Here is a 57,671-nt window from a genome sequence, read left to right on the forward strand (position 1 = left end):
AGCAGCTGCGGCGAAAAGGCGACCACGCCTTCGCTGGCGGCGGTGGCTGCGGGCAGGCGCAGGCGGGTGACCCCGACCACCGGCACGATGGCCAGCACCAGCATCACCGTGGCCAGGCGCAGGCCCGGGCGGTTGCCCTTCCAGCGGCTGCGTTCGAAGCACCACAGGCCCAGCGCCAGCAAGGTGGCGCCGACCAGCATCAACGCCACCGCGTCCACACCGCGCTGCTTGCCCAGCACCCAAAGCAGCCAGATCGCGGTGAGATACATCGGGAAGGCCAGTACCTGCTTGAGCGTTTCCATCCAGGCGCCGGGCGTGGGCAGGCGCCGCGCCAGCGAGGGAATGAAGCCGATCAGCAGGAACGGCAGCGCCAGGCCCAGGCCCAGCACCAGGAACACCAGCATCGCCAGCGCCGCGGGTGCGGTGAATGCATAAGCCAGCGCGGTGCCCATGAATGGTGCGATGCACGGGCTGGCGACCACACAGGCCAGCACGCCGGTGAAGAAGTCGCCGAGCGGCCCGTTGCGCGCGGCCAGAGACTGGCCGATGCCGCCCAGATTGCTGCCCAGCGTGAACACGCCCGACAGGCTCAGGCCGATCGCGAACATCAGGTAGACCAAGGCGGCCACGAACCAGGGCTGCTGCAGCTGGAAGCCCCAGCCAGCCGCCTGCCCGGCCGCGCGCAGCGCGATCACCAACCCGCCGATCGCGGCGAACGACACCAGCACGCCCAGTGAATACCAGATGGCGTGGCTGCGCGCGTGGCTGCGGCTTTCGCCGCTGTGGGCCAGGCCCAACACCTTCAGCGACAGGATCGGCAGCACGCACGGCATCAGGTTCAGCACCAGCCCGCCGAGCAGGGCCAGCGCCAGCATCGCCAGCAAGCCCTTGTCGGTATGCGGCGGCTGGGTGCGCGCCGGATTGTCGGCCGCAGCGGATGTCGCGGCGGCGGGCGCGGCGTCGGCGCGTGGAGCCGGTGCCGCGCCGCTCGCCGCCTGTCCGGCGGCCAGCGGCGAGATCATCAAGGGGGCGGCCTGCGCCTGGTTCGGCGGCGACACCGTGCCGGACGGCAGTTCCAGCGCCACGCGGCGGGTCATCGGCGGGTAACAGATGCCGTCGGTCTGGCAGCCCTGGAAGGTGGCCACCAGTGTCATCGGGGTCGGGTCGGCACGCTCGCGCAGCAGCGGGAGGGTGACTTCGGCCTGGTCGAAATACACCACGACATCGCCGAAGTGTTCATCGCGGTGGGTCTTGCCCTGCGGCCAGCGCGGCAAGCCGGGACGGACCCCGTTGCTGCCTTCCACCGCCAGCGAGGTGCGATCGCGGTAGAGGTAGTAGCCCGGTGCCGGAGTGAAGCGCAGCAACAGGCTGTTGCCATCGCCAACGATGGCCTCGAACCGAAATGCCTGCTCGGCAGGCAACGGCAATGCATCCATGCCGGCCGCCTGGGCGTTCGCGCCGAACAGCCGCGGGCCGCGCGGCACCAGCGCGCCCAGGCTCTCGCGCGGGCGCGCCGCAAGCGCGGTGGCGGCGCCGTCCCCCGGCGCTGCAGGCAGACGGACGCGGATCTCGCGGCGTTGCGGCGGGTAGCACACCCCGGCATCGGCGCAGCCCTGGTACTGCACCTGCAGCACCGCATCCTGCGTCGATGGCTCGGCGGTGCCGGCCAGGGTCGCCTGCAAGCGCGTGCGGTAGGTCTGGACCTGACCGAAGAACTCGTCGTGCTTGCTCTCGCCTTCCGGCAGCGACAGCTCGCCCGCGGCGAAGCCCTGGCCAGACTTGACCCCGATACGATGGCGATACAGGTAATAGCCAGGCGCGATCTTCCACTGCAACTGGATGCGGTCGCGGCTGTCGGCTTGCGCGCTCAGGGCGAAGGCCTGATCCACCGGCAGCAGGTCGGCCTCGCTGACCGCCTGCGCGGCGGGCGCAACCAGCGCGAGCGCGGCGGCGATGACGGGGGCGGCCAGGAGCGTGCAGCGGGCGATGCAGCGGGACAGGGACTTCATGGACGTCGAGGATTCCTTAGCGGGTTTCGGCCCGGACCCAGTCGAAATAGGCTGGCAACCCGGCGCTGGCCTGGACCGCCACCGCCTCCGGCAGTGCATACGGATGCAGGGCCTGCAGCCGTGCGATGGCGTCCGGCAGGCGGTCTTCCCAGGTCTTGATCAGCAACTGCACCTCCTGGCTGCGTTCGATCGCCCCGTTCCAGCGGTACAGCGACTGCACGCCGGGGAGCTGGGTGACGCAGGCGGCCAGCCGCTCCTCCAGCAGCGCATGCGCGATGCGCTCGGCACTGTCGGTATCGGGGCAGGTGCTCAGTAGCAGATGGAGGGAGGAGGCAGTCATCGGATCGGGCAGTGTAATGCCCCGCCTGCGGGGGATCGACCGTAGGTTCCGGAACGCGGCGTCGCTTTCGCCCGTGCGATCTGCATAGCCGGGCACCATGCGCCATCGACGTGGCCGGATGGCCTCTGCATACCGCGAAACGCTGACGTCCAGCGACCTGGGCCCGCCCGGGCCGGGCGCGGATCGGCAGATTGCATCCGCGCCCGCCAGCAGCGGGCGGACAGTGACGGGGCCGGCACGCAGCGACAGGCCGCATGCGATATCCGCGGCCCACAGGGCGCCAGCCCGACGCCAGGGCGCCGGGCTGGTCCTGCTCAGTTGGCCAGCTGGCAGCTGGCCGGCCTGGCCGAGGTGAACAGGCTACTGGTGGCCCATTCGGGGTGGTCGATGAAGGGGTTGCGGTTGCCCTGGAAGCTGAAGATCACCTGGTTGCGGGCGCGTTCGGCATCGTCCGGTGGGTCGGCCTGGTGCCAGGCCAACAGCGTGGACAGCAGGCCCATGTAGGCGGGCGAGGCCGAGGTCTGCACGATCCGGCTGCGGTCGTCGGTGAGCTCCAGGTCCGGCTCGGACTGCCCGGTGGCTGCATCGGTGCCACCTTCGTAGCGGATCGCCATGTACATCACCGCGCGCGCCATGTCGCCCTTGCGCCGGCCCCACACCTCGAAGGTGCCGCCATTGCCGTCGGGCGTCCGTACCCAGTTGGAATTGCCCGGGTAGCGCCCGCTGCCGCCGCCACTCCCGTCGTTGACCTCGGTCACCCGCTCGCCGCAGCTGCTGGTGCAGGTGGCATAGGGCTTGTTGCCGCGGTCGGCGTTGAAGGCGGTGTCGGTCAGATACAGCATATGGGTGTCGGTGTAGGGCGCGTACGGCAGGCCACGGTCGCCGGTGGCGCTGCCGAAGCCCAGCGAGTTGGGCCAGGTGTGCTCGCGGTTGTAGGTGAGCCCGCTGCCGGTGCCGGCGCGGTCGCTGCCCTTGGCATAGCTGCGATTGCGGTAGGCATCCAGGATGCGGCCGTTGTTGTTGGGATCCTCGTCGGCCATTTCGAGGATGGTCCAGGTGCTGGTGCCGGTACCGCTGTACGGGTAGACCGTATGGCCCTTGATGGTGGCGTGCAGCGAGCAGCGCAGCTGGCTGGCGCTGGCGGTGTTCACCCGCGCGTAGTAGCCGCTACCGCCGCCGCTGGCGGTGGCCACGGTGAAGGCGATGGACTGGTTGGCCGCCGGGTTCAGGCCGCTGGCGTCGCGGATGGCGCTGGCGGTGATGGCCAGGGTGCAGCGTTCGCCGCCGACCAGGGCGGTGTTGGTGGACAGGGTGAAGCGGGTGCCGCTGGTCGGGTATGTCAGTGCCACGTTGCCGGAGCTGGCGCAGCTGAGCGCGAAGGCGCCGCTGCTCAGGGTGACCGCCTCGCTGAAGCCCACCGCCAGATCGCCGGCCGCCGGGAAGCCGGTCGCGCCCTGGGTCGGGGTGGTGCTGGTGATCGTCGGGGCGCCGCTGGTACCGCCACCGCCGCTGCCGGTGAAGGTCTGGCCGCGATTGCAGGCGCCGAAGGTCTGCGCCGCCGAGCCGGCCCAGCTGAAGTTGGCCGCGCTGCTGCCGGTGCCGGTGAGCTGCAGGGAACTGCCCACCGCGCTGGCATTGCTCTCGCTGACCGGCAGGTTCTGGCTCGCGACCCCGGCCGCCGCACCGCCGCTGCCGGTGATGGCGCCTTCATAGCTGAGGAACTGCACCAGCCGCCCGCTGGGATCGACCAGCGCCACGCCGTCGTTGGGGCCGTTCTGCACGCCGTTGCTGGGGTAGCTCACCGCCGCGATACGGACCTGACTGCCGCAACTCACCAGGCTGCCGGCCGGTACGGCGGTCGTGGCGTACACCGTCGCGGCGCCTGGATTGCTACCGTTGTAGAGCTGGATGCGGTAGCCGCTCAGCGACTCGCCGGCGGTGGCCACCACTTCCACGCCTTCGCCGCTGTCGCCGGAGGCGCCCGCGTCGTCGTAATGCAGTTCGTTGATGAACACCGCGGCATGGGCGGTGGGAATGGCCAGCACGGCAGCGCAGGCCAACGGGAGAGAACGCAGCGGCAACCTCATCGACAGCTCCTTGTGATCGGGAATGCGCTGCCGACTGTAGAGCCTGCGTATGACAATAGGTGGACCCTGGTTCCATTTCAGAACATGGGCTGCACGCCAGGGCAGGTGTGCGCTGTGCATTGCATGCCCACGCACTGGTCTGCGGACCCGGCACCGATGCCTGTCGTCCTCGCTCGCCTCTGCCTGCTCGCCTCCTAGCCGTGTCGGTGCGTGCCGATGGCGGCCAGACCGGGCCCGCCCCATCGGCAGGCGAAAAAATTTTGCTTTCGGGCCCTTGAAAGCCGCCTGCGCAGCACAATCTCTGGCCCGCACCCGTTCTGTCGGGTTTTTCCGTGCGTTGTGTTGGCAGTCGTCATATGCGAGTGCTAACATCGCCGACAATTTCCAGACCAATCAAACACTTAAGAGGGTCTTTCTCAATGAGCATCAAGCCGCTTCACGACCGCGTTGTAGTCAAGCCGATCGAAGCCGACGAAGTTTCCGCCGGCGGCATCGTGATTCCGGACTCCGCCAAGGAAAAGTCCACCAAGGGTGAAGTGGTCGCCGTTGGCGCCGGCAAGCCGCTGGACAACGGCAGCCTGCGCGCCCCGGCGGTCAAGGTCGGCGACAAGGTCATCTACGGCCAGTACGCCGGCAGCAGCTACAAGGCCGAAGGCGTCGAGTACAAGGTGCTGCGCGAAGACGACATCCTGGCCGTCATCGGCTGATAGCCGTTGCCGGCGGGATTCGGGAGTCGAGATTCGGGATTGGTCACCGCGGCTTGCCGCACCAATCCGCCTCTCCTCCGGATCCCGCTCTAGCCAATCCCCAATTCCCAATCTCAAATCCCGGAGTAACAACCAATGGCTGCCAAAGACATTCGTTTCGGTGAAGACGCACGTACCCGCATGGTGCGTGGCGTCAACGTGCTTGCCAACGCCGTGAAGGCCACCCTGGGCCCGAAGGGCCGCAACGTCGTGCTCGAGAAGAGCTTCGGCGCCCCGACCATCACCAAGGACGGCGTCTCCGTCGCCAAGGAAATCGAACTGGCCGACAAGTTCGAGAACATGGGCGCGCAGATGGTCAAGGAAGTCGCTTCCAAGACCAACGACAACGCTGGCGACGGCACCACCACCGCCACCGTGCTGGCCCAGGCCCTGATCCGCGAAGGTGCCAAGGCCGTGGCCGCCGGCATGAATCCGATGGACCTCAAGCGCGGTATCGACCAGGCCGTGAAGGCTGCGGTTGTCGAGCTGAAGAACATCTCCAAGCCCACGACCGACGACAAGGCGATTGCCCAGGTCGGCACCATCTCGGCCAACTCGGACGAGTCGATCGGCAACATCATTGCCGAAGCGATGCAGAAGGTCGGCAAGGAAGGCGTGATCACCGTCGAAGAAGGCTCGGGCCTGGAAAACGAGCTGGACGTGGTCGAGGGCATGCAATTCGATCGCGGCTACCTCTCCCCGTACTTCATCAACAACCAGCAGAGCCAGTCGGCCGACCTGGACGACCCGTTCATCCTGCTGCACGACAAGAAGATCTCCAACGTGCGTGACCTGCTGCCCGTGCTGGAAGGCGTGGCAAAGGCCGGCAAGCCGCTGTTGATCGTGGCCGAAGAAGTCGAAGGCGAAGCGTTGGCGACCCTGGTGGTCAACACCATCCGTGGCATCGTCAAGGTCGTGGCCGTCAAGGCACCGGGCTTCGGCGACCGTCGCAAGGCGATGCTGGAAGACATGGCCGTGCTGACCGGCGGCACCGTGATCTCCGAGGAAGTGGGCCTGGCGCTGGAAAAGGCGACCATCAAGGACCTGGGCCGCGCCAAGAAGGTGCAGGTCTCCAAGGAAAACACCACCATCATCGACGGCGCCGGCGACACCGCGGCGATCGAATCGCGCGTGGGCCAGATCAAGACCCAGATCGAGGACACCTCCTCCGATTACGACCGTGAGAAGCTGCAGGAGCGCGTGGCCAAGCTGGCCGGTGGCGTTGCAGTGATCAAGGTCGGCGCCTCGACCGAAATCGAAATGAAGGAAAAGAAGGCCCGCGTCGAAGACGCCCTGCACGCCACCCGTGCAGCCGTCGAAGAAGGCGTGGTCCCGGGCGGCGGCGTGGCCCTGGTGCGTGCGCTGGTGGCCGTGGGCGAGCTGAAGGGCGCCAACGAAGACCAGACCCACGGCATCCAGATCGCCCTGCGCGCGATGGAAGCCCCGCTGCGCGAGATCGTCGCCAATGCCGGTGAAGAGCCGTCCGTGATCCTGAACAAGGTCAAGGAAGGCAGCGGCAACTACGGCTACAACGCCGCCAACGGCGAGTTCGGCGACATGGTCGAATTCGGCATCCTGGATCCGACCAAGGTCACCCGTTCGGCACTGCAGAACGCGGCCTCGATCGCCGGCCTGATGATCACCACCGAAGCCATGGTGGCCGATGCGCCGAAGAAGGAAGAGCCGGCGATGCCGGCCGGCGGCGGCATGGGCGGCATGGGCGGCATGGATTTCTGATCCACGCCACTTACGCTGTCGCAGCAAAAAGGACCCCGCCGCAAGGCGGGGTTTTTTGTCCCTGCATGCGCGCGCGGCGAGCGCAGATTGGCGAAGTTTTGCTTCACTCGGCATACTCTGACGAGAGTTCTGACGCATTTCCTGAAGGCATTCTCCATGTCCACCCTGCCAGCGCCATCGGGCGGCAGTGTCTATCCCAGTGGTCAGCCGGGGTCGCATTGCTACTCACACCACCAAGGCAAGTTCTTCGCCCATTGGTTGACGCTGCGCAGTCGCGACGAATCTGCAGTTGCACGGGCCTTGTCTGCTGCGCGCGTCGATATGAACCCGCATCAGGTGGATGCCGCCTTGTTCGCGCTCAAATCGCCTGTCGAGGCCGGCGTGTTGCTTGCCGACGAGGTCGGGCTTGGCAAGACCATCGAGGCCGGGTTGGTGTTGGCCCAGCATTGGGCGCAACGCCGCCGCCGTTTGCTGTTGATCGTTCCTGCAACACTGCGCAAGCAGTGGACACAGGAGCTCGAAGAGAAGTTTCAACTCCCGTCCGTCATTCTCGAGAGCAAATCGTTCAACGCTTCTCGTCAACTTGGCGGAGGCAATCCTTTTCAGATCGATGACGCGATCGTCGTGACGTCCTATGAGTTTGCCGCAAGCAAGCAAAAAGAGCTTGCTGCGGTCAGTTGGGATCTGGTTGTGCTGGATGAGGCGCACAAGCTGCGCAACTTGTATAAAGGCAAGAGTGCGTCAAAGCGTGCTGTCGCCTTGAACGAAGCGCTACGTGGAAGGCGAAAGGTCTTGCTGACCGCAACGCCGTTCCAGAATTCGTTGATGGAGTTGTATGGGCTGGTGTCCTTCATCAGCGACGAGTTCTTTGGTAGCCAGAAGGCGTTTCAGATGCAGTACGCTTCTGGCCGAAGTTCCGAAGCTCGTCTGAATGATCTGAGGTACCGACTCCAGCCGATTTGCCACCGTACCTTGCGTCGTCAGGTACAGGCCGAAGGTGGCATCAACTTCACCAAGCGTTTTTCCGTCACCCAGGACTTTACGCCCTCCGACGAGGAGCTTGAGCTCTACGACAAGGTTTCGGCTTACCTGCAGGATCCTTCCATCCTTGCCATCAAGCCGACCGCCCGGCATCTGGTGACATTGGTGGTGCGCAAGATTCTGGCCTCCTCGACGTTCGCCATCGCCGATACGCTCGACACGATCATCGGTCGACTCGAGTCCAATCAGGCGCTCACCGCCAGGCAGATCGAAGATTTCGAGACCGTCGACGAGCTCAGCGACGAGCTGGATTCCGACGGGCCGGAAAGGCAGAGCGACGCGCTTGGTAGCGATGCCTTGCAGGCCGAGCTGTTGTGCCGTGCGCAGGAAATCGATCGTTTGCGTGGCTACCGCGACCTGGCCAGGCAGATTCAAAGCAATCGCAAGGGCGATGCGCTCTTGCTGGTCCTCGGGCGAGCGCTCGGGATGGCCGAAAAGCTCGGCGGTCAGCGCAAGGCGGTGATCTTTACCGAGTCGCGGCGCACACAGGAGTACCTGCGTGTGCTGCTCGAAGAGCATGGCTATGCGGGACGAACCGTGCTGCTCAATGGGAGCAACGACGACGTTGATTCCCGGCAGCTGTACGCCGATTGGCTGGAGCGTCATGCCGGCTCTGCGCTCGTTTCAGGTTCCAAGACTGCAGATATGAAAGCCGCAGTGGTCGAAGCCTTCCGCGATCAACGGGATATTCTCATCGCTACCGAAGCAGGCGGAGAGGGCATCAACCTGCAATTTTGCTCGTTGCTGGTCAACTACGATCTTCCCTGGAATCCGCAACGTGTCGAGCAGCGGATCGGACGCATCCATCGCTACGGTCAGAAGAGCGATGTGGTCGTGGTGAATTTTGTCAACCGCAAGAATCGCGCCGATCAATTGGTGTTTGAACTCCTGGAAAAGAAGTTCAAATTGTTTGACGGAGTTTTTGGTGCCAGCGACGAGATCTTGGGTGCGATCGAATCCGGTGTGGACATCGAGCAGCGTATCCTGCGCATCTATCAGAATTGCCGCGATGCCGCCCAGATCGAGTCCGAGTTCGCTGCCTTGCAGTCCGAGCTTGACGAGAGCATCGGCCGACGTGAAGAAAGCGCGCGGCGCATGCTGCTAGAGCATTTCGACGAGGACGTTGTGCGCAACTTGCGCTCACGTCGCGCAGGGATGCTGCACAAGATCAATCAGTATGAAAGCCAGTTTCTCCACCTGATCGCCGCCGAACGGCCTAAGGCACTGATCAGGGACAAGCTGGTTCAATTGGAGGAAGGCGATTACGCCGTCAGCTGGCCGCCGGCCGAAGAAGCCAATGCCGGATTGTTGAGGCCGGACAAGGGGTTGGGGGAACAGCTATGCCGCCAGGCGAAGGAGCGTCCGACTCCCCCTGGTACGCTCCATTTCGATTACGCCGCTGTGGATGCGCAGCGTGCCGATGTGCGGCAATGGTTGGGAAGCCGTGGGCAACTGCGGGTGGCTGTGGTCACTATCCAGACCGCAGAGGAAGTGCTCGAAGAATTGGTGTGCAGTGCACTGTGTAGCGATGGACGCGTCGTGCCGGACGAGACCGCTGCGCGTTTGATGGAAGTGCCGGCCCGTTTTGTGTCAAGACATCGTGTGGCTGAAGATGGTCCGCTGCCCGCTTTTGAAGCATCAGTGGAACGCGTGCTGGCTGAGGCAAACAGGCGCAACGAACAGTGGTTTCTGCAGGAGTCCGAACGTCTTGACCGGTGGGGCGAGGATCAACGGCTACTGCTGCAGCAGAGTATCGATGAGTTCGACCTGCAGGTGCGCGATGCCAAGCGAGCGCTGCGCCAGCTCGAGACCCTGGAGCAAAAAGCCCAGCTCAAACGTGAGATCAAGCGGGTCGAGCAGCAGCGTGATGATGCCATGCTGGATTTCTTCGAAGGGAGAAAGCGCATCGAGCGTAGCCAGGACGCGATGCTGGAGCGGGTTGAGAATGCGCTGCGCACGCAGCACAACGTGACGGTGCTGTTCAATGTGGAGTGGACGTTGGAGCATCCCGATAAATGAGTAATTCACGTGAATTGGGCGATCTGCTGGAGCAGATTCGTCTGGGCGAAGATTCGCAGCTGGAATTCAAGCGTGTCGTCTTCGAGAACGACAAGATCAAGGGGCCGAACGGAGAGAGCCTTTGCCAGGAGATTGCAGCCTTCGCCAACGCCATCGGCGGGCGTCTGATCCTGGGCGTGGACGACAGGACCCGCGATGTGGTCGGCATCCCGCTCGAGCAGCTCGATGCAGTCAGCATCTGGGTAGAGAACTGCGTGCGCGATCGCATCAAGCCGGAGCCCACTGTCTATCTCCGGCGGCGGTTGGTCCCCGACCGGACGGGGACCGAACATGCCGTGCTGGTGATCGATGTACCGCGTTCGTTGTATGTCCACCTTGCGCCGGGCGGCTATTTCCGGCGCCAGGGCAGTTCCAAGCACGAACTGCCACCAAACGAATTGTTGCGTCTCATGCAGTCGCGGCAGCGCGCCGGAACGCTGGGTTTCGATGAAATGCCCGTATTGGGCTGTACGCAAGTGAACTTCGATGCTGCGCTGTACGGCCGTTTTCTCGGGACGACCGTCGAGCCTGAGGAGTTGCGCCTGCGCAAGCTGAAGCTGCTGGTGCCGGGAGAGCCTGGCGAGGAATGGGCCAGTGTCGCCGGCGTCTTGATGGCCACCGCCACACCAAGCGATTGGTTGCCGCAGGCTTATGTGCAATGCGTGCACTATGCCGGCACCGAGAAGACCGCCCAGGAGCAGCTGGATGCGCAGGATATCCAGGGGCCGCTCGATCAGCAGATTCGTCAGGCGGCCGCCTTCGTGCTGCGCGGCATGCGCACCGCTGCCCGCAAACAGCTGGGCCGGATCGACGTGCCACAGTTCGACCCGGAGGCTGTCTTCGAGGCCATCGCCAATGCCGGTGCGCACCGTGACTATTCGATCAGCGGAGCGCCCGTGCAGGTACATCTGTTCGCCGACCGGCTGGAGATCACTTCGCCCGGCGCATTACCCAACTCGCAATCGGTGGAGTCGATCGCCCTGCGCACCGCCACGCGCAATGAACTGCTGACCAATCTGCTGGCGCGCTGCCCGGTCGAGATGGAAGGCGTCGGCCGGAGTCGCGTGATGGAGAAACGTGGCGAGGGCGTGCCGCAGATCCTCAACCGTAGCGAGCGGCTGTCTGGACATCGGCCAAAGTTCGAGTTGCTGGGTGAAAATGCTTTTCGTGTGACGTTGTACGCAGCTGATCCTGAAACGAGCCCGCTATTGAGCGAAGCCGGTAGAGGCAATATCGGCCTTACCCATGTGGGATTTACGCACGGCGATGGCTGAAGAATTGATCTGTCGCTGATAGAAGTAAGTGGAGTCGCTAGCTCCCGTGCCAAGAGCTATACCTGTGGCTACAGGCAGGTTAAGTTGAAATACGAAACAACTGACACAACAGCCAAGGAGAGCCGATATGACAGACTTCCCAGGAGCGCGCTGGTGGCGTTGCGATTTCCACAATCACACGCCGGCATCCAGCGACTACCGCGGCAACTCCGCTTACTCGGATCGTGATTGGCTCCTGGACTACATGCGTGCCGGGATCGACTGCGTTGCGATCACCGACCACAACTGCGGCGACCGCATCGATAGCTTGCGCGGCGCGTTGGCCGGTTTGGTAGCCGAGCGACCCGCGCACAGCGATTACCGCCCGCTGGTGTTGTTGCCGGGCGTGGAAATCACAACCTCGGAGGGCTTGCACCTGCTAGCGATCTTCGACGTGGATGAGCCTGCCGACACCATCGATCGGGTGCTGATCCGCATCGAGTGCCCGAAGGGCGTCAAGAACCACGATAAGCAGTGCGGCAAGAATGCGCTGGATACCATCGATGCGATTCGCAAGGAAGGCGGTTTGGTCGTGGCTGCGCATATCGACAGGAACAACGGCTTGTACGAAGCGCAGGCAACGACCTCGGCCAGTGGGGCGGTTGTCTACAGGACGCGCATGAAGCCCAGAACGCTGATACAAATTCTCAAGAAGAAAATCGATGCGGCGCAGGTGGTCGACGAAGCCAGTCCTGCGATTGCCAGTCATCTGCCAGCGCTGCGTGAGCGCGTCGCGATCGTAGCCGGTTCCGATTCGCACACGCCGGAGGACGCGGGCGCAGCCAGTACTTGGGTCAAGATGGGCAGTCCCAGTCTGACGGCATTGCGGATGGCCCTGTTGGACCACAAGGGCAGTGTCCAGCGCTTCGACTCGATGCTGCCAAATCCAAACCGCACGCCGCCATTATGGGTGCGTAGCCTGAGTGCCGGCCCGCTGCAGTTGCGCCAGAATCGGCAACAGGGGCCGCTTAACGTCGAATTCAATCCTTGGTTCAACGCCGTCATCGGCGGCCGCGGCACCGGCAAATCTTCGTTGGTGGAGCTGTTACGCATCGCGCTCCGTCGCGATGCCGACCTAGCTAGCAATCGTACCGGGCCGCTCGCGCAGCTTCGCGAGGTATTCGAGAACTTCTCGCGTTCCAACGACACGGAGGGACACGGCGCACTCCGCTCGGACACCAAGATCCGCATCGAACTGGACAAGGACTGCCAGCCTTTGGCAGTGAACTGGGACAAGCGCTCCGGGCTGACGGCGGTCGAAGAGCGCGCCGGCGGCGTCTGGTCGCCCGTGCCCGAAGCGATCAGAGACGACTATGTGCGCAGTCGCTTCCCGGTGACGGTGCTGAGCCAGAAGCAGATCTACGCGCTGGCCGAACAGCGCGGCTACCTACTGGAGTTGCTCGACCGCCAGCCGCAGGTCGACAAGGCGCAATGGCAGCGGCGCTTCGAGACGGCGCAACAGCGCTTCCTCGGCCTGCGTGCGCAGGCGCGGCAGTTGGCACCGGATCTGAGTCAGCGGCCGGCGCTGGAAGCCGAGCTGCGCGATACCGAGCGCAAGCTCAAGGCACTGGAACTGTCCCACCATGCAAGTAGCTTGCAAGCCTACCAGCGTGCACGGCACCAGCTGAGCGCGCAGCAGAACCTGCTCGCGCAGTGGCAGGCTGACCTCGACGGCATGCGCCCCATGGTGGAAGACGCCGACCTGTTCCGGCGCATCCAATTTGAGGGGTTCGACGAGGGCATTGGCGAGGAAGCCGAATTTCTGGGGCTGGTTGAGCAGGTCGAGTCGGAGCTGCGCGGCCAGTATCAGCAGATTCAGCATGCGGTGACACAGATCGAGGCGACACTGGCGGCGGCACCCGTGCGTTTCGGCGTCCTGGGCTTGCAGAAGGAGATCGCGCAGGCACAGGCCGACTATCAGGGCCTGCTGGAGCGGCTGAAATCCCAGGGGGTGGAATCGCCCAATCAATATGCCGCGTTGGTCGCACGGCGGGAAGATCTGCATAAGGAGCTCGCTCGCCTGGACGCGCGTTTGCAGGAACAGGCGAGCTACCAGCGGCAAGCGGATGATGTGATGGCAGAATTGGCGCGGTTGCGTCGTCAACTCAGCGACAGGCGGCAGGCCTTCATTGAAACGATCAACCAACGCGCTGGGGACAGGATTAGCCTGAGCCTTTCTCGCTTCGGAAGGCCCGCAGGCGCCGAGGCCCGCTTCCGCGAGTTGATCAAGCAGCCTGCCGCGTTCACCGAGGACATCTATGAGGTGCTCGATGGTGGTGCCGAGCGCGGTATTCTGCATCGGTTGTTTAGCGTACCGATGGACTTTGAGAGCGAGCTCGGCGCATTGAAGGCTGAGATTTTACGCATGCGTCAGACGCCTGCCAAGCACGAGGATCTGCTGGGTGAGAAGGTCAACAAGCGCTTGCGTACACACCTCGAAACCCGGCTCGTCGAATCCGATGTCGACGAACTGCTGACATGGTTTCCGGAGGACGGTCTCGATCTGAGGTTCATGCAGAGCGGCAAGTTGCTCTCGGTGGATGGGGCGTCCGCAGGGCAGAAAAGTGCTGCCGTGCTTTCCCTGCTGCTGGCGTTTGGCGGCGAGCCGTTGATCGTGGATCAGCCAGAAGACGATCTGGACAATGCCATGGTGATGAACTTAGTCGTGAGCCAGATCCGTGCCAACAAGACGTACCGGCAATTGATCGTCGTCACCCACAATCCAAACGTCGTGGTCAACGGCGATGCCGAATGGGTCATCCCGATGCAGTTCCACAAGGGCCAGATCGAGATGGATACCGCCGGCGTGGGCGCCGTCTCCGAGCGCGGTACCCGTAACGCCATCTGCGCCATCATGGAGGGCGGCGAGCAGGCATTGCGCATGCGTTATCGGAAGATCCTGGAGGATATGGCGTGACCGTCTATCTTGCGGATGCGGCACCGTTCGAGGGGAGGCTCCCTTAGGACACAGTCTCCGCTTGAAATCAAGCCAGTTGAAGTTTCGCGGTGATGGAGACAGACCAGCCCCCTTAGGCCGACGAGTTTCGCAGCCCCTCTAACTGCGGCGAAGGTGGCATGAGGTGCGATCTCAATAATCAAATGCGCCGTTCCTGTGCTGAGGTCCGCAACGGCTTCAAAAACTGCAAACGTGTGGTAAAGGATGAGCCGCTCGCGCTTGCCATTAAATGGACGGGCAACTGCAATCCGAGGCAACTTCACAACCGGGCGTTGACACCGATGTCACGTCGGCTCTAGCGTCGCTGCGCAGGCGTTTGCGCCGAGCGGTCGGGGGGCCATCGGACAAGGGGCGGCGGTGCATGCATCGCCGGCAGGCGTCGTTGCAGTGCATCGCCACGCCGGCCGCGTCCGGCTTCTCCCGGGGGATTTTATGAACTGCCGCAGTCATCGCCTTGCCTTGTCCATTTCCTTGTCCCTTGCACTGACGGCCGCCGCTGCGCCGCCGCTCATGGCCCAGCAAGCCGAGCCGGATTCGCCACGCGCCACGTCCACCCTGGATGCGGTCAGCGTCACCGGCTCGCGCATCAAGCGCGCGCAGGTCGAAGGCGCGCAGCCGGTGGTCACCATCACCGCGCAGCAGATCCAGCAGGAAGGCTTCGCCACCGTCTACGACGTGCTCAACAGCATGAACCAGCAGGGCTCGGTGGAAGCCGACACGCAGTGGGGCTCGCACACGCCCAACGCCTCGCCGATCAACCTGCGCGACCTGGGGCCGGGCCGCACGCTGCTGCTGGTCAACAGCCGCCGGGTGGCCGATTACCCGCTGCCCTACGGCGGCGAAAGCAACTTCTCCAACTACAGCAACATCCCCGCCGCCGCAGTGGAGCGCATCGACATCCTCACCGGCGGCGCTTCGGCGATCTACGGTTCGGACGCGGTGGCCGGCGTGATCAACGTGATCCTCAAGCGCGACTACCAGGGCGACCAGTTCCGCCTGCGCGGCGGTACCGCCACCGAGGGCGGGCGCGACAGTTTCGACGCCTCCTGGGCCGGAGGGCGCACCGGCGACAACTGGAGCGTGACCTACGCCGTGCAGGCCACCCGGCGCGACCCGCTGAGCGGGCGCGATCGCCCGAAGATGGATGATTCGGACGATATGTCCTACTCCAACTGGACCGGCCAGAACCGCCGTTATGGCTTCAATCCGTTCACCGGTCTGAGCCTGGTCGACGCCACGACCAACGAACGCCTGGCGCCGCCGGCCGGCACCTGCGCGCGCTTCGGCGGCGAGTTCATCGACGGCCAACGGCTGAGCTACAACCAGAACACCGGCGTACTCACCGATGCGGGCAGCTACTGCGGGATGGCACGCGATTACGGCGATTGGGGGCTGGTCACCGGCAGTGAGGACTATTCGGCCTATCTGTACGGCACCTGGAAGTTCGGCGAGGCGACCGAGGCCTGGGCCACGCTGTCGGCCAACCGCAGCATCGGGCGCTGGACCTACGACCCACCGTATGTATTGCTGGGGCCGTTCCAGGATGCGCGCACCGGCCGGCAGTTGAATGCCATCCGCCAGCTCACCCGCCGCGAGGCCGGTGGCTGGGACCGGCTGGCCAACTACAACAAGGAACAGTCCTGGGATCTGGGCGCGGGCCTGCGCGGGGTCTGGGCCGACCGCTTCGATTGGGAGTTCAACGTCGGGCGCTCGCGCTACACCGTGGACGAATACATCCGCACCGTGGATACCGCACGCGCCACCGATTACTTTCTCGGCAGCGCGCTCGGCACCGGCGCCGCCGGTAATCCGATCCGCGCGGTGAACGAGGCGCGTTGGTACACGCCGTTGTCCGGTAGCGAGTACGACGAGCTGGTCGCCAAGTCGCACAACTCGGCGTATTCGTGGGTGAATCAGGCCATTTTCAGCCTCAGTGGCGACGTGGTGCAGGGCTGGGCCGGGCCGATCCGCTTCGCCACCGTGGCCGAAGTCGCCAAGCAGGGTTATCAACTTTCCCCCGATCCCTGCGCCAATACCTGCTATCCGGTGGATGTGGTCGACAGCGGTGGTGGCGAGCGCCTGCGCAGTTCGGCCGGGCTGGAATTCCAGATCCCGCTGCTGTCCACGCTCAGCGCCAACATCGCCGGCCGTTACGACCGCTACAGCAACTATCGCTCGTCTGCAGCGATCCAGACCGAAGTGGGCGAGCAGAGCGATACCACCTGGAGCGCAGGGCTGGAATGGCGGCCGGTGGAGAGCCTGCTGGTGCGCAGCACCCTGGCCACCAGCTTCCGCGCGCCGGACATGCACTACGTGCTGGGCGAGCCCAGTTCCACCAATCAGACGGTGATCGATCAGTACCGTTGCATCACCTCCGGTGCGTATCAGACCGGCGGCTGCAACGACGAGAACAGCAACATCTTCTACACCGTGGACGTGAACCGGCGCGGCACTCCGGATCTGCGCTCGGAAACCGGCCGCTCGTTCACCGGCGGCGTGGTGTGGGACATCGTGCAAGGCCTGTCGCTGAGCGTGGACTATTACCGCATCCAGCTGGAGGACATGATCAAGGATCTGGATCGCGACGAGATCCTGTCGGCCGAAGCCGGTTGCCGTACCGGCACCACCATCAGCGGCGGCGCCTGGAACAATCCCGGCGGCGCCGGCTACTGCGACACCATCACCTCGCGCGTGACGCGCAATGCCGACGGCACCATCGCCGCCATCGAGCGCGGCCCGATCAATCTGGCGCAGATGGAAACCTCCGGCATCGATGCGTCGTTGAAGTATCGGCTTGCCACCGCCGATTGGGGCAACTTCCAGCTGTCGCTGGACTACAACACCCTGATCGCCTACCGCGAACAGATCTACCGCACCGACAGCGACGAAAACCGCCGCGACGAGCGCGTGCGCAGCCGGGTGCGCGGCAGCGTGCACTGGGACAACGGCGGCGCCTGGGACTGGACCGTGTTCTTCCGCCGCCTCGGCTCGATGCGTGCGGTCAACTGGGGCACCTGCGCACGCTTCGACGATGGCTACCAGCCCAGCGCTTCGGACCAGTGTCTGGTCACCGATACCGGCAACGTGAATCTGGGCCAGACCAGCAAGCGTTACTTCGGCCGCGTGGGCCCGGCGATCTACTGGAACCTCAGCACCGGCTATCGGATCACCGATCACGCCAAGCTCAATTTCTACATCAACAACGTGTTCAATGAAGTGGGCTACGAGAACAAGGAGCGCTTCTACGGCTACGGCTTCTACAACACCACCTTGTTCAACCCGATCGGCCGCGAAGTGGCGGCGGAGTATGTGTTCACGTTCTGAGTGAGGGTCATTGCTGCGGACACGCCACGGCACCGTTGCCGTGGCGTGCGGCAATGCGATCAGGCAAGACGCGATGCGGTTCGGCGCAAGCTTGCCAACGCGCGGGTGGCGATGCCGCGCATCTGATCGCTCAAGGCCGCGTCGTCGATGGAGCGCTGCCAGAACTGTTCGGCCATCGCTGCGGCGCGTCGCCATTGTGCAAATTGACCGACCGTGGGTGGTGGACTCTCGATGTCCCTTGGCACGATTTCGCCACTGGATGCCGGCCGCAGCGCCATCGGCAACATGTCGTACACCGGCGCGAGCCGCAGCGGCAACGTGTCGGCAAGAATCAGCGCTGCGTTGCCCAGATGCATGTCGGTGTTGCCGATGAGCACGCCGAACCAGCTGATCACCTCAAGACGCTCGGCATCTTCCGCACTCAGCCAACCATCGCGTTTGAGCAGCGGCGCAAGCGCGCGCCATGTGCCGACCTCCGACTGCCCATAGAACGCGGTAAAGATCGCCATCAACGAGACAAAGCCGTGGCGGCCCAGCGTCGGGGTGCGATCGAAGCGCGTGGATTCGAGAAAGACGCGCTCGCCGGCCTCCAGCCTCTGCGTCGTTGCGGCTGCGATGCCACCGGCAAGTAGCACTTGGTTGGCCAGGTACTCCATCTGCAGCAGGTCCGCCCAGCGCCGCCCGGCCGGCTGATCGATCCGGTCGGAGAACTTCACAATGACCGGACGATACCCGCCGTGTTCGCGCAGCACGGCAGTGAACTTCGGCTGTTCCCCTGCAGCGGACGAGCCGACGTCCTCGCCGCGCAGGGCGGCATCGGCGTGCTTGAGATATGCCTGCGGGCGCGCTTGGATGTCGATGCACTCGGGCTGGTCGATCGACGACAGTGCGCGCGCCAGCGCATGCTCGCCAACAAGCAGGTCGCCGAGCTGGTCGTGACCATCGGACAGCAGCGCGACGAGTGTGTCACCGGGCGACCACAGCGTGAGATTTTCAGGGAGCCGCAACGGCCCGGAGACGCGACGTGCCAGATTGTGCCCGAGAAATCCCTGCGGGCGTTGGTCATCCAGAAACCAGGGCAGCGACTCGAACACGCCCAGCTGCATCGGCGGATGCAGGAGCACCGGGTTTTCCTGCAGCAGCTCTACGAAGAAGTGGTCGTGATGGAGTGCATGCAGCTGGCCCAACGCCACAACGCGGGCATGGCTGTCGATGCGGTAGAGCGGCCAGACGCGCGCGCCCCGCACCTCGCCTGCGGCGGCATAGCTGGTGGCGCGCGCGCTGCCGTAGCGCCGCACCGCAGTTCCTGCGGCGGCAACCAGACGAGAAAGCGTTGCCTTGCTCACGCCCAATCGCCCGGCAAGATCGGCGCCGCGCAACGGGCCGTTGACGCGCAGCGTGGTGACCAGGTGCTCCACTGCTTCGGGCTGAGGCATGTAAACCACCAATGAAACGATTTGTGAAACGATATATCAGGCTTGTCTGTTGTAACAAGTGCTTGATTTTTAGGTTAAATTACAGGGCATAGGGATGCGTCAAACGTTGGGGTGAAACGATATTTCGGCGTTCCTGGGCTGGAAGTGCCCGGAGCGCACCTTGCACAGAGCTGGAGCGCCCCAGCCACGGCTGAGGTCTGACAAGACGGCGGTGCGGCACCGTTCATATCACAGCTGCTGGACACTGTATCCGCATCCGCTTGCCACGAAGAGCGGGCCTAAACGCCCATTTGTGTGCCGGGATAAAGGCGCACTCTGCACCTGGTGTGCGCGCTGTCAGGCGGGTGAACCCCCACGCCAGCGCCTTGATCGCACCGCTCCAGTGACGCGCAGCACTATCCCGCGGCAGTGCCGCTGCACGTAAGGCAATCGGCAGCTCGCTAGCGATCGGATTGCATTCCGTTGCCCTGATCAACCGTTGCTGGCACGCCTCTGGCTTCCTGCCGCGCCACGCAATCATTGCTTCGATGCACATGGTCTGTTGCCGATGAAACAGTGGCACCGCATAAAAACGCGTGTTATCAATGCATCCCATGAACGCACCCCGCAGCCAGTTTTATTTTTGGTACTACGGCTTTCCGATGCCGCTGGCGGAGGAAGGAGTGCGCTCACCCTGAAGGACACTTCAGCAGCATTCCCGAAAAGCCGCCAGCGCACACTGGCGGCTTTTTTGTTGCCGCCTCGCCTGGCTCCCCGATGCAACACCGCTCACCGAGACACTGTCATGCCGCCTGTTACCGATGACCTGCGTATCCGCAAGATCGAAACCCTCGCCCCGCCGTCCGAGCTGCTGTCCCTGCTGCCCTGCGACGAGCGTGCCTCCGACACCGTGAGCAGCGCGCGCGCCGCGCTGCACGAGATCCTGCACGGGCGAGACGATCGCCTGGCGGTGGTGATCGGGCCCTGCTCGATCCACGACCCTGTCGCCGCGATGGACTACGCGCAGCGTCTGCGCCCGCTGCGCGACCAGTTTGGCGATGCGTTGGAGATCGTGATGCGGGTGTACTTCGAAAAGCCCCGCACCACCATCGGCTGGAAGGGATTGATCAACGATCCGGATCTGGATGGCAGCTTCCAGATCAACAAGGGCCTGCGCGTTGCGCGCGGGCTGTTGCGCGACATCAACAACCTGGGCCTGCCGGCCGGCGTGGAGTTCCTGGACATCATCTCTCCGCAATACATCGCCGACCTGGTGGCCTGGGGCGCGATCGGCGCGCGCACCACCGAGAGCCAGGTCCATCGCGAGATGGCATCGGGGCTGTCGTGCCCGGTGGGGTTCAAGAACGGCACCGGCGGCGACGTCAAGATCGCGGTGGACGCGGTGGGCGCGGCCTCGCATCCGCATCATTTCCTGGCGGTGACCAAGGACGGCCACACGGCCGTGGCGGCCACCGCCGGCAACCCCGATTGCCATGTGATCCTGCGTGGCGGCAAGCAGCCCAACTTCGATGCAGCCAGCGTGGAAGCAGCCAGCCAGGTATTGAACAGATCCGGCCTGCCGGCGCGGCTGATGATCGATGCCAGCCACGCCAATAGCGGCAAGAATCCCGAGAACCAGCCCAAGGTCGTGGAGGACATCGCATCGCAGCTGGAAGGCGGCGAAACGCGCATCGTCGGGGTGATGGTCGAAAGCCATCTGGTGGGCGGCCGCCAGGAACTGGTGCCCGGATGCGCGCTGACCTATGGCCAGAGCATCACCGATGGCTGCATCGGCTGGGACGCCTCGCTGCAGGTGCTGGAGCGTCTGGCCACGGCGGTGCGGGTACGTCGCGCGCGGCGGGTGGACGAGGCCGCGTGAGCGCGTAGCCAGGGTGCGCAAGGCGCCAGCGACGCCACCGGCTGCGGGCCAAGCCGCATGGCGCGCGCTGCCGGGACATCGCGCGCGGGCGCCTGGCCATCCTGCGTCGATGGGGTGAGATGCCTGGCCGTCGTGTGACTGCGGGCCGACCAGGGCCGTGGCCAGCGCACCACGTAGCGGGCGACCGCTGCGGACGGCGCCGTGATGCGGCATTCGCGCGCGGGGGAATCGGCCCTGTTCTGCCGCACTCCGGTCCGGGGAGCGGTGCGATCGGGCGCAGCCACGGCAATGCCACGATGGCGTGCGCGCTGGCTCGCGCAATGGGCAGGCCAGGGCGATGACCCGCGCGCATTCACGCGCCTGCGTCGGCGCACCCGCGATAGTGGCGCCAGACTCGTCTCCTGCCTACACCCATGCCCTCTGTTCGCGATCGCTTCCAGCGCTGGCCCCGGCCGTGGCGCATCGCAGTGATCGTGCTGCTGGCGCTGTACGCGCTGTATCTGCTGGCCGGCAACGTCTTTCTCAACACGCCGTTGTTCGACGCCACCACCAACCGACAGCCGCACAAGTTCAGCATGCAGACCGGTCCGGCACTGACGCTGGTTCCGGGCCAGGTGATGGCCTGGAACGTGCGCATGCGTGGCCAGGCCAACCGTACGGTGTACGTCTTCCATGCCGATCGGGCGCATGCGCGGATCGCACTGCTGGCCTTGTTCCGGCGCGAGGTGCGCCTGCCGTGGCTGCACGCGGTCAATGTGAGCGCAGAGGTCGACACTTCCGAGACGCCCATTCCGCCGCCGCCACGTGGCAACCGGGGCTGGACGCTGCGCTTCGATGCGATCAGCAGCAACAGCATCCGTAGCGCGCGCCTGGGCAAGCTGCTGATCGCCGGCCACGGCCACGGCACGGTCGGTTTCCTCAAGCAGCTCAAGGGTGGGCCGTCGGAGCTGTTCCCGTCCGAGGCGGGCTTCAGCGATGCGGTGGTCAGCTACGACGGGGTGCAGGTCTTCAACGGCGCCCAGGTGGATGCGCAGTTCCAGTTCCCGCGCCACTTTCGCGATCGGGCGCCGGGCCTGCGTAAATTCGAGATCACCCGCGCGCGCCTGCAAATCAAGGCCAACACGGCGGCATTGAAGATCGACACCGGCGCGCCGAACGTGGACATCCGCAGCGGGCCGTCGACCGCGCGGGTAGAGGCCGACATCGCCCTGGCCAACGGCGCCCTGCAGCCGGGGAGCCGTGCGGTGTGGCGGCTGCCGTTGCTGGCCGGCGTCGGCGCGACCGATCGCGGCATGCTGGCCCTGCAACTGGATGTGGCGCAGGACATTCGCGTGCAGGCCCGGCTGCCGCGCGATGCCGACACCGGCAGCGAGCTGCATGCCGATCTGCGCATCGCCGGGCGCAGCATTCCCTTCCAGCAGCCGGCGCAGCTGCTGCCGCGCCTGTCCGGCCAGGTGCGCGGGCGCTGGCAATTCGAATCGTTGAACTGGATTGCCGAGCTGTTCGTGCGCAAGCCGTGGTTCCAGCTCGAAGGTGGCGGTCTGCTCGAGGCCGATCTGCGCCTGGCACAAGGGCGCCTGACCGGCGGCAGCCGCCTGGACATCCCGCGCGTGGAAGCGGTGGCGCAGGTGTTCGATGCGCGTCTGGCAGGCATCGCCAACGCGCATGGGCGCATCGACGATGCCGCCACGCCGCAGGCGCACCTGGACGTGCGTATCCCCACCTTCAAGGCCAGCGCGCAGGATGCGCCCGGGCAGGTGTTGCTGGACGGCCGCGATCTGCGGCTGGCCATGCATGGCGATGCCGAACTGGCGCGCCTGCGCGATACGCTCAAGGCGCAGCTGCGCTTCAGCGATGCGCAGGTGCCCGAGCTCACCGTCTACAACCGCTATCTGCCCGGCAGGAACGTACGCCTGCTGGGCGGACGCGGCAGCCTGAGTGGCGACGTCGCGCTCAACGCCTCCGGCGACGTGGGCAGCGGTCACGCACACCTGCGCGGGCAAGGCGCGCATCTGGCCCTGGCCGGCGTGCAGATGCGCGGCGATGCCGAACTGCAGGCGCAGCTGCAGCGCGCCGACTTCAAGAACAAGTTCTTCGACCTCAGCGGCACGCGCATCCGGCTACGCAACATGCAGGTGGGCGAGGACGCCGCCGATGCCGGCTGGTGGGGCGAACTGCAGGTCGGGGCCGGTACCATCCAGGCCCGTGCGCCATTCCAGCTGGATGCGCAGGCCGCACTGCGCATGCGCGATGCCGCACCGCTGCTGTCGGTATTTGCCCAGCGCACCGATTACCCGCGTTGGGTGGTAGGGCTGCTGGATTCCGGCGAACTCGAGGCCACCGGCCGGCTCCGCTGGCGCAAGCAGCAGCTGACGGTGGATGCGCTGCACGCGGAGAACGCACGGCTGTCGTTGCGCGCGCGGCTGGCGATCCAGGACGAACAGCGCCGCGGCGACCTGTATCTGCGCTGGGGCGTGCTGGGCGCCGGCATCGAGCTGGATGGCAAGCAGCGCCAATGGCACCTGGCAGGCGCACGCGAATGGTACGAGGCGCGCCCCGGCTTGCTGCCGCCGGTTTCCGGCAGCCAGTGACCTGACGCGCGCGTTCTCCGCAGCGCATCGTCGCATCCGTTGCCAGCATCGCAATGGGCTGCGCTGGGCCATGTACAGGCGCGCGCGCTGCGACGATGATCGGTGTGGGCTTGGGCGATTGCTCCGCATCGCCGCAGGTCCACGCCGTGCCGCAGCCGGCGCCCCGGGGCTGCGAACGCGATGCGTCGCCGAGGCCGTCCAGGGTGTATCGCGAAGATATGCCCGTCTGGCGGCGTGCGCACGACGAGGCCCTCCATCCACGGCATGCGCGCACAGGCGTGTACAGCAGGCGCTGCCGCCACGTGATGATGTGCGCCGCGATCACGCAAGGCTTGGCACACTGCCTGGCGCCGCGTGCGCGGTGCTCGGGAGCCTGTGATCATGACGATGCCTGTGCACGCCCGTTGGCGTGCGTTGCCGCGCGCAGTGCGCTGGCCGTTGCTGACGCTGTTGTGGCTGTATGCGAGCTATCTGTTGCTGGGCAATCTGCTGCTCAATACGCCGCTCGGTCCTGCGGTGGTCAATCGCAAACCGGATGCCTTCGCCATGCACTGGGGGCCCGCGCTCACCTGGTGGCCCGGGCGGTTGATATTGTGGAACGTGAATCTGCAGGGGCGTTCGAAGCGTCACGATTGGACGGTGAGCGCGCGACGCCTGGGTGGACAGATCCGCATACTGCCGTTGCTGCATCGGCAACTGCATGTGCCGCAGCTTCACGCCGATGGCGTGCGTGCAGGCCTGCAGCCTGCAGTACCTTCTGCACCGTCCGCCGTGGTGGCGCGCCCAGTGGCGCGTGGCCCTGCCATGGCGAGCGGCGTCAGCGCTCCGCGTGGCGGTCCTCCGGCCGAAGCAGCGGCTACTCAACGCGGGCCGCAGTCTGCGGTGCCCGAGGGCGCAACGCCAGCGCAGGGGCGTCCAGCCTCCGCGCCGCTGGCGATGCCGACACGAGCGGCGCCATGGGCACAGACAGAAGCACCGCCGGCAACCACTGCTCCAACGATGCCAGCGCCGACATCGACGGCGCTTCCATCTGCAAGCTCCGTTGCAGGCACGCAGACGCCGGCAGAGCCAGGCTGGATCCTGCAATTCGATCGCATCGACGCCGAGCAGGTGCACGCACTGGCGCTGCACCGCCTGCACATCGAAGGCGAAGGCCGACTGCAGCTTGGCCTGTTCAAACAGCTTCGCGGTGGGCCGCTGGAGCTGTTTCCCTCGCGCGCCGTGTTCGAGCGCGCGCGTGTGCGTTGGGGCGACCGCGAGCTGCTGCGTCGCGCACAGCTGCGGCTGCAAGCCGGCATCGCGCGGCATGCGCCCGACGCCGCGCCTGGGCTCGCGGTCGTGCAGCTGGCCGATGCCTTGCTGTCGGTACACGGCGACACCGCAGCGCTGGATGTCGTGCGCAGCGCACAAGGCCGTCATGCGGTTGCGACCGGTCCAGGCAAGGGGCGCGCCGATGGCGAGCTGCGCTGGGCGCGTGGTGCGTTGCAGCCGGGCAGTCGGTTGCAATGGCGTGCCCCGTTGCACGACAGCACACGCACACCGGCAGCATTGCTGGGCGAGTTGAAGGCGCAGTTGCAGGTCGATGACGACATCCGCCTGACCGTTGCCATGCCCGAGCCCGCCAATGCCGGGCTGACGCTGGATGCCGACCTGCGTGTGCGCGGGCGTCAGCTGCCGTTGCGCGGGCTGCGTGCGTTGCTGCCGCGTACCAGCGGGCATGCGCGGCTGCATTGGCAGCTGGCTTCGTTGAGCTGGATTCCTGCGCTGTTCCCCGATGTCGACTGGCTCACCCTGCAAGGCGACGGGGTAGTGGATGCCGACCTGCGCATCGACCGTGGCCAGCTCGGTGCAGGCAGCCGTCTGCAGGTGCCGCATGCGCGTGCGCAAGTCGGTGTGATGGGACATGCGATCGACGGGCAGGCCAGCGCCGATCTGCGCGTGGACGCCGATGCGGGTGGCCAATTGCTGCCCGCGCTGGCTCTGCAGATGCAGCGGTTCTCGATTGCGCATGCCGATGCGCCGACTCGCCCGTTCGTGCAGGGCCGCGATCTGCGGCTGGATCTGCAGACGCGTGCCGATGCGCGCAACCTCAGCAGCCTGCGCGATGCCACGCGCGCGCATCTGACCTTTGCCGACGCGCGGGTGCCGGACCTGCGTGCCTACAACCGCTATCTGCCACAGCAGCAACTGCGCTTCGACGGCGGTAACGGTGTGCTCAGTGGCGATCTGCAGATCGAGCCCGGTGGGCGTATCGGCAAGGGCGGCTTGCGCATCGGCGCGCGTGCGGCGCGGCTGCATTTCGCAGGTCTGGCGCTGCGTGGCGATGTGGACGCGGATCTGCGTCTGCAACGCGGCGACCTGCGCGCGGAAAACTTCCGTCTCGATGCCAGTACCGTGCAGTTGCGCAATGTCGGTTTCACCGGGCCCGATGGCCGGCGCCGCGACGGTTGGTGGGCGCGCATCGCATTGGACGACACCCGCATGCATTGGCACCGGCCGGTCGGCGTGGACGGGCGGGTGCGTCTGCAGGTACGCGATCTGGCGTTCCTGTTGGCGCTGTATGCGCGCGATCGTTCGGTTCCGGACTGGATGCTGCGGATGGTGGATGCCGGCCAGGCACAGGCCACCGGCCGTCTCCATTGGCAGGGCGACACCGTTGTCGTGGATCGCCTGCAGGCGCATAACGCACGCTTTCAGGTCGACGCGCGGCTGCGCCTGCAGGGACGCCGGCGCGATGGCAGCCTGCTCGCACGGTGGGGCGTATTGAGCGCCGCGGTCGGCCTGCGCAACGACGTCGCGCAGTGGCATCTGCTGCGCGCGGCGCAGTGGTATCAGGCGCAGCCGGATCTGCTTCCGGCGCAGCCATCGCGTAACGCGCAGCCGTGAAGAAACTGCAGTTCTGTACCGCCTGGTATTGTTTTGCAGTGCAGCGTGCAAGTCGCGTTCGGGGCGCGCACTATGCTCCTGCATCCCGACGTGGGGGAGGGAGCAAAGCCCGCTGGCAGTTCGCTGCAAGCGGGCTTTTTTATTGCCTGGCGTTCGGCCGTTCATGCATGGGCCGTTCTTCGTGCAGGGGGCACCGTTGTAACTGCACTCTTCATGGCGCGGCATCGCTGGCGATGATTCCTGCCGATGCGGGTCAAGTGCGGTTGGATGCGCCGTACAGGGTGCGCTTCCGTTCGCCCATCGCGCACGGCATCGACGATGCGCGCGTCAGCAGCGCATCCCGCAACGCAACCAGGATGCCGCCAAGTGTCCGGGATGCCAGAATCGGCCCATGTCACTCCCCACTGCATCCGCTTCTCCTGCGCTGGCCGCCCTCATCGAACGGGCAGTGTCGCGTGTCCGGCAGGCCGTCTCTGCCGTGCAGCCCTGGCCGGGCGACGTACTCGCCAGGCAGCTCGAACGGGTGGCGCTTGCCAGCGACTTCGCGCTGGAGACGCTGGCGCGCCAACCCGCACTGCTGGCGCATCTGGCGCAGGACGATCCGCCGCCGCTGCCGTTACCGGTGCTGGACCCGGCGCAGCCGCAGGACTGGCCTGCGCAATTGCGCCGATACCGTGCCGCCGCATCCACCCGGCTGGTATGGCGCGACGTGCTGGGCATGGATCGCGTGGACGCGACCCTGGCCGGGGCCACCGCGCTGGCCGAAACCTGTCTGCAGACCGGGCTACAGGCATTGGAGCAGCAGTTTTCCACCCGTCACGGCCAGGTGATCGCCGCAGACGGCAGCGTGCAGCGGCTGGTGGTGTTCGGGCTGGGCAAACTAGGCGGCGGCGAGCTGAATTTCTCGTCGGATGTGGACCTGGTGTACGCCTATCCGCAGGGCGGAACCTCCGATGGACCACGCCCGCTGGCGGCGGAAGAATATTTCGCACGGCTGGGCCAGCAGTTGGCCAAATTGCTGGACGAGACCACCGCCGATGGCTTCAGTCATCGGGTGGACCTGCGCCTGCGTCCGTTCGGCAGCGCCGGGCGGGTGGCCTTGTCGTTCACCGGCATGGATCAGTATTTCCAGCGCGAGGGACGCGATTGGGAGCGCTATGCCTGGCTCAAGGCGCGCGCGGTGGCCGGCGACATCGCCGCAGGCGAAGCGTGGCTGGAAACACTGCGACCGTTCGTCTACCGCCGCTATCTGGATTTCACCGCGTTGGACGGCCTGCGCGAGATGAAGGCAGCCATCACCGCCGAAGTCGCGCGGCACGACCGGCTAGACGATATCAAGCGCGGGCCGGGTGGCATTCGCGAGATCGAATTTCTAGCGCAGGCGTTGCAGTTGATCCGGGGTGGGCGCGAGCCCGCCCTGCGCGAGCGCCGCTTGCTGCCCGCCCTGCAGGCGCTGGTCGCGGCAGGCCAGGTTGCGCCGGACACGGGCGCGGCACTGGCCGCCGCCTACCGGTTCCTGCGCCGGCTGGAAAATCGCCTGCAGATGCTGCGCGACGCGCAGACCCATGCCTTGCCGCACACGGCGCTGGAGCGCGAGCGCATTGCGTTGGGGCTGGGCTTTGCAGACTGGCAGGCGCTGCTGGCTGCGTTGACGCCCCATCGCACGCAAGTCGCGGCCGAATTCGCCGAATTGCTGGCGCCGCGTGTACGCACCACCGCCCCCGACGCGCTGGCCGATTACTGGCGTGCCCTGCCCGATGCCGATGCGGCCCCGCTGTTGGGCATCGGCCTGCACGATCCGGGCGCGGCGCACCAGGTGCTGGGCGATTTCGCGCAGTCCTCCGGGGTGCAGGCCTTGTCCGATACCGCGCGCGCGCGTCTGGATCGGGTGGTGCCAGCGTTGCTGCATGCCGCTGCCCATGCCAGCCAGCCAGATCCGGCGGTGCGCCGTCTGCTGGGGCTGTTGCAGGCCACCTTGCGCCGCACCAGCTACCTGGCACTGCTGGACGAACAACCCAGTGCGCTCGCGCGCCTGGTCGATGTGCTGTCCCGCAGCGCGTTGCTGGCCGAGCGTCTGGCGGCCTATCCGTTGCTGCTGGACGAATTGCTCGATACCCGCATCGGGGGAGCACTTCCTGACCGTGCCACGCTGCACGCCGCCTGCGCCGACATCGTGCACATCGACGATACCGAGGCGGCGTTGCGCGAGCTCAACGAACGCCGGCTGGCCTTGAGTTTCCGTATCGCGCTGGCCACGCTCGACGGCCGCCAGCAGGCCGTGGAAAGCACCCGCCAGCTGGCCTGGCTGGCCGAAGCGGTGGTGCAGACGGTGCTGCAGCTCGCGCGCAGGGAATTGGTGGCCGCACACGGGCAGGTGCCCGGCGGCACCTTCGCCATCATCGGCTACGGCAGCCTGGGTGGCTGGGAGCTGGGCTTCGGTTCGGACCTGGATCTGGTATTCCTCTACGACCACCCGCGCGAGATCGAACACTCCGACGGCAAGCGCCCGCTGGACGCAGGCCGCTGGTTCGCGCGGCTCGCACAGAAGGTGATGGCGCTGCTGGCCGCCGAAACCGGCGCCGGCCGGCTGTACGACATCGATGTGCGGCTGCGCCCGGACGGTGGCAAGGGCGCGTTGGTGTCGTCGTTGGCCAGCTACCGCGAGTACCAGCGCGAGCGCGCCTGGACCTGGGAACACCAGGCCCTGGTGCGCGCCCGATCGGTGGCCGGCGATGCGCAGTTGTGCGAGGCGTTTGCGCAGGTGCGCCGCGACACGCTGAGCCGCGTGCGCGATGCAGCGCTGCTGCACGAGGACGTGCGCAAGATGCGCGCGCGCATGCGTGCCGAACTCGATCGCGGCGATGCCGGCCGCATGGATCTCAAGCAAGGGGCCGGTGGCCTGGTCGATCTGGAATTTCTGCTGCAGGCCGGCGTCTTGCAGCAGGCCGCGCAGCACCCGGCCGTGCTGGAGGTCTGCCAGACGCCGGCCTTGATCGAGGCGCTGGTGCGGGCGCAATGGTTGCCGGCCGATCTCGCACAGCCGCTGCATGAAGCGCATGCCACGCTGGTGGATGCGGGGCTGGGGTGCACCCTGGATCGACGCCCGCGCCTGATCGCGCCGACGCCGGCCATCCAGCAGGCACGCCGGCACATCTTCGCTGCAGCGCGTGCGCAGGGACTGGAGTTTCCCGTTGGCAAGGATGCGGCGGCGTTGTAGCTGCGTGGTGGTGGTTGGAAGCGTTCCCCCCATCCGCCCTTCGGGCACCTTCCCCCGCTGGCGGGGGAAGGAATCGGCAACCTCGATGCTGCGCGTTGTGGTTGCCGTTCAGGCAAGGTGGCGTGGTGCGCTTCGCCAGAGGAGTGCGCGGAATGGCCCGAGCAGCAGCACGCCCATGCCCAGCTTCACCGCCAGATCGCCTGCCGCCCAACTCACCCATGGCAATGCCGCGCCGGCAAAGGCCACGCTCCAGAAGATCGCCGTATCCAGGGTGGCGCTGCAGGCAGTGGCCACGATCGGCGCGCGCCACCAGCTGCCGGCGCGCAGCCGGTCGAACACGCTGATGTCGAGCAGCTGCGCCGCGATGAAGGCCGTACACGAAGCGGCCGCGATGCGTGGCGTCGCCAGCCACACCGACAACGCCACCGCCAGCGCGAATCCGCACCAGGCCACCGTTCGCGCCGCGCGCGGGCCGAAGCGACGATTGATCAGGTTGCTGATCAGAAAGGCCAGCGGATACGAGAACGCACCCCAGGTCAGCCAGGCGTTGATCGGATACCGCACCAGAACGTTGGACAGCAACACCACCGCACCCATCGCCAGCACCGCGCAGGTCAGAGCGCGGGCGGTGAGCGGTGCGAACGGGGGAGCGGGCATGGTGGGCATGGCGACGACCGGCGGGCGAGGCGCCGATTATCCGCATGGCGCCCAGCCCGGACCAGCCCAACAACCCGCGGAAGGAGCGCACCCAGGCGCGAGAAGCTTTACCCATGACACCCGCCGGTCACGCAGCCATCGAGACCGCCCAGCGCAGCAACCTGCTGTAGGAGTGCACCCGGGCGCGACGGGCCTTGCCGATAACACCCGTCGCGCCCGGGTGCGCCTGCAAAACTGGCAAGGACGCTGAAGAGCCGGCGCACCGTGATCGCAGCGAACAGTGGCCGTGGACTCATCTGGCAACAGCGCACTCAGCGATCGGCAGGTGCATGTCGCATGCCTGCAGCACCGCGATACGCCACACCTGCCAGCACCAGCACGGCCAATGCGCACAGCCAGCCAAACAGATCGCCCACACGGGTATACAGCGTTGGCAGCTGTGACCCCACCGGTACGCTGACCAGCATGCTGGTACCCGGCAGCGGCGCACTGGCGGTCTGTGCGAGCACGCGGCCATGTGCATCGCTGACGATCAACCATCCCTCGCGCGCATTGCGAGCCACTGCATAGCCGTTTTCCACCCCGCGCAGCACGGTCATGTGCGCCGACATCCACGCATCGCGATAGGCGAAATCCCACGCCGGCACCAACATCATCGCCGCATTGCGCTGACCGTTGGCGCGTGCGAGCCGCGCGAACATCATGTCCTTGCAGATGGCCAGACCGAACCGCGCATCGCCGATGGCATGCAGCGCGTACGCCGTGCCGCTCGCGTACGCCTGCGCGCGTTCGGGCGGTGCGAGGAAATGCTTGTCATAGTTCAGCACCCGCTGCCCAGCGGGATCGAACAGCCATGCCAGGTTGTGGGGGTGTGAGCCGTGTTCGGCGATCCCCACCACCAGCCATAGCCCATGCGCGCGGGCCAGCGCCGCGAAGTGCGCTTGCCAGCGTGCCAGCTCTGCCGGCGGCAGCACGGCGATCTTTTCCGGCAGCACCACGATCTGTGCGCCTTGCGCAGCCAGTTCGCCGATCATCGCATCGTAGCGGTCGCGAATGGGACGCCAATACGTCGGCGTGGCCACTGCATTGATGGGCTCGTCGATGGAGGCCAGGCCGATCTTCGTCGGGGTGCCTGCCGGCGGTGTCTGCAGACGCCACAGGCCACCACCGGTGCCCGCCGCCAGGACCAGGAGTACCGCACCTGCCAGCGCCACCGGGCGCTGCACCCGGTGGCCGCGCCACAGCAGCACTGCCAGCAGCGATGGCAGCAGGCACAGCACGAACAGCAGGCCGGACACGCCGGCCACTGCGGTGAGTTGCAGCAACGGCAGGACCGCCGCCTGCGTGTAGGCAGGGCTGCCCCAATTGCCATCGGGCAGTAGCTGGGCCATCAACAGATCCACGGTGACCCATACCAGCGGGTAGGCCAGCACGCTCCAGCCGGTGCGCAGGCGTTGCACCAGTGCGCGCGTGGTCATCACGACGACATACCAGAGCGCGCCGACGCCGCAGGTAGCCAGCACCGCTGCCGGGAGCGGCATCACCAGGTCGAAATAGGATGCATAGCGCGTGGCCGCCAACAGGGTGGCGATCGCCACCGCTACCCGCGCCTGCCCAGTGCGTTGGATCGACAAGGCCAACCACAACAGCGGCACTGGTGCCAGCCACACCCACCACCATGCAGGGGCGAGGCCCACCCCCAACCACAGCGCAGCACCGGCGGCGAGCGAGACCGGCAACAGGCGTGAGGGTGGCATCGCAGTGTGTTGCATGATCGGTCCGGTGACGAGCGTGGCACGCAGTGTGTGCAAGTCTGCCGATCACGCAGCAGTGTCATCAGTCATTGTTGGCAGGATGCCGCCGTCGCACGCATTGAAGCAGCTCGCAGTCGGCAGGCATCGCTGCGAGTCATCGTCCGTAGGCGGTAGACGTCTCGTGCGCGATGGTGCCGCGCCTGCATGATCGGCGCATCGCGTCGTGCGTGGCGACTGCAGCCGCAGCCAGCGTTTGCGCAACGGTCGGCGCATCACGCGCGACGACACTTCTCCTCGATCGACTGCGTTGCGCGAGCCGCCTGCAGCTGGATTCCGTGTCGATTGACTGCTGTGGTCGTGTTCCAGACGCCAGTGCGCCGCGTATGAGTCATCGCCACAGGCGCGCACGCACCTGCTCGGCGATGCGCGCGGTTTCGCGCACCGGCGCGATGTCGGTTTCGGCGCCAAGCAGTGCATCGACGGCATGCAGCCGTTGGCGGTGGCGCAGCGACTGCAGGTAGCTGCCGACCCGGCCGCTTGCGCAGTCGCCGAAGGCGGCCGCCACCGGCACGCGCGTGGCGCAGGCTTCGGAGAGCAGGTTGACCGAATCGGCGGTGGCCACGATCGCGTCGGCCCAGCCCAGCAGGCCGGCATACGGGTTGGGGCCGTCGCGTTCATCGCACCACAGCAGATGCGGCAATCTGGCGCAGGCCGCACGCAGCGGGGCGAATGCCTCGACCGGGGTGCGGCGCGAGGTGGTGACCAGCAGGCTGCCGCCGAGCGCGCGCAATTGGGCGCTCAGGTGGGTGCACAGCGCCGCCAGCGCCGGTGACGTCCACGGAACCTGCGCGGTGGGTCCGCCGATCAGCAATGCCAGCCGTGGGCCTGGCAGCCGGCCGGGTGCGGGGAAGGCCGTGCGCCCGGCCGCCAGCCAGGCATCGTCCACCGGATGCAGGCTGCCGAGCAGGGTGAGCACGTTGCTGCCGCGCAGCGCATCGTGCTCGGGCACGATCAGCAGGTCCCAGTGATGCGGCGCCAGCCGTGGATCCAGGATCTGCACGCTGCGGCTGCCACGGGCACGCAGCAGCCGGGTGGCCAATGCTGCCTGCCGGCCGCAACCGATGGCCAGCGCCGGCGGCTGTTGCTGCAGCCGGGCGAACGCTGCGCCAAACGCCTGTTGCGCACCGGGCAGCCGCCGCGGCGCCAGCCAGCGCCAGGGCGCCAGGGCCTGCAGATGCAGGGGCTGGAACACTTCGGGCTGCAGCGCGCGCGCCAGGGCTTCGGCCTGGCGCGCATTGCCGGCGCGGCCATCGCTCAGCGCCCAGGTCACCGGCATCGTTTCACATCCGACATAGATTTGTTTCAGATTGCATGCGTGTGGCGGCAATCGCGCCACTCTACACTGGCACTCTTCACACTGGCGCCGATGCCGCAGCCGACCGTCGCGCCGTTCCCCCTTCGTCAGGAGTGCCCATGTCCGATTCGCTCAACGCCGCCGCACTGGACCAGCTGTTCCGTACCGCCCGCACGCAGAACGCGTTTGCCGACACGCCGGTCAGCCAGGAGCTGCTGCGCGAGCTCTACGAGCTGGTCAAGTGGGGCCCCACGGCCGCCAACAGCGGCCCGGCGCGTTTCGTGTTCGTGACCAGCGCCAAAGGCAAGGCCAAGCTCAAGCCGGCACTGTCCGAAGGCAATGCCGCCAAGACCCTGGCCGCGCCGGTGACGGTGATCGTGGCGCATGACGAGGACTTCCACGAAAAGCTGCCGTATCTGTTCCCGCATGCCGATGCGAAGAGCTGGTTCGATGGCCCGCGCGAGGGGCGCGCCGAGTCGGCGTTCCGCAACGGCTCGCTGCAGGGCGCCTACCTGATCCTGGCCGCGCGTGCGCTGGGGCTGGATGCCGGCCCGATGTCCGGCTTCGACAACGCCAAGGTGGATGCGGCGTTCTTCGCCGGCACGCCGATCAAATCCAATTTCCTGGTCAATCTCGGCTACGGCGATCCGTCGGCGGTGTTCCCGCGCCTGCCGCGCCTGAGCTTCGAGGAGGCCGCGCGGTTCGAATGATGCCGGCATGGGTGGCGCGCTGCCTCGCTGCAGTGCGCTGCCAGCCAGGCGGCTGGCCGTGGCGCGTGGGTGTTGCTTGCGCTGCGTGCTTGTCCGGCCGGTGGCCGGTCGTTAGGGTGGTTGCGTCGCCCCGGTGTGCCCGTTTCAGGTTTCATGCAGTCCTCGTCCGTCTGCGTTTGTCCCACCCGCGTTCTCCGACGCGTCTCTCATCCCATGGAGTTTCAATGAAGACCACCCACAAGCTGTTGCTGCCGCTCGCTCTGACCGTTGCCATCGCCGCCTGCTCCAAGCCGGCCGACAACGCCGGCGCGCCCGCTGCCGAAACGCCGGCGGCGACCGCCCCGGCCGAGACTGCAGCCGCCCCGGCGCCTGCGGCTGCCGAAGCGGCCGCATCCACCGCGCCGGCGGTGCAGGTGGCGTCCGGCACCTACACCCTGGACCCGACCCACACCGACGTGATCGCGCAGTGGAGCCACTTCGGCTTCTCCAACCCGAGCGCGCACTTCGGCAATGTCGACGGCACCCTGGTGTACGACGCCGCCGACGTGACCAAGTCCACCGTGCAGGTCACGCTGCCGCTGTCCGGCCTGAACAGCTTCACCGCCAAGTTCGACGAACACCTGAAGAGCGGGGACTTCTTCGATGCGGCCAAGTTCCCGACTGCCACCTTCAAGAGCACCAAGGTCGAAGCGGCCGGCAACAACAAGCTCACCGTCACCGGCGACCTGACCATCAAGGACCAGACCAAGCCGGTGGTATTGGACGTCACCCTCAACGGTGCCGGCGAGCACCCCATGAAGAAGGTCCCGGCTGCCGGCTTCGACGCCACCACCACGATCAAGCGCAGCGATTTCGGCGTGGGCCAGTACGCGCCCAACGTCAGCGACGAGGTCAAGATCCGCATCACCACCGAGGCCCTGCAGGCCAAGGCGGGCGATGCTGCTGCCGCGAAGTAACTCCCGCGCAGAGCGCGGCATCGGTGCACGCAATGGCCCGATGCCGCAACGCGAGAGCCCGCCATCCGGCGGGCTTTTGCTTGTATACGCAGCGCGCTTTGTCATTCCGGCGAATGCGTGATCGATGAACTCACCAACAAGATGCGGCCATCACGGGAAAGCCCTGTCGCGCCCGGGTGCGCTCCGGCGGCAGGATGCTGCACGCCAGGAATGGCAGCGAGCATGCCGGCTTGTGTAGGAGCGGCCCTGGTCGCGAACGCGTGACCGATAGACCCGCCGCCAAGGCACGTTATCGCGATGAAACCGCAATCCGCTCGGGCGCGCTCCGGCAAGAAGCGCGCGTAGCGCATCACTCCTCTGCGGAATGCGCCTTCCAGTAACCCTTGGCGCGGATCCAGTCCTTGTCCACGCCCAAGTGTTCTTCGATGAACTTGCGCATGGCACGCGTGCGCATCGACTCGGCACCGATCCAGTAGAAGGTGTCGCCATCGTGCGGCTCGTAGTCGCGGAGGCTGTCTTCCAGCAAGGTGCTGCTGGCCGCGTCGAAGCCGTTGCGTTCGAGCCAGTACACATCCACGTCGGCGGCGCTCAGCAGTTCCTGGCGTTCGGCTGCATCGGCCACTTCGATGAATACTTCGGCATGCATGTCCGCCGGCATCGCCTCGAGCCATCGGCCGATCGCCGGCAGCGCGGTTTCGTCGCCGATCAGGACGTAGTGGTCGTAGTCGTCGGCCACCAGGAACGAGCCGCGCGGGCCGCCGATGCACAGCGCATCGCCTGGCTGCGCTTGCGCGGCCCAACTGGTCGCCACGCCATCGCCGTGCAGCACGAAGTCGATGCTCAGCTCGCCACTTTGCGGGTCGAACAGGCGCGGGGTGTAGTCGCGGCTGGCCGAGGGGAGCGCGCCCTCGGGGTAACGCGGTCCTTCCGGCGTCATCGTCGGCAACACAAAGGCGCCATCGGCATTGGGGAAGAACAGTTTGACGTGATCGTCCGGCGCCTCGCTCTGGAAGCCGGCCAACGCGCTGCCGCCGAACACGACGCGACGCATCTGCGGCGTGATCGATTCGCAGCGCACCACCTGCACGGTACGCAGGCGCGGGTCGCGGCGGAGTTGGGTGTTGGTATGTGCAGCCATGAAGTGGGAGTCCTGTGGGTACCGTTTGGCGATACGGCTGTTCGCGATACGGCGTGGGGAGTGGAGTGATGAAACACGATGAAGGTCGAAATCGATGGCGTCACAGGCGCAACAGCCAAGGCAGTGCCTATCCTTCTCCCCTCGGGAGAAGCTGCCGCGCAGCGGCGGATGAGGGTGCGCGCGAAGCCTCATGTGGTTGCAACGATGCAGATGCGTCGCTTGCTACGTTCACTGCAGTGCGTTGTTGCTCGCTGCGCGAGCGCTTGCGGCAATCGCCTCGAACCACAGCGCGTCTGGCGCGCATTCCATGTCAGGAGGCCCACAGCCGCCGCCGACCGCGTCCCGGGCCCGCGCAGGCTGGAAAGACACAGGCGGCAAACACACGCGCTCACGCACCGTCTTGCTCCATGCCGTCGGCGGCGGCGTTGAGCAGGGCGGCGATGCGTGCGGTTTCGGCATCGCTCCATTGCCCGTGCCGTGAAAACAGGCTGTGCTTGATGCGGTGGATCGCGTCGCGGATCGGGGCGGGGGTTTGCGCCTTGATCAACTCGCGCGCACGCCGTTGGCTGCGTGCGTGCGCGGCATCCAGCGCATCGCGTTGCTCGCCGGCATAGCGCAACCCTGCGTCGCTGATCCGATAACGCTTGCGGCCTTGCTGGGCTTCGGCCTGCACCAGCCCGTCCGATTCCAGTTGCGCCAACACCGGATAGATCGCGCCGGCGCTGGGCGTGTACAGCCCTTTGAAGAGTGCGGCGATCTGCCGCATCAGTTCGTAGCCATGGCGCGGCTGCTGTTCGATCAGTGCCAGTACCAGCAGGCGCAGATCGCCATGTTCCAGTGGCCGGGCACGGGGATCGCTGCGCCCTGATGAAAGGCGTGGGAGTGCATCCAGTTCGGCAAGGCTGCGATGGGCGGGGGGCATTGTATTCGATATATCGAATCCTGCAGAAACGATATATCGAAGTTGCTGCATCCGCAAGTGCGTCGGGTCTGCCAGCCGCCAGCCGCCTCGCCGGGTTCCGATGTTGCATCGCGTCTAGACAGGGTTGATCGTCGTAATTACGATGTAATTACATAGACATTACGGGTTCGCCCGGTAAGGCAACGCGCATGAGTCCACAGTGGGACACTCAGGCCGAGAGTCGACGCCTGCGCCTGCAGCGCGCCGCCGCGCTCGCACCGCGCGGGCGGGTGGTGGCCGCCGAGGACGTGGTCGCGTTGCTGGAGGCGGTGATCGAGCCGGGCGACCGCGTGTGTCTGGAAGGCAACAACCAGAAGCAGGCCGATTTCCTGGCGCGCTGTCTTACCGAAGTGGATCCGGCGCGCGTGCACGACCTGCACATGGTGCAATCGGTGCTGTCGCTGGCCGCGCATCTGGATGTGTTCGAACGCGGCATCGCCAAGCGGCTGGATTTTTCGTTCTCCGGCCCGCAGGCCGCGCGCCTGGCCGGGCTGGTGAGTGAAGGCCGCATCGAGATCGGCGCCATTCACACCTATCTGGAGCTGTTTGGCCGCTACTTCATCGACCTGACCCCGCGCATCGCGCTGGTCACCGCGCAGGCGGCCGACCGCCACGGCAATCTCTACACGGGCCCCAATACCGAAGACACCCCGGTGATCGTGGAGGCCACCGCGTTCAAGGGCGGCATCGTGATTGCGCAGGTCAACGAGATCGTGGACACGCTGCCGCGCGTGGACATCCCGGCCGACTGGGTGGACTTCGTCACCCAGGCGCCCAAGCCCTCCTACATCGAACCACTGTTCACCCGCGACCCAGCGCAGATCTCCGAGATCCAGGTGCTGATGGCAATGATGGCCATCAAGGGCATCTACGCCGAATACGGCGTGCAGCGGCTCAACCATGGCATCGGCTTCGACACCGCTGCGATCGAACTGCTGCTGCCCACCTACGCCGAATCGCTTGGGCTGAAGGGCAGGATCTGCCGGCACTGGGCGCTCAATCCGCATCCGGCGCTGATCCCGGCGATCGAATCGGGCTTCGTGGAATCGGTGCATTCGTTCGGCTCGGAATTGGGCATGGAGGCCTACATCGCCGCGCGCCCAGATGTGTTCTTCGCCGGTGCCGACGGCAGCATGCGTTCCAACCGCGCGCTGTCGCAGACGGCCGGCCTGTATGCCTGCGACATGTTCATCGGCTCCACCCTGCAGATCGATCTGCAGGGCAACAGCTCCACCGCCACGCGCGACCGCATTGCCGGTTTCGGTGGTGCGCCCAACATGGGATCGGATGCGCGCGGCCGCCGGCATGCCAGCGATGCCTGGCTCAAGGCCGGGCGCGAAGCCGCACGGCCGGGCGAGATGCCGCGCGGGCGCAAGCTGGTGGTGCAGATGGTGGAAACCTTCCGCGAGCACATGGCGCCTGCGTTCGTCGACAGGCTCGACGCCTGGGAGCTGGCCGAGCGGGCCAACCTGCCGTTGCCGCCGGTGATGATCTACGGCGACGACGTCAGCCATGTGCTGACCGAAGAAGGCATCGCCAACCTGCTGTTGTGCCGCACACCGCAAGAGCGCGAACAGGCGATCCGTGGCGTGTCCGGCTACACCGCCGTCGGCCTGGGCCGCGACAAACGCGCGGTCGAAAACCTGCGCGATCGCGGCGTCATCAAACGGCCGGAAGACCTGGGCATCCGGCCGCGCGATGCCACCCGTGATCTGCTCGCCGCGCGCACGGTCAAGGATCTGGTGCGCTGGTCCGGCGGCTTGTACGACCCCCCGAAACGTTTTCGCAACTGGTAAGGGCACGGCATGGAAACCCTTCGTTATCGTTTCGACGGCCAGCGCAGTGCGCGCACGGGTCTGGAGCATGCGCTGGTGGGCGTGGTCGCCTCTGGCAACCTGGAAGTGCTGGTCGAGCGCGTGCCGCTGGATGGCGCGATGGAGATCGAGATCCTCACCGCCGCGCGTGGTTTCGGCGCGATCTGGCAGGCGGTACTGGACGATTTTGCCGCGCGCCATCCGCTGCGCGATGTACGCATCAGCATCAACGACGTCGGCGCCACCCCGGCGGTCGTGCGCCTACGCCTGGACCAGGCGCTGGACGTGTTGCAAGGAGCGGACGCATGAGCCAACCCGTCTCTCCCGTAGCAACCCTCCCGCGCGCGATGGGCCTTCGCGTCGATGCCCGAATCGCGCCCAGGTGCGTTTCTGCGCATGCCATCCGGAGCCGCGCATGAGCACCACCATCCCCATGGCCGAACGCAGCTACTACGAAGCCGATGCCCGCGAGCGTCTCGATGGGTTGCTGGATGCCGGCAGCTTCCGCGAATTCGTCGGCCCGCGCCGTCGCCTGATCAGTCCGCACCTGGCGCAACTGGAGACCCCCGGCGCCTTCGATGACGGCATCGTCGTCGGTGAAGGCACGTTGCGTGGGCGCAAGGTCCTGATCGCCGCGCAGCAGGGCGCCTTCATGGGCGGCGGCGTCGGCGAGGTGCACGGCGCCAAGCTCACCGGCCTGCTGGAACGTGCAGCCGCCACCCGGCCCGATGCGGTGCTGCTGCTGCTCGATACCGGCGGCGTGCGTCTGCATGAAGCCAACGCCGGCCTGATCGCCATCTCCGAGGTGATGCGCGCCACCTTGCATGCGCGCGGCGCCGGCATCCCGGTCCTGGCGCTGATCGGCAGCGGCAACGGCGCCTTCGGCGGCATGGGCATCGTGGCGCGCTGCTGCAGCGCGGTGATCATGTCCGAAGAGGGCCGCCTGTCGCTGTCCGGCCCGGACGTGATCGAGACCGTGCGTGGTGTGGAGGAATTCGATGCCCGTGACCGCGCGCTGGTATGGCGCGTCACCGGTGGCAAGCATCGCTACCTGCTCGGCGAGGCGCAGACCCTGGTGGCCGATCGCATCGCCGCGTTCGCCGAGGCCGCAGCCGGCACGTTGGACACGCTCGTCGAACCGACCGGCGATGCCGCACTGCAATCGCTGGAACGCGCGCATCAACAATTGTCTGCGCGCATCGAGGCCTACGGCGATTGCCGCGACGGGCTGGAGATCTGGAACCGTCAGGGTATCGCCGATGCGCAGCGGCTGCCGCTGCTGGACACCGACGCCTTTCTTGCCGCCACCGCGGACCGGAGCCTGCCATGGAACTGAGCCAGTTGCTTGACCAGCTGTTTCCGCTCGGTCACGCCATCGCGCGCAACCATGACGTGCTCAGCGGTAGCGCCACCACCGCCGCAGGCGAGGTCACGGTGATCGGCACCGCCAATCAGTTGGAAGTGGGTGTGGACCATGCGCTGGCGCTGGCCGCCAGCGTGCTGGCCAGCACCCGCGCCGCTCCACAGCAGCCGATCGTGATGCTGGTCGACACTGCCGGGCAGCGGCTCGCGCGGCGCGACGAGCTGCTCGGCATCAACGGCTATTTCGCGCACCTGGCGCGCGCACTGGAGCTGGCGCGTCAGCGCGGCGCACGCCTGGTCACCCTGGTCTATGGCGAAGCGGTCAGCGGCGGATTCCTGTCCTACGGCCTGATGGCCGATCGCATCCATGCCTTGCCGAGTGCGCAGGTGCGCGTGATGGACCTGCGCGCGATGGCGCGGGTGACCAAGCAATCGGTGGAGACCTTGCAGGCGCTGAGCCAGCACTCGCCGGTGTTCGCGCCGGGTGTGGAGAACTATGTGCGCATGGGCGCGGTGGACGCGCTGTGGGAGGGCGATCTGGCGCAGGCGCTGCTCGATGCCCTGGCCGCACCTGCCGAAGGCGACCGCCGTCGCCTGCGTGGCGCGCAACGCGGTGGCCGCACCCTGGCATGCGATGTCGCTGCCGCCGTGGCCGCAGGCGAGGCCTGACATGATCGGCCGCCACGCATTGGTGTGGTTGCGTCCTGCCGCGCAGTGGCAGGCGCTGACGCCGGGCGCGCAGCCACGGTTGCAGCAATGGTTCGCCGCCGGCCTGCCGGCGGTGGTGGCGCGGCGCAACGGCAGCGAGGCGCCAGGCGTGCTGCAATTGGGTGTGCCGCTGCCGCCTGGCGAAGCCAAACAGCGCCTGGCACTGACCGCGCGTGTTTGCGAGCTTGCACGCTGCACCGCACCGCTCGCATTGGAGACGGCGGTCGCGCACGCGCCGCAGGCGGCACAACCGGCATTGCAGGCATTGCTTGCGCACTGCCGTGCCCATGCGCTGCACCCACGGGTGTTCGGCAGCTACGCCTGGCAGGCCCTGACCGGCCTGGCCTATGTGCACGCACAATCGGATCTGGATCTGCTGTGGACCGTCGATACCGCCGAGCAGGCGCAGACGGTGGTGGCGCTGCTGCAGCGTTGGGAACGGCGCTACGGGCAGCGCGCCGATGGCGAACTGTTGCTGCCCGACGACATGGCGGTGAACTGGCGCGAATACGCCGGCAGCGCGCAACAGGTGCTGGTGAAATCCAGCACCAGCTGCCGCCTGCTGCCGCGGGCGAACTTGCTCCCGCTCTGGAGCGCAGCATGACGGTGCTGAAAGATCACGGGCGCCATCCCGGGACCATGGCAGTGCCACGCGCCGCTTTCTTGCAGGGCGACCTGATGCCGCCACCTGAGCCGACGCGGTGCCTGGCCTCCGCCCTCTCGTCCGATCCGACGGTTGCGGTTGCGGTTGCGCGCAGCGCAGCTCCCCGTCGTGCTGTCCCCGATCGTGGTCAGCGCGAAGTACCGGCTTCAGCGGCAGTCGCCAGACAACCTGCACGCCAGGGACGGCCAGTGCAGGCCGTCCAGTCGCGCGCAGCTGAGCGCCACCGCAGCGCCCATATCGCGATGCAGTGCATTCCGCTCCTGGGTCAGTCGAGCGCCAGCCCACTGGCTTATCGGCTCGGTCGTCTCGCCGTTGCCGCGCTGCATGCTGAGCTGGCCTGCGCTCCCAAGCCCGGCCTGGTCACGCCGTTCGACAGCGGCAGCCATACCGATATGGATGCGGCCATGTTTCTGCGCAGCCTGTTCGCGTTGCGCGGCTACTTCGTCGCCATTGCCCAGGCCGGCATCGACGATGCGCCGTTCGCGCGGCTGCGCGATCTGGGCATCGCCGCCGAAGCGGCCATGCAACGCGCCACCGGCGGCGTCAATACCCACCGCGGTGCCATTTTCAGTCTTGGCCTGCTGACCGCGCAGGCTGCACGCCTGCATGCCGCATCCGATCGGCCGGCCGATGCCGACGCTGTCTGCAAGGGCGTGCAGGTCTGGCGGCAGGCCTTGCTCACCGCACCGCTGGATCCGCACAGCAATGGCCAGCGCATGCGTGCGCTGCACAAGGTGGCCGGTGTGCGCGAGCAGGCCGCGATGGGTTATCCGGTATTGCGCGAGGTGGCGCTGCCGACCCTGCGCGCCACCCTGCAGGCCGGCGGCACGCAGCAGGCCGCGCTCAGCCAGACCTTGATGCAGTTGATCGCATGCGTGGACGATCTCAACCTGTTGCATCGGGGCGGCGCCGATGGGCTCGCCTACGCCAAGGCTCAGGCGCTGCGTTTTCTTGCCGATGGCGGCACTGCGCAACCGAACTGGCACCAACGGCTGAGCGCGATCGGCGCAGGCTTCGTCGAACGCCGGCTCAGCCCCGGCGGCAGCGCCGATCTGCTGGCCTGCGCATGGTTCCTGCACGGTCAGCAGCGTCTATGAGCAGCCACACGTCTCCGCCGGCCGTCGCACGAATTGCCACCCTTCTCCCGTCCACGGCAGAAGGTGCCCGAAGGGCGGATGAGGGCAGCTCCAGCAGTCATCATCAAATCAACCGTAGCCAGGCGAGCGCATGAGCCTGGCCATCCTCTGCCCAGGCCAAGGTGGCCAGCACCCGGACATGTTCGCGCGGCTCACCGAGGTGCCCGCTGCGGCTGCCGTGCTTGCAGGTGCCGAAGATGTCCTCGGCGCAGCACCGCAGACGCTGGCCGCCGATCCGGGCCGTTACGCCAACGCCGTCGCCCAGCCACTGGTCTGCGCCGGCATCCTTGCGCAGTGGCAACTGCTGCGCGACCAGTTGCCGACACCACTGATGGCGCTGGGCTACAGCGTCGGCGAACTCGCCGCGCATGCGGTGGCCGGCAGCATCGACATCGCCACCTGCCTGCGGCTGGCAGCCACCCGCGCCCGCCTGATGGACGACGCCAGCCCCGAGCACGCGGGCCTGATGGCGGTACTCGGCCTGCCGCTCGCCACGCTCCACCGCCTGTGCGACACCCACGGCGCTGCATTGGCCATCGTCAACGGCGACGACCACGCCGTACTGGGAGGCCCGCGCGCGGCCTTGCAGGCGCTAGGCGACGACGCACAGGCGCGTGGCGCACGCAGCAGCCTGCTGCCGGTCAGTGTGCCGGCGCACACGCCGTGGTTGCGCGCCGCAGCCGATGCCTTCGCGATCGAGCTGAGCAAGACGACGCTGCGCACGCCAGCGCTGCGTGTGCTCGCCGGTATCGATGCGCGTGCGATCACCGCGCCGGCGCAACTCATCGACAGCCTGTCCGCGCAGATCGCGCAGACCGTGCGCTGGCACGACGTGCTGGCGCAATCCGCCGAGCGCGGTGCGCGCGTCTATCTCGAACTCGGCCCCGGCAGTGCATTGGCGCGCATGGCGCGCGAAACGGTGCCGGGCTGCGAGGCGCGCGCGGTGGACGAGTTCCATAGCACCCGAGGGGTGGTGGAGTGGGTGACCGCCGCGTGCGAACGCGCGGCATGACGATCGCGCAGGTGGTAGGCAGGGCGTGACCCTTGGATGGCGGGTGGCCATCCGTGCTGTACGCGAATCAGGTGTCTGGGAGGGCGCATGACCCCGCAAATTGCAACGATTCTTGGCTTGGTCGTCATGTTCATCGTGGCCACCGCCTTGCCCATCAACATGGGCGCGGTCGCCTTCGCGCTGGCGTTCATCGTCGGCGGCCTATGGGTAGGGCTGGACGGCAAGGAGGTGCTGGCCGGTTTTCCGGGCGATCTGTTCCTGACCCTGGTCGGCATCACCTACCTGTTCGCCATCGCGCAGAAGAACGGCACCATCGACCTGCTGGTGCACTGGGCGGTACGCGCGGTACGCGGGCGCATCGTCGCCATTCCGTGGGTGATGTTCGTCATCACTGGCCTGCTCACCGCGTTCGGTGCGCTGGGGCCGGCGGCGGTGGCCATCATCGGCCCGGTCGCGCTGCGCTTTGCCAAGCAGTACCGCATCAATCCCCTGATGATGGGCCTGCTGGTGATCCATGGCGCGCAGGGCGGCGGGTTTTCGCCGATCAGCGTGTACGGCGGCATCACCAACAAGGTGGTGGAAAAGGCCGGGCTGGATGTCACCGAGATGGCGGTATTCCTCACCAGCCTTGGCTTCAACCTGATGATGGCCATCCTGTGCTTCTGCGCCTTCGGCGGGCTCAAGCTGATGCGCCGGCACGAACTCTCGCTGGCCGATGCGCAGTACGTGCCGGTCACCGGCGATCAGGCCTCGCAACGTCGCTTCGCCATCGAAGGCCATGGCGCGCTGGTCGCTGCCGGTGGTGGCACCTTGTCCACCGACCCGCTGGCGCTGGAGTCGGTGGCGATCACCCGCGATCGCGTGATCACCCTGATCGGCTTGCTCGGCCTGGGCGTGGCCGCGCTGGTCTACAACCTCAACGTCGGCCTGGTGTCGATCACCGTCGCCGTCGCGCTGGCCTTGATTTCGCCCAATGCGCAGAAGGGCGCGGTGGATGGCATCAGCTGGTCCACCGTACTGCTGATCAGCGGCGTGGTGACCTACGTGGCGGTGCTGGAAAAAGCCGGCGCAGTGGATTACATCGGCACCGGCGTCTCGCATATCGGCATGCCGCTGCTGGGCGCGTTGCTGGTCTGCTACGTGGGCGGCATCGTGTCCGCGTTCGCGTCCTCGGCGGCCGTGCTCGGCGCCACCATCCCGCTGGCGGTGCCGTTCCTGATGCAGGGCCAGCTCGGCGCGGCCGGGGTGATCTGCGCACTGGCGGTCTCGTCCACCATCGTGGATGTCAGCCCGTTTTCCACCAACGGCGCGCTGGTGGTGGCCTCGGCTGCCAAGGAGGAGCGTGATGGCCTGTTCCGGCGTTTTCTGGTCTATAGCGGGCTGGTGGTCGCGTTGGGACCGCTGGCGGCATGGCTGCTGTTCGTGGTGCCGGGTTGGTTGTGACATCGGCGGCATGGGGCGAGGCCCGGGGGCGCCCCGGTAGAATGGACGCTCCCGCTCCGATGCCGACGACCTGCCCACCATGACCCTCGCTCCTGATTCGCGCAGCGCCAAGAAGCGCGTACCGCTGTACGAGGAAGTGGCCGAGCGTCTGCGTCAGAAGATCTACGACTACGTCCTGCCGCCGGGCGAATGGATCGACGAACCCGCGCTGGCCGAAGAGCTCGGCATCAGCCGCACTCCCTTGCGCGAGAGCCTCAAGCTGCTCGCCGCCGAAGGTCTGGTACAGATCGATGCCGGCCGCGGCAGCCGGGTCACCCGGCTGACGCTGGAAGACCTCAACCAGCTGTTTCCGGTGATGGCGATGCTGGAAGGCCGCTGCGCGCACGATGCGGTCAAGCGCATCGATACGGCCGGTGTGCAGCGCCTGGAAGAGTTGCATGCGGCGATGGAGGCCTCGGCCGCCTCCGGCGATCTGGCCGAGTACTACCGCAACAATTACCTCATCCACGAAACGGTGCAGCACTACGCCGGCAATCCGTGGCTGATCCGCGTCACCCACGACCTGCACCGCATCCTCAAGATGCATCGCGGACGACAATTGCTGACCCCGGGGCGGATGGCGCAATCGCTGGCCGAGCACCGGCAATTGATGGAGTGCGTACGGCGCGGCGATGCCGAAGGTGCCGAGCGCACCATGCACGGGCATCTGCTGAGCCAGGGCCAGGCGTTGGCAGCCTATGTGGCGGCCGGTGGCATGTTGAACGTGCCGGCACCGTTGCCGCGCTCGGGTGGGGTGTAGTGGGTTTGGCGTTGGCGTCTTGGGATGTTCTGCGAAGGGCGTTGCAGGGCCGCAGTGGGCCAGGATCCTGAGTTGGGGATTTGGGGAAGAGGCTTGAAGCAAGGGCAAAAGCTTCCGCGCCTGGCGGCGCGGGTGACTTTTGTCTTGGCAAAAGTCACCAAAACCGCTGTCGCCCGACGCGAGCCGGCGCAATACAGCCGCGCCGGTCCCCTGTGCTCCTCGCCACGCGCGGCACGGCGCCCAAACTCGCTGCGCTCAAACAAGGGCGCCTCTTCGGCCACGCGTGACTGCGGTGCTCGGCTCGCTTTAAGGCGACGGGGTGAAGCAAGATCAACGGCAACGGCAACGGCAACGGCAACGGCAACGGCAACGGCAACAGCAACAGCAACAGCAACAGCAACAGCAACGGCAACAGCAACGGCAACAGCAACAGCAACGGCAACAGCAACGGCAACAGCAACGGCAACAGCAACGGCAACAGCAACGGCAACGGCAACGGCAACGGCCACAGCAACAGCAACAGCAAGCCAATCTCTGCATCGGCAACGATCGGCCTGGGCTCGGGGAACCATCGGCGTACGGAGTGATCGCTGCGCCGGTACTCCATCCTTCTCCCACCTGTGGGAGAAGGTGCCCGAAGGGCGGATGAGGGCCGCGCCTGGTGCTAGCGCATGCCCAGCGCAAGCAGGTCTTCCACACGCTCGATCAGCTGCGTCCCTGCCAACCCGGCAAACGCCTCCGGATGCGCATAGCCCCACGCAACCGCAGCGAACGGCAGCCCCAGCACCTGGGCCGCTTCCCAGTCGGCGACCTGATCTCCGACATACACGGCCTGTGCTGGCAGATGCGCAGTGGCTCGCAATACACGCCGCAGGGCGCGCTGTTTGCCCAGCAGGTGCGCGCCACCCTCGATGACGGCGAATTTCGCGCTCAGCGCTGCGCCCAGTGCGCGCTGCACGTTCTCCACCGAATTGGACGACACCAGCGCCAGCCGCGTGCCGCGCGCATGCAGTGCGCCGAGCACGTCCGCGATGCCGGGAAACAATGCCGCCGGCGGCGCTGCACGCATCAGCCGAATGAAATCGGCCGCTACCAGCGGAATCCGCCATGCCGGCAGACCCGAGCGTTTGAGCAGTGCGCGCGTACTCAACCTGCGCGCGGCGTCTACATCATGCGCTTCTGCCGCGCGGAACCCGTGCCGCTCGGCCAGTTCGCGCTGTGCGCTCAGGAAGAAGCCGAACGAATCGGCCAGGGTGCCGTCGAAATCGAAAATGATCAGTGCAGGCATGGCAACGCGCGGCGCAGGGCGCCATAGCCTACCAACCCATCCCGCAGCTCCCACGCGCACACGTCCCCACGTGCACGCGCAGGCGATGCAAGGCTAGGCTTCGGCGAAATGCGCCACGATCGGTGCGTCGCCGTGGGCACTCTGCTCGATCACCTTGCGCTGCATCGCGCCCAGGTAGGCGTCCAGCTCCTCGGTGGACGCGAACACATCGCTCAGCGGCACGGCCTTCACCATGTCGAAGACCTTGCGGATCTGCGGCTGCGGGTGCGTCACCAGCACCTTGCCGTGGCGCGAGGCCAGCGCCTTGCGCGCCTTGAAGATGCTGCGGATACCGGCGCTGGAGATGTATTCCAGTGCGGCCAGGTCCAGCACCAGGGTGGTGATGCGGGTACCCAGCAACGGCGACAGCGCCGCGTCCAGGTCCTGGTAGGTGTGGGTGTCCAGCCGCCCGGTCAGGATGACGCGTTGACGGGTGTCTTGCGGCGGATCGATCTGGATCGCGAGCGTGGTCATGGCAGGGCCTCGGGGACAGGGGCGTACGGGTGTAGCAGGGTGATGCGCACGATGTTGTATGCACCATCGCGGCGGTAGTCGATGTGATCGGCGAACTGGTGCACCAGGAACAGGCCCAGCCCGCCGATCGCGCGATCGTCGAGCTCGCTGGCCAGGTCGGGCATGGGCGCGGCGCAGGGGTCGAAGGCGCTGCCCGGATCGTGCATTTCCAGCACCAGCGCCTGCGGGTCCAGCTGCAGTTTCAGGCGCAGCGGCTGCTCCACGCACTGGCCATGGGTAAGCGCGTTGCAGCCGAGCTCTTCCACGATCAGCCGCACCTGGCCGATGCGTTCGGCGTGCAGCCCTTCGCGCGTCAGCGAGTCTTCCAGCGCGTCGTTGGCGCCGGCCAGCTGGGCCAGCGATGGCGCAATGGCCAGATCGAACTTCATGTACTGGTCGCCTTTCCGGGACGGTCCCGGCCAGCCTCTTCCGCCTGCCCAGCATGCTCCTGCCGCAGCCGGATCGCCAGCAGCGTGATGTCGTCGTAGGGCTCGGCCTGGCCGGTGAAGCGCGCGATGTCGGCGATCACCGCCTTGCACTGCGCCGCCGCACTGCGGCGCGGGTGCAGCGTGGCCAGCAGGCGCTCCAGCCCGTAGCTGGCGCCGTGCTCGTCCATCGCCTCGGTCACCCCGTCGGTGTAACCCAGCAGCGTCTGCCCGGCGCTCATGCGGCCCTGCAGCACCGGGAAGGTCGTCTGCGGCTCGATGCCCAGCGGCGCGCCGGTGTCCAGGGGCAGCGGCTGTGCGCGGCCATCGGTGTCGATCAGCAGCGGCGGCTCATGCCCGGCGCTGGCCAGCCAATAATCGCCGCTGACCACGTTGATCAAGCCGCACAGCACGGTGGCGAACATGCAGGTGTCGTTGTTGTCGGCCAGGCGGGTGGAAGCGGCGATCAGGATCCCGTCCGGGCGCGTATGCCGGCGCGCGGCGATCTCCAGCACGCTCACCGCGCGCGCCATGAACAGGGCCGCCGGTACGCCCTTGTCGGACACGTCGCCCACCACGAACCACAGCAGGCCGGGCTCGGTTTCGAAGAAGTGGTAGAAGTCGCCGCCCACCGCCTTGGCCGGCTCCAGCCAGGCACAGGTTTCCAGGTGCGAACTGGCGCGATCGAAGGTGCGTCCGGAGGGCAGCATCGCCTGCTGGATCTCGCGCGCGATCTGCAGCTCGCTGTGCATGCGCTCGCGCGCGGCGGTCATCTCGCCGATCTGCGCGATGTGGTGGCGGATCGCATCGCGCGCGCTGTCGAAGGCGCGCGCCATCACGCCCACTTCGTCGGCGCGTTCGATATGCCGCAGCGGGTACTCGAATTCGCCGCGCCGGAAATGCTCGGCGGTGTCGGTCAGTTCTTCGATCGGCCGCGTCAGCGTGCGCGTGATCCGCCGCATCAAGCCCCACCACACTGCGGCCCCCAGCACCGCAGCCGCGGCCACCCACGCCGCCAGCCAGTTCAGGCCCGACAGCACGTAGGCTTCCGAGGCGGACAGCACGAAGGTCCAGCCGCTGTGCCCCACCGCCGCGCTATGGGTGAGGAAGCGCTCGCCGCCGGGCGCGGTGTGCGAGAACGAGATCGGCTGGCCCGCCGCCACCGCGCGTTGCAACGGCCGCAGATCGGGCCGCGAGCGCGCCACGTAGCTGTCCAGCGTGTGATGCAGGTTGAGCGCCGGGTCCGGGCTGAACACCAGCCGCCCTTCCGGCGACAGCAGCATCGGCTGGATCCCGATATCGCGCGGCAGCTGCTCGACGATCTCGCGCAGGTGTTGCAGCGGCAGATCCACGCTCACCATGCCCACCGGCGCCGCGTCCGGCGCATCGCCGGGCCGCCGCAGCGGCAGGTTGTAGCTGGTGTACAACGTGTTGCCGCCGTTGCTGTTGAGGTACGGCTCGGACCACCACGTCCGGCCCTCGCGCAGGGTGCGCTGGTACCACGGCATCGCGCGGTAGTCGTAGCCCACTTCCAGCGCCGACTTCTCCACCATGCGCGTGCCGTCGCGGTACACATTCCACACGAAGCCGGTATCGCCGGCCTTCTGCGTGCGCGGTTCGATCATCAGACGTGCCGAACCGATATCCGGGTCGCCGCTGAGCGTGGCCAGCAACAGGGCGCGCAGATTGAAGGGTTGCAGCCCCACAGCGCCACTGCTGGCGGCCAGCGTGCGGCCGCTGACCTGCACCGAATCCAGCATCGCCGCCAGGCTGCGCGCGGTCTGCTCGGTCAGCCCGTCCACTTCGGTGCGGGCGGCCTCCACCAACTCCGCGCGTGCGCCCAGGTAGAACACCGTGCCCAGGACGGCGAGCAGCACCACCAGCACGGCGGTGGCGGCCAGCAGCACGCGCATGCGCAGGCTGTGGCGCCAGTGCACGCGTGGAGTGACCGGCACCGGCACTGCAGGAACTTGCGGACTGCTGGCGATGGCGCGCTCTCCCTGCGGCAACGTTGCCGATCATGGCAGTTTTACGCGTGTCCACAAGCGCCGGTAACAGGCTCATCCTCACCTGTCCGTCATTGACCCTCCAAGCGCAAGCGGACTAGATTGACGCCCCAACTGCCACGGAGGCCGGCCTTGCGCCAGATTCTGACCCCAAGCCTGCTGGCCCTATTGCTCACGGCCTGTAGCGCCCCGGAGACCAGCATGACCCAGACCACATCCCCTGCAACCGAAGCCGCTGCCGAAGCCGACGTGGACGCCGGCGGTCGCGGCCTGGCCAAGGTGAACCCGAGCCCGCGCAAGGCCTTCGAGGTCACACTGACGCTGAACAACGCCCCGGGCGCTTTCGGCCTGGTGCAGGCGGCCGCGCAATACGATGTCAGCAACGAGCAGGAATGCGGCAAGATCCAGCCGGAAACCGGCACCGGCGCGCGCATCACCAGCCAGGAAGCGGTCGCGCTGAAGAAGGTCTCCGACACCGAGTACCGCGGCACCGTCTATCTGGACCTGATGCAGGACGAGGATTACTACGGCCGCGGCGTCTGCCATTGGGAATTCAGCGGCGCCAGCGTCATGCTCAAGGCCACCGGCACGGACGAGGAAACCCGCTTCCTGTCGTTCATCGATGCCAAGGCGGTGACGGCGCAGCAGGCGCTGACCAAGTACTACTGGAACAAGGGCTACCCACGTTCCGAAGCCAAGGGCTTCCCCGATACCGGCGAACCCAGCCCGGAGCAGTTCAAGCCCGAGATCCGCGATGAGCTGTTCACCATCACCCTGGCCTCCAAGGAAGTTGCGCCATGAGCATCCCTTCTCCGCATTACGCTGGACTGTCCGAGGACGTGTACAAGGACCGCGCGGTCGGTCGGCGCGCTCCGGGGCACGAGGAAATCGTCACCATCGAAGGGCAGCGCTATGCGGTGCTCGATCACGTCAACAACAAGTCCAACGGCTACCAGGGCACGATCTACCGGCGCGAAGCAAGTGGCGAGATCGTGGTGGCGCACCGCGGCACCGAGGGTGCGGTCAACGATATCCTCACCGATGCCCGCATGGTCACCTCGCGGACCAATCCGCAGGCGGCCGATGCGCTGGCACTCACCAAACAGGCGATGGACATCGCCAAGGACGTTGGCAACCGAACCGGCCATCAGCCGCAGGTCACCGTCACCGGCCACTCCCTCGGCGGCGCCCTGGCGCAGGTATCGGCGCACCACTACGACCTCAAGGGCGAAACCTTCAACGCCTATGGTGCGGCCAGCCTGAGCTACCGGATCCCGGAAGGCGGCAACAGCGTGGTCAATCACGTGATGGCATCGGACCCGGTCAGCGCGGCGTCGCCGCACTTCGGGCAGGTGCGCATGTACGCCAAGCCCGACGAGATCGCCACCCTGAGCGGTGCCGGCTACAGCAACAGCAAGGCCAACTTCCTGATTCCCGATTCCCCGCTGGTGGCGGCCGGCGGCTCGCTGGGCGCGCACAAGCTCGGCAACTTCCTCGGCGAGCATTCGGCGCTCAAGGATCCCAATGCGCGCCCGCTGGTCGAGCAGAACCAGCGCATGATCGACGAATACCGCAGCGACATAGATGGGCTGCGTACCGGCACCACCATCCTCACCCGCAGTGCGCGGGGGTGGGGGCAGGACGCCGTCGACGCCATCCGCGGCCCGCTCGCCCCGGGCGAGCCGGCCAGGCGCGAAGCGCGCGAGCAGGGCAACGACCACACCTCGCTGCGCATCGATCAGCCCGGCCACGTCGGCAATTCCCTGTTCCAGGATGCGCAGCGCGGCGTGCATGCACAGGACGCCCGCGCCGGGCGTACGCCCGACCAGCACAGCGCGCAGCTGGCGGGCAGCCTGGCATCGGAAATGCACGCAGCCGGCGGCCAGCGCATCGACGCGGTGATGATGAGCCCGGATGCTGCGCGGACCTTCGCCGTGCAGGGCAGGGTGGACGACCCCGCGCAGTTGCGCGTGAGCGTGGACACCATGGCCGCGATCAACGTCCCGCTGGAGCAGAGCAGCCAGCGCGTGGCCGAGAACGCCGCGCGGCAGTCGGTGGCGCTGGAACAGCAGCAGACCCAGCAACAGCAGGAGCAACAACAGCACGGCGCACGCGCGCTGGGCTAACCGCCAGCGCCCCCCAGCCCACGACAACGCCGGCCCTTCCGGCGTTGTGCCGCAGCTGCACCAGCGAACCGACCCATCGCCCAGCCTCGCCGCAGGAACCCACCCGGGCGCGACGGGCTCCATCGGTAACGCCCAATCGCGCCCGGGCGCGCTCCTACCGATGGCGATGCCCACCGCCATCGCCGATGGCTCGCCATCCCGCCGACGAACTCCTGCGGCCTCGGCGCCACCGCGCCGATCCTGTCGCTCAATGCCTCCCAGAAACACCGCTTCGCCCGGCAGTGTTTAGAGCGGCTAACAGAACTACTGCGCAGCAGCCAGGCGGGCGCGGCCGGTGCTCGGAATCCTCATGTACCACTCGTACACTCCGGTTCCTCCGCGCCGTCCACACCCACCTGACGACCGCTCGCTACGTTCTGTTAGCCGCTCTTAGTTGCATTGCGCAGCACCGCGCAGGTTTTCTGTTGCACCCGCACAACACGCGGCCACTGCACAGATGGTCGGCTCAAGGTTTTCCTGCATCGAGATATGTCGCAATTGCGCACCAGCTATAGCGGCCTCAAGCGCGTTGCGTGGCCGTGTTGGAATCCCCACCGGCTTGCGACGTGGCAAGGCAGGGAACGGGCCGGTACCGGCACCGTTGCAGCTGCGCAGCAGGAGTCGGGGGGATCACACAAGGCGCCGTCTGGCGCGACATCCATCGATACGGGAGTGTTTCATGAGCGTTTTTCAGTCGTACTACAGTCGCTTGCTGCTGGTGTTGCTGTTGTCTGGCATCAGCGCCGCTGCCGGCGCGCAGGACATAGCCAAGGGCGCCGATGTCAGCTGGATCACCCAGCAGGCCGCGCACAACCCGCCGCAGACATTCCGCGATGCGGCAGGGCACGACACCAGCTTCTTCAAACTGTTCAAGGATATCGGCGGCAACGCGATCCGCCTGCGGGTGTGGGTGAATCCGTCCGGCGGCTGGAACGACGGCCGCGACACCCTGTACAAGGCCAAGCTCGCCGCAGCCCAAGGCCTGCGCATCATGATCGATTTCCACTACAGCGATACCTGGGCCGACCCGGGCCACCAGTTCCGGCCCGCAGCCTGGGCCAACCACTCGCAGGCCCAGCTCAATACCGATGTCTACAGCCACACCCAGGGCATCCTCAAGTACCTCAAGGACAACGGCATCACCGTCACCTGGGTGCAGGTGGGCAATGAGATCAATGCCGGCATGTTCTGCGGCAATTGCCCCCCTCCGGTGAACTTCGCCACCATGGCGCAGGTGATCAACAGCGGCTACAACGCCACCAAGGCGGTGTACCCCGGCGCCAAGGTCATCGTGCATCTGGCCAATGGCTACGACAACAACAACTTCCGCTGGTTCTTCGACAGCCTGCGCTCGGCCGGCGGCAAGTGGGACGTCATCGGCATGTCGCACTACCCTGAGCCGGGCAGCTGGCAGCAGACCAATGCCCAGCTGGAAACCAACATGCGCGACATGATCTCCCGCTACAACAGCGACGTGATCGTGGCCGAGGTCGGCATGGACTGGCAGCAGGCGGCCACCACCCGCGCCATGCTGACCAACCTGCTCAACCGCAGCACCAACGTCGGCTCGCGCGTGCTCGGCGTGTTCTACTGGGAACCCAACGCCTATCCCAGCTGGCAGGGCTACACCAAGGGCGCGGTCAATACCAACGGCCAGCTCACCGAAGCGCTGCAGGCGTTCTGAGCGGCAACCACACCGCAACCCGCAGCAGGCGCGCACCCGGGCGCGACGAGCCTTATCGATCAGGTCTCATCGCGCCCAGGTGCTTCCCTCAGATGGCGCTGCCCACCACCATCGCCGCAGGCCCGAGGTCCCGCCACGCCATCCACCGTACGAACGGACCGCATCGCCCACACCCGCCGTAGGCACGCACCGGGCGCGACGCCGCGCAATCACCGCCTCACCCAGCGCACGACACCATTCCATTCCATACGCCACCGTAGCGAGGATTGGCAAGAGGTGGCTGCGGTACACTTGGGGGTTCACGAATTCACGATGTCGACACACCCGCGGGGTGTGTCCCCCCGGGAGCGCTAATGAACTGGTTGAACGAAGTGCTGCACAACGATCCGAACCCGCTCGAGACGCAGGAGTGGCTCGAATCGATCAAGGCCGTCATCGACGTCGAAGGCCCTGAGCGCGCCCATCAGCTGCTGGAAGGCATGGTCGAGCAGACCCGCCGGGCGGGCGCCTACCTGCCGTTCTCGCCCACCACCGAGTACGTCAACACCATTTCCCCGGCCAACGAGGCCAAGAACCCCGGCGATTCGGCGCTGGAGTGGAAGATCCGCTCGATCATCCGCTGGAACGCCATGGCCACCGTCGTGCGCGCCAACCGCAAGCCGGGCGACCTGGGCGGCCACATCGCCTCGTTCGCGTCCAGCGCCACGCTGTACGACGTGGGCTTCAACCACTTCTGGCGCGCGCCCTCGGACAACCATCCGGGCGACCTGCTGTTCATCCAGGGCCACAGCGCCCCGGGCATCTACGCCCGCGCCTTCCTCGAAGGCCGCATCAGCGAAGCCCAGCTGGACAACTTCCGCATGGAAGTGGACGGCCAGGGCATCTCGTCCTACCCGCACCCGTGGCTGATGCCCGAGTTCTGGCAGACCCCCACCGTGTCGATGGGCCTGGGCCCGCTGGCCGCCATCTACCAGGCGCAGTTCATGCGTTACCTGGAAAACCGTGGCCTGATCGAGAAGTCCGACCGCAAGGTGTGGTGCTTCATCGGCGACGGCGAATCGGATGAGCCCGAAACCCTCGGCGCCATCGCGCTGGCCGGCCGCGAAGGCCTGGACAACCTCATCTTCGTGGTCAACTGCAACCTGCAGCGCCTGGACGGCCCGGTGCGCGGCAACGGCAAGATCATCCAGGAACTGGAAGGCGTGTTCCGTGGCGGCGGCTGGAACGTCATCAAGCTGCTCTGGGGCGGCTACTGGGACGCGCTGCTGGCCAAGGACACCAACGGTGTGCTGACCAAGCTGATGATGGAAACCGTCGACGGCGAATACCAGAACTGCAAGGCCTTCGGCGGCGCCTATACCCGCGAGAATTTCTTCGGCAAGTACCCCGAGACCGCGGCCATGGTGGCCGGCCTGTCCGACGACGACATCTGGCGCCTCAACCGTGGCGGCCACGACCCGCACAAGGTGTACGCCGCCTACCACCAGGCGGTGAACACCAAGGGCATGCCCACCGTGATCCTGGCCAAGACGGTCAAGGGTTACGGCATGGGCTCGGCCGGTGAGGCGCTCAACCCCACCCACCAGACCAAGAAGCTGGACGATGCGGCGGTCAAGCACTTCCGCGACCGCTTCAATATCCCGGTCACCGACGCCCAGCTGGAAGACGGCCAGGTGCCGTTCTATCACCCCGGCGAAGACTCCCCGGAAGTGCAGTACCTCAAGGAGCGCCGCGGCGCCCTGGGTGGCTTCCTCCCGCAGCGCCGTCCCAAGGCCAGCAAGTCGTTCGTCGCGCCCACGCTCGACAAGTTCGAGCGCCTGCTCAAGGACAGCGGCGAGCGCAGCTATTCCACCACCATGTCGTTCGTGCAGAGCCTCAACATCGCCCTGCGCGACAAGGAACTGGGCCCGCGCATCGTGCCGATCGTGGCCGATGAAGCGCGCACCTTCGGTATGGAAGGCATGTTCCGCCAGATCGGCATCTATGCCCCGTTCGGCCAGAAGTACAAGCCGGTCGATGCCGACCAGCTGATGTACTACCGCGAAGACCAGACCGGCCAGGTGCTGCAGCAGGGCATCAGCGAGCCGGGCGCGATTGCGTCCTGGATGGCCGCCGGCACCAGCTACTCGGTGTCGGATGTGCCGATGCTGCCGTTCTACATCTACTACTCCATGTTCGGCTTCCAGCGCGTGGGCGACATCGCCTGGCAGGCAGCGGACATGCGCACGCGTGGCTTCCTGCTCGGCGGCACCGCCGGCCGCACCACGCTCAACGGCGAAGGCCTGCAGCACGAAGACGGCTTCAGCCAGGTCATCGCCGGCTCCATCCCGAACGTGCGTAGCTACGACCCCACCTTCGGCTTCGAAGTCACCGTCATCATGCAGCACGGCATGAAGGCGATGATGGAAGACCAGATCGACGAGTACTACTACATCACCCTGATGAACGAGAACTACGCTCACCCCGGCATGCCGGACGGCGCAGCCGAGGGCATCATCAAGGGCATGTACCTGCTCAAGGACGCCGGCAAGCCCAAGAAGGGCGAGCTGCGCGTGCAGCTGCTGGGCAGCGGCACCATCCTGCGCGAGGCCATCGCCGCCGCCGAGCTGCTGGACAAGGATTTCGGCGTCACCGCCGACATCTGGTCCTGCCCCAGTCTCAACGAAGTGCGTCGTGATGGCTACGCCGTGGAACGCTGGAACCGCCTGCACCCGGAAGCCGAACAGCGCAAGCCGTACGTCACCCAGCTGCTGGAAGGCCGCCAGGGCCCGGCCATCGCCGCAACGGACTACGTGCGCGCCTTTGCCGACCAGATCCGCGCCTTCGTCCCGATGACCTACACCGTGCTCGGCACGGATGGGTTCGGTCGTTCGGACACGCGTGCGAACCTGCGCCGCTTCTTCGAGGTGGATCGTTACTACATCGCGCATGCGGCGATTGCCGCGCTGGCGAAGGATGGCAAGATGACCGGTAAGGATGTAGCCCGGGCGATCAAGCAGTACAAGATTGATCCTGAGAAGGCTAATCCTGTTGGGGTCTAAGGATCTGAGATAGATCTGTGAGAAAAGGGCGGCTCTGCCGCCTTTTTCTTTTTCCTGGGGACTGGTGTCGATACTAAGACCATGGTAAGAGTCTGTTCACTGCCAAGCTCCCGAAATTCTGAGAACTAGATTGAAATGAAAAGTAGTAACCCGCCTGAGCTTAGTCTTCTGGATAGACTTGCGAGCTACACAAATTTAGAGGACGCAGAGGGGCATCCGATTCACAACCTCCATCCCTATCCCGCGAAGTATATTCCCAAGCTTCCAAGGAAGGTTATAGCCGAACATGTCAACGAAAGGCATCGAGTGCTTGATCCCTTCTGTGGGAGCGGAACGACTCTGGTGGAGGCGGCGCTTCAAGGTGTGCGCAGCGTCGGCGTTGACTCAAATCCAGTAGCCGCAATGATTTCGCGAGCGAAAACCACCTCCCTAAACTCAGATGA

The 57,671-nt window shown here is 66.4% G+C and carries 40 protein-coding genes and 1 other RNA gene (2 of these 41 only partly in view); 27 read left to right on the forward strand and 14 right to left on the reverse strand.

From position 1 onward, the window contains the following. From LL964_RS04460 to LL964_RS04470, 3 genes are all read right to left on the reverse strand, one after another. On the reverse strand, positions 1 to 2,009 hold the 5' portion of the coding sequence (locus LL964_RS04460) for a protein-disulfide reductase DsbD family protein (RefSeq protein WP_104586002.1). 313 nt of this gene lie to the left of the window's left edge; the window shows 2,009 of its 2,322 coding nt (coding positions 1-2,009); its start codon is at positions 2,007 to 2,009; its stop codon lies off the left edge, out of view. A gap of 16 nt (positions 2,010 to 2,025) precedes the next feature. Beyond that, a complete protein-coding gene (gene cutA / locus LL964_RS04465) occupies positions 2,026 to 2,349 on the reverse strand; it encodes a divalent-cation tolerance protein CutA (RefSeq protein ID WP_104586000.1) in 324 nt (107 codons plus the stop codon). A 314-nt stretch (positions 2,350 to 2,663) separates the two neighbouring features. Next, positions 2,664 to 4,436: an endonuclease gene (locus LL964_RS04470; RefSeq protein ID WP_104585999.1), complete on the reverse strand. Its 1,773-nt coding sequence runs from the start codon at positions 4,434 to 4,436 to the stop codon at positions 2,664 to 2,666. Positions 4,437 to 4,855: 419 nt separating this feature from the next. On the opposite strand from LL964_RS04470, the gene LL964_RS04475 reads away from it, so the two are divergent. The 6 genes from LL964_RS04475 (at position 4,856) to LL964_RS04500 (ending at position 17,611) form a co-directional block, all read left to right on the forward strand. Further along, positions 4,856 to 5,143, forward strand: a complete 288-nt coding sequence (locus tag LL964_RS04475; RefSeq protein WP_104585997.1) for a co-chaperone GroES — start codon at positions 4,856 to 4,858, stop codon at positions 5,141 to 5,143. Between the two features lie 135 nt (positions 5,144 to 5,278). Beyond that, on the forward strand, positions 5,279 to 6,919 hold the full coding sequence (groL, locus tag LL964_RS04480) for a chaperonin GroEL (protein WP_104585995.1): 1,641 nt from the start codon (positions 5,279 to 5,281) through the stop codon (positions 6,917 to 6,919). Between the two features lie 156 nt (positions 6,920 to 7,075). Beyond that, a complete protein-coding gene (locus LL964_RS04485) occupies positions 7,076 to 9,979 on the forward strand; it encodes an SNF2-related protein (protein WP_104585994.1) in 2,904 nt (967 codons plus the stop codon). Positions 9,980 to 9,993: 14 nt separating this feature from the next. After that, on the forward strand, positions 9,994 to 11,292 hold the full coding sequence (locus tag LL964_RS04490) for an ATP-binding protein (RefSeq protein ID WP_228329377.1): 1,299 nt from the start codon (positions 9,994 to 9,996) through the stop codon (positions 11,290 to 11,292). A gap of 127 nt (positions 11,293 to 11,419) precedes the next feature. Continuing rightward, positions 11,420 to 14,248 carry a TrlF family AAA-like ATPase gene (locus tag LL964_RS04495; RefSeq protein ID WP_228329378.1) on the forward strand — a complete coding sequence of 943 codons (2,829 nt, stop codon included), beginning with the start codon at positions 11,420 to 11,422 and terminating at the stop codon, positions 14,246 to 14,248. A 549-nt stretch (positions 14,249 to 14,797) separates the two neighbouring features. Then, on the forward strand, positions 14,798 to 17,611 hold the full coding sequence (locus LL964_RS04500) for a TonB-dependent receptor plug domain-containing protein (RefSeq protein ID WP_167395223.1): 2,814 nt from the start codon (positions 14,798 to 14,800) through the stop codon (positions 17,609 to 17,611). A 59-nt stretch (positions 17,612 to 17,670) separates the two neighbouring features. Here LL964_RS04500 and yjjJ read toward each other — a convergent pair whose 3' ends face one another. Beyond that, positions 17,671 to 19,056, reverse strand: a complete 1,386-nt coding sequence (yjjJ, locus tag LL964_RS04505; protein WP_167395222.1) for a type II toxin-antitoxin system HipA family toxin YjjJ — start codon at positions 19,054 to 19,056, stop codon at positions 17,671 to 17,673. 775 nt (positions 19,057 to 19,831) lie between these two features. Here yjjJ and LL964_RS04510 point away from each other — a divergent pair. The 4 genes from LL964_RS04510 to glnE all read left to right on the forward strand — a co-directional run bounded on the left by LL964_RS04510 (position 19,832) and on the right by glnE (position 29,599). Then, positions 19,832 to 20,905 (forward strand): 3-deoxy-7-phosphoheptulonate synthase, encoded by a 1,074-nt coding sequence (locus LL964_RS04510; protein WP_104585987.1) that lies wholly within the window; start codon positions 19,832 to 19,834, stop codon positions 20,903 to 20,905. A gap of 413 nt (positions 20,906 to 21,318) precedes the next feature. Further along, positions 21,319 to 23,496, forward strand: coding sequence for a translocation/assembly module TamB domain-containing protein (locus LL964_RS04515; protein WP_104585985.1), 2,178 nt, complete (start codon positions 21,319 to 21,321; stop codon positions 23,494 to 23,496). A gap of 381 nt (positions 23,497 to 23,877) precedes the next feature. Continuing rightward, positions 23,878 to 26,382, forward strand: a complete 2,505-nt coding sequence (locus LL964_RS04520) for a hypothetical protein (RefSeq protein WP_104585984.1) — start codon at positions 23,878 to 23,880, stop codon at positions 26,380 to 26,382. 391 nt (positions 26,383 to 26,773) lie between these two features. After that, complete coding sequence (glnE, locus tag LL964_RS04525) at positions 26,774 to 29,599, forward strand: bifunctional [glutamate--ammonia ligase]-adenylyl-L-tyrosine phosphorylase/[glutamate--ammonia-ligase] adenylyltransferase (RefSeq protein WP_104585983.1); 2,826 nt, start codon at positions 26,774 to 26,776, stop codon at positions 29,597 to 29,599. A 108-nt stretch (positions 29,600 to 29,707) separates the two neighbouring features. Here the strand turns inward: glnE and LL964_RS04530 are convergent, their stop codons facing one another. The 3 genes from LL964_RS04530 to LL964_RS04540 form a co-directional block, all read right to left on the reverse strand. Continuing rightward, positions 29,708 to 30,265: a VUT family protein gene (locus tag LL964_RS04530; RefSeq protein WP_104585981.1), complete on the reverse strand. Its 558-nt coding sequence runs from the start codon at positions 30,263 to 30,265 to the stop codon at positions 29,708 to 29,710. 302 nt (positions 30,266 to 30,567) lie between these two features. Beyond that, a complete protein-coding gene (locus LL964_RS04535; RefSeq protein WP_146092324.1) occupies positions 30,568 to 32,028 on the reverse strand; it encodes a carbon-nitrogen hydrolase family protein in 1,461 nt (486 codons plus the stop codon). 370 nt (positions 32,029 to 32,398) lie between these two features. Next, positions 32,399 to 33,346 carry a mitochondrial fission ELM1 family protein gene (locus LL964_RS04540; RefSeq protein ID WP_104585977.1) on the reverse strand — a complete coding sequence of 316 codons (948 nt, stop codon included), beginning with the start codon at positions 33,344 to 33,346 and terminating at the stop codon, positions 32,399 to 32,401. Positions 33,347 to 33,483: 137 nt separating this feature from the next. On the opposite strand from LL964_RS04540, the gene LL964_RS04545 reads away from it, so the two are divergent. After that, positions 33,484 to 34,074, forward strand: coding sequence for a malonic semialdehyde reductase (locus tag LL964_RS04545; RefSeq protein ID WP_104585975.1), 591 nt, complete (start codon positions 33,484 to 33,486; stop codon positions 34,072 to 34,074). Between the two features lie 224 nt (positions 34,075 to 34,298). Next, entirely contained in the window at positions 34,299 to 35,030 is a 732-nt protein-coding gene (locus LL964_RS04550) for a YceI family protein (RefSeq protein WP_104585973.1), read from the forward strand. A 349-nt stretch (positions 35,031 to 35,379) separates the two neighbouring features. On the opposite strand, the gene LL964_RS04555 is transcribed toward LL964_RS04550, so the two are convergent. Then, entirely contained in the window at positions 35,380 to 36,168 is a 789-nt protein-coding gene (locus LL964_RS04555; protein WP_104585971.1) for a siderophore-interacting protein, read from the reverse strand. A 388-nt stretch (positions 36,169 to 36,556) separates the two neighbouring features. Beyond that, positions 36,557 to 37,090, reverse strand: a complete 534-nt coding sequence (locus LL964_RS04560; RefSeq protein WP_104585969.1) for a PadR family transcriptional regulator — start codon at positions 37,088 to 37,090, stop codon at positions 36,557 to 36,559. Positions 37,091 to 37,278: 188 nt separating this feature from the next. Between LL964_RS04560 and mdcA the strand changes: the two genes are divergently transcribed. The 9 genes from mdcA (at position 37,279) to LL964_RS04605 (ending at position 46,067) form a co-directional block, all read left to right on the forward strand. After that, positions 37,279 to 38,925, forward strand: a complete 1,647-nt coding sequence (mdcA, locus tag LL964_RS04565; protein ID WP_104585967.1) for a malonate decarboxylase subunit alpha — start codon at positions 37,279 to 37,281, stop codon at positions 38,923 to 38,925. A 9-nt stretch (positions 38,926 to 38,934) separates the two neighbouring features. After that, positions 38,935 to 39,252, forward strand: coding sequence for a malonate decarboxylase acyl carrier protein (mdcC, locus tag LL964_RS04570; RefSeq protein ID WP_104585965.1), 318 nt, complete (start codon positions 38,935 to 38,937; stop codon positions 39,250 to 39,252). A gap of 124 nt (positions 39,253 to 39,376) precedes the next feature. Next, positions 39,377 to 40,279 carry a biotin-independent malonate decarboxylase subunit beta gene (locus LL964_RS04575; protein WP_208621400.1) on the forward strand — a complete coding sequence of 301 codons (903 nt, stop codon included), beginning with the start codon at positions 39,377 to 39,379 and terminating at the stop codon, positions 40,277 to 40,279. Continuing rightward, a complete protein-coding gene (gene mdcE, locus LL964_RS04580) occupies positions 40,270 to 40,974 on the forward strand; it encodes a biotin-independent malonate decarboxylase subunit gamma (protein ID WP_104585961.1) in 705 nt (234 codons plus the stop codon). The genes LL964_RS04575 and mdcE overlap by 10 nt, the downstream gene beginning before the upstream one ends. 1 nt (position 40,975) lies before the next feature. Then, positions 40,976 to 41,617 carry a malonate decarboxylase holo-[acyl-carrier-protein] synthase gene (gene mdcG, locus LL964_RS04585; protein ID WP_104586473.1) on the forward strand — a complete coding sequence of 214 codons (642 nt, stop codon included), beginning with the start codon at positions 40,976 to 40,978 and terminating at the stop codon, positions 41,615 to 41,617. 302 nt (positions 41,618 to 41,919) lie between these two features. Continuing rightward, positions 41,920 to 42,774 (forward strand): triphosphoribosyl-dephospho-CoA synthase MdcB, encoded by an 855-nt coding sequence (gene mdcB, locus LL964_RS04590; protein WP_228329379.1) that lies wholly within the window; start codon positions 41,920 to 41,922, stop codon positions 42,772 to 42,774. Positions 42,775 to 42,904: 130 nt separating this feature from the next. Next, complete coding sequence (mdcH, locus tag LL964_RS04595; protein ID WP_104585959.1) at positions 42,905 to 43,825, forward strand: malonate decarboxylase subunit epsilon; 921 nt, start codon at positions 42,905 to 42,907, stop codon at positions 43,823 to 43,825. 87 nt (positions 43,826 to 43,912) lie between these two features. Further along, complete coding sequence (locus LL964_RS04600; protein ID WP_104585957.1) at positions 43,913 to 45,268, forward strand: SLC13 family permease; 1,356 nt, start codon at positions 43,913 to 43,915, stop codon at positions 45,266 to 45,268. 79 nt (positions 45,269 to 45,347) lie between these two features. Next, complete coding sequence (locus LL964_RS04605) at positions 45,348 to 46,067, forward strand: GntR family transcriptional regulator (RefSeq protein ID WP_104585955.1); 720 nt, start codon at positions 45,348 to 45,350, stop codon at positions 46,065 to 46,067. A 154-nt stretch (positions 46,068 to 46,221) separates the two neighbouring features. On the opposite strand, the gene LL964_RS04610 is transcribed toward LL964_RS04605, so the two are convergent. The 5 genes from LL964_RS04610 to LL964_RS04630 form a co-directional block, all read right to left on the reverse strand. Beyond that, positions 46,222 to 46,674, reverse strand: coding sequence for a hypothetical protein (locus LL964_RS04610; protein ID WP_228329380.1), 453 nt, complete (start codon positions 46,672 to 46,674; stop codon positions 46,222 to 46,224). Positions 46,675 to 46,731: 57 nt separating this feature from the next. Next, on the reverse strand, positions 46,732 to 47,355 hold the full coding sequence (locus tag LL964_RS04615) for an HAD hydrolase-like protein (protein WP_104585953.1): 624 nt from the start codon (positions 47,353 to 47,355) through the stop codon (positions 46,732 to 46,734). Between the two features lie 93 nt (positions 47,356 to 47,448). Then, entirely contained in the window at positions 47,449 to 47,868 is a 420-nt protein-coding gene (locus LL964_RS04620; protein ID WP_104585951.1) for an STAS domain-containing protein, read from the reverse strand. Continuing rightward, on the reverse strand, positions 47,865 to 48,296 hold the full coding sequence (locus tag LL964_RS04625) for an ATP-binding protein (RefSeq protein ID WP_104585949.1): 432 nt from the start codon (positions 48,294 to 48,296) through the stop codon (positions 47,865 to 47,867). Before LL964_RS04625 ends, LL964_RS04620 begins: the two co-directional genes overlap by 4 nt. After that, positions 48,293 to 50,245, reverse strand: a complete 1,953-nt coding sequence (locus LL964_RS04630; protein ID WP_228329384.1) for a SpoIIE family protein phosphatase — start codon at positions 50,243 to 50,245, stop codon at positions 48,293 to 48,295. The genes LL964_RS04625 and LL964_RS04630 overlap by 4 nt, the downstream gene beginning before the upstream one ends. A 294-nt stretch (positions 50,246 to 50,539) precedes the next feature. Between LL964_RS04630 and LL964_RS04635 the strand changes: the two genes are divergently transcribed. The 6 genes from LL964_RS04635 to LL964_RS04660 form a co-directional block, all read left to right on the forward strand. After that, positions 50,540 to 51,139 (forward strand): hypothetical protein, encoded by a 600-nt coding sequence (locus LL964_RS04635; protein WP_167395221.1) that lies wholly within the window; start codon positions 50,540 to 50,542, stop codon positions 51,137 to 51,139. Next, the gene (locus LL964_RS04640) at positions 51,136 to 52,464 is read left to right on the forward strand and encodes an XVIPCD domain-containing protein (protein ID WP_104585945.1); all 1,329 of its coding nucleotides are present in this window, start codon (positions 51,136 to 51,138) and stop codon (positions 52,462 to 52,464) included. The genes LL964_RS04635 and LL964_RS04640 overlap by 4 nt, the downstream gene beginning before the upstream one ends. Before the next feature lie 349 nt (positions 52,465 to 52,813). Next, a non-coding RNA gene (locus tag LL964_RS04645) (sX9 sRNA) lies at positions 52,814 to 52,889 on the forward strand. 293 nt (positions 52,890 to 53,182) lie between these two features. Then, the gene (locus LL964_RS04650; RefSeq protein ID WP_104585943.1) at positions 53,183 to 54,187 is read left to right on the forward strand and encodes a glycosyl hydrolase 53 family protein; all 1,005 of its coding nucleotides are present in this window, start codon (positions 53,183 to 53,185) and stop codon (positions 54,185 to 54,187) included. Between the two features lie 353 nt (positions 54,188 to 54,540). Further along, positions 54,541 to 57,228 carry a pyruvate dehydrogenase (acetyl-transferring), homodimeric type gene (aceE, locus tag LL964_RS04655; RefSeq protein ID WP_104585941.1) on the forward strand — a complete coding sequence of 896 codons (2,688 nt, stop codon included), beginning with the start codon at positions 54,541 to 54,543 and terminating at the stop codon, positions 57,226 to 57,228. A 135-nt stretch (positions 57,229 to 57,363) separates the two neighbouring features. Further along, a protein-coding gene (locus LL964_RS04660) for a DNA methyltransferase (RefSeq protein WP_104585939.1) crosses the window boundary here: on the forward strand, positions 57,364 to 57,671 show its beginning. It continues 2,194 nt past the right edge of the window; only the first 308 of its 2,502 coding nucleotides appear in the window; its start codon is at positions 57,364 to 57,366; the stop codon falls past the right edge of the window.

The organism is Xanthomonas melonis (genome assembly GCF_020783655.1).
GTDB lineage: Bacteria > Pseudomonadota > Gammaproteobacteria > Xanthomonadales > Xanthomonadaceae > Xanthomonas > Xanthomonas melonis.

Excerpts from the sequence above, each read along its gene's own strand:
- LL964_RS04500 (WP_167395223.1), top strand. The coding sequence starts at position 14,798 with ATGGCCCAGCAAGCCGAGCCGGATTCGCCACGCGCCACGTCCACCCTG.
- LL964_RS04560 (WP_104585969.1), bottom strand. The coding sequence starts at position 37,090 with ATGCCCCCCGCCCATCGCAGCCTTGCCGAACTGGATGCACTCCCACGC.
- cutA (WP_104586000.1), bottom strand. The coding sequence starts at position 2,349 with ATGACTGCCTCCTCCCTCCATCTGCTACTGAGCACCTGCCCCGATACC.
- LL964_RS04640 (WP_104585945.1), top strand. The coding sequence starts at position 51,136 with ATGAGCATCCCTTCTCCGCATTACGCTGGACTGTCCGAGGACGTGTAC.
- LL964_RS04535 (WP_146092324.1), bottom strand. The coding sequence starts at position 32,028 with ATGCAACACACTGCGATGCCACCCTCACGCCTGTTGCCGGTCTCGCTC.
- LL964_RS04630 (WP_228329384.1), bottom strand. The coding sequence starts at position 50,245 with ATGCGCGTGCTGCTGGCCGCCACCGCCGTGCTGGTGGTGCTGCTCGCC.
- LL964_RS04485 (WP_104585994.1), top strand. The coding sequence starts at position 7,076 with ATGTCCACCCTGCCAGCGCCATCGGGCGGCAGTGTCTATCCCAGTGGT.
- LL964_RS04620 (WP_104585951.1), bottom strand. The coding sequence starts at position 47,868 with ATGACCACGCTCGCGATCCAGATCGATCCGCCGCAAGACACCCGTCAA.
- LL964_RS04605 (WP_104585955.1), top strand. The coding sequence starts at position 45,348 with ATGACCCTCGCTCCTGATTCGCGCAGCGCCAAGAAGCGCGTACCGCTG.
- LL964_RS04600 (WP_104585957.1), top strand. The coding sequence starts at position 43,913 with ATGACCCCGCAAATTGCAACGATTCTTGGCTTGGTCGTCATGTTCATC.
- mdcE (WP_104585961.1), top strand. The coding sequence starts at position 40,270 with ATGGAACTGAGCCAGTTGCTTGACCAGCTGTTTCCGCTCGGTCACGCC.
- groL (WP_104585995.1), top strand. The coding sequence starts at position 5,279 with ATGGCTGCCAAAGACATTCGTTTCGGTGAAGACGCACGTACCCGCATG.
- LL964_RS04515 (WP_104585985.1), top strand. The coding sequence starts at position 21,319 with ATGCCCTCTGTTCGCGATCGCTTCCAGCGCTGGCCCCGGCCGTGGCGC.
- aceE (WP_104585941.1), top strand. The coding sequence starts at position 54,541 with ATGAACTGGTTGAACGAAGTGCTGCACAACGATCCGAACCCGCTCGAG.
- LL964_RS04545 (WP_104585975.1), top strand. The coding sequence starts at position 33,484 with ATGTCCGATTCGCTCAACGCCGCCGCACTGGACCAGCTGTTCCGTACC.
- LL964_RS04610 (WP_228329380.1), bottom strand. The coding sequence starts at position 46,674 with ATGGAGTACCGGCGCAGCGATCACTCCGTACGCCGATGGTTCCCCGAG.
- LL964_RS04550 (WP_104585973.1), top strand. The coding sequence starts at position 34,299 with ATGAAGACCACCCACAAGCTGTTGCTGCCGCTCGCTCTGACCGTTGCC.
- mdcH (WP_104585959.1), top strand. The coding sequence starts at position 42,905 with ATGAGCCTGGCCATCCTCTGCCCAGGCCAAGGTGGCCAGCACCCGGAC.
- glnE (WP_104585983.1), top strand. The coding sequence starts at position 26,774 with ATGTCACTCCCCACTGCATCCGCTTCTCCTGCGCTGGCCGCCCTCATC.
- LL964_RS04615 (WP_104585953.1), bottom strand. The coding sequence starts at position 47,355 with ATGCCTGCACTGATCATTTTCGATTTCGACGGCACCCTGGCCGATTCG.
- mdcC (WP_104585965.1), top strand. The coding sequence starts at position 38,935 with ATGGAAACCCTTCGTTATCGTTTCGACGGCCAGCGCAGTGCGCGCACG.
- mdcA (WP_104585967.1), top strand. The coding sequence starts at position 37,279 with ATGAGTCCACAGTGGGACACTCAGGCCGAGAGTCGACGCCTGCGCCTG.
- LL964_RS04555 (WP_104585971.1), bottom strand. The coding sequence starts at position 36,168 with ATGGCTGCACATACCAACACCCAACTCCGCCGCGACCCGCGCCTGCGT.
- LL964_RS04520 (WP_104585984.1), top strand. The coding sequence starts at position 23,878 with ATGACGATGCCTGTGCACGCCCGTTGGCGTGCGTTGCCGCGCGCAGTG.
- LL964_RS04470 (WP_104585999.1), bottom strand. The coding sequence starts at position 4,436 with ATGAGGTTGCCGCTGCGTTCTCTCCCGTTGGCCTGCGCTGCCGTGCTG.
- LL964_RS04575 (WP_208621400.1), top strand. The coding sequence starts at position 39,377 with ATGGCCGAACGCAGCTACTACGAAGCCGATGCCCGCGAGCGTCTCGAT.
- LL964_RS04650 (WP_104585943.1), top strand. The coding sequence starts at position 53,183 with ATGAGCGTTTTTCAGTCGTACTACAGTCGCTTGCTGCTGGTGTTGCTG.
- LL964_RS04625 (WP_104585949.1), bottom strand. The coding sequence starts at position 48,296 with ATGAAGTTCGATCTGGCCATTGCGCCATCGCTGGCCCAGCTGGCCGGC.
- mdcB (WP_228329379.1), top strand. The coding sequence starts at position 41,920 with ATGCAGTGCATTCCGCTCCTGGGTCAGTCGAGCGCCAGCCCACTGGCT.
- LL964_RS04635 (WP_167395221.1), top strand. The coding sequence starts at position 50,540 with ATGACCCAGACCACATCCCCTGCAACCGAAGCCGCTGCCGAAGCCGAC.
- LL964_RS04530 (WP_104585981.1), bottom strand. The coding sequence starts at position 30,265 with ATGCCCACCATGCCCGCTCCCCCGTTCGCACCGCTCACCGCCCGCGCT.
- LL964_RS04510 (WP_104585987.1), top strand. The coding sequence starts at position 19,832 with ATGCCGCCTGTTACCGATGACCTGCGTATCCGCAAGATCGAAACCCTC.
- mdcG (WP_104586473.1), top strand. The coding sequence starts at position 40,976 with ATGATCGGCCGCCACGCATTGGTGTGGTTGCGTCCTGCCGCGCAGTGG.
- LL964_RS04475 (WP_104585997.1), top strand. The coding sequence starts at position 4,856 with ATGAGCATCAAGCCGCTTCACGACCGCGTTGTAGTCAAGCCGATCGAA.
- LL964_RS04495 (WP_228329378.1), top strand. The coding sequence starts at position 11,420 with ATGACAGACTTCCCAGGAGCGCGCTGGTGGCGTTGCGATTTCCACAAT.
- LL964_RS04540 (WP_104585977.1), bottom strand. The coding sequence starts at position 33,346 with ATGCCGGTGACCTGGGCGCTGAGCGATGGCCGCGCCGGCAATGCGCGC.